The sequence below is a fragment of the Candidimonas nitroreducens genome (assembly GCF_002209565.1).
Classification (GTDB): Bacteria; Pseudomonadota; Gammaproteobacteria; order Burkholderiales; family Burkholderiaceae_B; genus Candidimonas; species Candidimonas nitroreducens.
The window spans coordinates 1-57,671 of the sequence record NZ_NJIH01000005.1; the positions used below are offsets into that span (position 1 = coordinate 1).

The 57,671-nt window shown below is 65.4% G+C and carries 48 protein-coding genes (1 of these 48 running past the window's edge); 18 read left to right on the forward strand and 30 right to left on the reverse strand.

The annotated features are described in order from the left end of the window. From CEY11_RS09975 to gorA, 3 genes are all read left to right on the forward strand, one after another. Positions 1 to 165 (forward strand): citrate/2-methylcitrate synthase (locus CEY11_RS09975; protein ID WP_332888364.1); only part of this gene is annotated, 165 nt, incomplete at its 5' end. 15 nt (positions 166 to 180) lie between these two features. Further along, positions 181 to 1,632, forward strand: coding sequence for a bifunctional 2-methylcitrate dehydratase/aconitate hydratase (locus CEY11_RS09980; protein ID WP_088603255.1), 1,452 nt, complete (start codon positions 181 to 183; stop codon positions 1,630 to 1,632). Between the two features lie 250 nt (positions 1,633 to 1,882). Next, on the forward strand, positions 1,883 to 3,235 hold the full coding sequence (gene gorA / locus CEY11_RS09985; protein ID WP_088603256.1) for a glutathione-disulfide reductase: 1,353 nt from the start codon (positions 1,883 to 1,885) through the stop codon (positions 3,233 to 3,235). Positions 3,236 to 3,394: 159 nt separating this feature from the next. Here gorA and CEY11_RS09990 read toward each other — a convergent pair whose 3' ends face one another. Beyond that, positions 3,395 to 3,739 (reverse strand): hypothetical protein, encoded by a 345-nt coding sequence (locus CEY11_RS09990; protein WP_088603257.1) that lies wholly within the window; start codon positions 3,737 to 3,739, stop codon positions 3,395 to 3,397. A gap of 293 nt (positions 3,740 to 4,032) precedes the next feature. Between CEY11_RS09990 and CEY11_RS09995 the strand changes: the two genes are divergently transcribed. From CEY11_RS09995 to acnA, 4 genes are all read left to right on the forward strand, one after another. Then, positions 4,033 to 4,425 carry a hypothetical protein gene (locus CEY11_RS09995; RefSeq protein WP_088603258.1) on the forward strand — a complete coding sequence of 131 codons (393 nt, stop codon included), beginning with the start codon at positions 4,033 to 4,035 and terminating at the stop codon, positions 4,423 to 4,425. Positions 4,426 to 4,554: 129 nt separating this feature from the next. Then, positions 4,555 to 4,842, forward strand: coding sequence for a GNAT family N-acetyltransferase (locus CEY11_RS10000; protein ID WP_088603259.1), 288 nt, complete (start codon positions 4,555 to 4,557; stop codon positions 4,840 to 4,842). 180 nt (positions 4,843 to 5,022) lie between these two features. Further along, positions 5,023 to 7,608 (forward strand): bifunctional aconitate hydratase 2/2-methylisocitrate dehydratase, encoded by a 2,586-nt coding sequence (acnB, locus tag CEY11_RS10005; RefSeq protein ID WP_088603260.1) that lies wholly within the window; start codon positions 5,023 to 5,025, stop codon positions 7,606 to 7,608. Between the two features lie 346 nt (positions 7,609 to 7,954). Further along, positions 7,955 to 10,660: an aconitate hydratase AcnA gene (gene acnA, locus CEY11_RS10010; RefSeq protein WP_088603261.1), complete on the forward strand. Its 2,706-nt coding sequence runs from the start codon at positions 7,955 to 7,957 to the stop codon at positions 10,658 to 10,660. A 96-nt stretch (positions 10,661 to 10,756) separates the two neighbouring features. Here the strand turns inward: acnA and CEY11_RS10015 are convergent, their stop codons facing one another. From CEY11_RS10015 to CEY11_RS25380, 10 genes are all read right to left on the reverse strand, one after another. Then, on the reverse strand, positions 10,757 to 11,962 hold the full coding sequence (locus tag CEY11_RS10015) for a pectate lyase family protein (RefSeq protein WP_088603262.1): 1,206 nt from the start codon (positions 11,960 to 11,962) through the stop codon (positions 10,757 to 10,759). 23 nt (positions 11,963 to 11,985) lie between these two features. Next, on the reverse strand, positions 11,986 to 14,028 hold the full coding sequence (locus CEY11_RS10020; protein WP_233154824.1) for a Vi polysaccharide transport protein VexE: 2,043 nt from the start codon (positions 14,026 to 14,028) through the stop codon (positions 11,986 to 11,988). Further along, positions 14,021 to 15,187 (reverse strand): sugar ABC transporter, encoded by a 1,167-nt coding sequence (locus CEY11_RS10025; protein WP_233154825.1) that lies wholly within the window; start codon positions 15,185 to 15,187, stop codon positions 14,021 to 14,023. Before CEY11_RS10025 ends, CEY11_RS10020 begins: the two co-directional genes overlap by 8 nt. Beyond that, entirely contained in the window at positions 15,180 to 15,899 is a 720-nt protein-coding gene (locus CEY11_RS10030) for a P-loop NTPase family protein (RefSeq protein ID WP_088603263.1), read from the reverse strand. Before CEY11_RS10030 ends, CEY11_RS10025 begins: the two co-directional genes overlap by 8 nt. 7 nt (positions 15,900 to 15,906) lie before the next feature. After that, entirely contained in the window at positions 15,907 to 17,268 is a 1,362-nt protein-coding gene (locus tag CEY11_RS10035; RefSeq protein WP_088603264.1) for an ABC transporter permease, read from the reverse strand. A 9-nt stretch (positions 17,269 to 17,277) separates the two neighbouring features. Continuing rightward, positions 17,278 to 18,279, reverse strand: a complete 1,002-nt coding sequence (locus CEY11_RS10040) for a polysaccharide biosynthesis/export family protein (protein ID WP_158215263.1) — start codon at positions 18,277 to 18,279, stop codon at positions 17,278 to 17,280. A gap of 137 nt (positions 18,280 to 18,416) precedes the next feature. Next, entirely contained in the window at positions 18,417 to 20,627 is a 2,211-nt protein-coding gene (locus tag CEY11_RS10045; protein WP_088603266.1) for a glycosyltransferase, read from the reverse strand. A gap of 9 nt (positions 20,628 to 20,636) precedes the next feature. Continuing rightward, positions 20,637 to 23,177 (reverse strand): tetratricopeptide repeat protein, encoded by a 2,541-nt coding sequence (locus tag CEY11_RS10050; RefSeq protein WP_143322785.1) that lies wholly within the window; start codon positions 23,175 to 23,177, stop codon positions 20,637 to 20,639. A gap of 39 nt (positions 23,178 to 23,216) precedes the next feature. Beyond that, positions 23,217 to 24,497, reverse strand: coding sequence for a nucleotide sugar dehydrogenase (locus tag CEY11_RS10055; RefSeq protein WP_088603268.1), 1,281 nt, complete (start codon positions 24,495 to 24,497; stop codon positions 23,217 to 23,219). Between the two features lie 503 nt (positions 24,498 to 25,000). Continuing rightward, positions 25,001 to 25,174, reverse strand: a complete 174-nt coding sequence (locus CEY11_RS25380) for a hypothetical protein (RefSeq protein ID WP_158215264.1) — start codon at positions 25,172 to 25,174, stop codon at positions 25,001 to 25,003. A 64-nt stretch (positions 25,175 to 25,238) separates the two neighbouring features. Between CEY11_RS25380 and CEY11_RS10060 the strand changes: the two genes are divergently transcribed. The 3 genes from CEY11_RS10060 (at position 25,239) to efp (ending at position 28,281) form a co-directional block, all read left to right on the forward strand. Further along, on the forward strand, positions 25,239 to 26,444 hold the full coding sequence (locus CEY11_RS10060) for a DUF2863 family protein (protein WP_088603269.1): 1,206 nt from the start codon (positions 25,239 to 25,241) through the stop codon (positions 26,442 to 26,444). A gap of 57 nt (positions 26,445 to 26,501) precedes the next feature. After that, the gene (earP, locus tag CEY11_RS10065) at positions 26,502 to 27,605 is read left to right on the forward strand and encodes an elongation factor P maturation arginine rhamnosyltransferase EarP (protein ID WP_088603302.1); all 1,104 of its coding nucleotides are present in this window, start codon (positions 26,502 to 26,504) and stop codon (positions 27,603 to 27,605) included. Between the two features lie 118 nt (positions 27,606 to 27,723). Next, the gene (gene efp / locus CEY11_RS10070) at positions 27,724 to 28,281 is read left to right on the forward strand and encodes an elongation factor P (protein WP_088603303.1); all 558 of its coding nucleotides are present in this window, start codon (positions 27,724 to 27,726) and stop codon (positions 28,279 to 28,281) included. A 139-nt stretch (positions 28,282 to 28,420) separates the two neighbouring features. Here the strand turns inward: efp and CEY11_RS10075 are convergent, their stop codons facing one another. From CEY11_RS10075 to CEY11_RS10110, 8 genes are all read right to left on the reverse strand, one after another. Continuing rightward, on the reverse strand, positions 28,421 to 28,891 hold the full coding sequence (locus CEY11_RS10075; RefSeq protein ID WP_088603270.1) for a DUF1178 family protein: 471 nt from the start codon (positions 28,889 to 28,891) through the stop codon (positions 28,421 to 28,423). Between the two features lie 173 nt (positions 28,892 to 29,064). Further along, a complete protein-coding gene (locus tag CEY11_RS10080) occupies positions 29,065 to 30,855 on the reverse strand; it encodes an ABC transporter ATP-binding protein (protein WP_269845278.1) in 1,791 nt (596 codons plus the stop codon). 113 nt (positions 30,856 to 30,968) lie between these two features. Further along, positions 30,969 to 32,465 (reverse strand): ABC transporter permease, encoded by a 1,497-nt coding sequence (locus CEY11_RS10085; protein WP_088603272.1) that lies wholly within the window; start codon positions 32,463 to 32,465, stop codon positions 30,969 to 30,971. A gap of 12 nt (positions 32,466 to 32,477) precedes the next feature. Then, positions 32,478 to 33,455 carry an ABC transporter permease gene (locus CEY11_RS10090; RefSeq protein WP_088603273.1) on the reverse strand — a complete coding sequence of 326 codons (978 nt, stop codon included), beginning with the start codon at positions 33,453 to 33,455 and terminating at the stop codon, positions 32,478 to 32,480. After that, positions 33,449 to 35,680, reverse strand: coding sequence for an ABC transporter substrate-binding protein (locus CEY11_RS10095; RefSeq protein ID WP_088603304.1), 2,232 nt, complete (start codon positions 35,678 to 35,680; stop codon positions 33,449 to 33,451). The genes CEY11_RS10090 and CEY11_RS10095 overlap by 7 nt, the downstream gene beginning before the upstream one ends. Before the next feature lie 11 nt (positions 35,681 to 35,691). Further along, positions 35,692 to 36,282 (reverse strand): thermonuclease family protein, encoded by a 591-nt coding sequence (locus CEY11_RS10100; protein WP_088603274.1) that lies wholly within the window; start codon positions 36,280 to 36,282, stop codon positions 35,692 to 35,694. A 76-nt stretch (positions 36,283 to 36,358) separates the two neighbouring features. Beyond that, positions 36,359 to 37,996: an acyl-CoA dehydrogenase family protein gene (locus CEY11_RS10105; RefSeq protein WP_088603275.1), complete on the reverse strand. Its 1,638-nt coding sequence runs from the start codon at positions 37,994 to 37,996 to the stop codon at positions 36,359 to 36,361. A gap of 36 nt (positions 37,997 to 38,032) precedes the next feature. Continuing rightward, a complete protein-coding gene (locus tag CEY11_RS10110) occupies positions 38,033 to 38,983 on the reverse strand; it encodes a magnesium and cobalt transport protein CorA (protein ID WP_233154828.1) in 951 nt (316 codons plus the stop codon). Positions 38,984 to 39,210: 227 nt separating this feature from the next. Here CEY11_RS10110 and CEY11_RS10115 point away from each other — a divergent pair, with 227 nt between their 5' ends. After that, entirely contained in the window at positions 39,211 to 39,585 is a 375-nt protein-coding gene (locus CEY11_RS10115) for a DUF423 domain-containing protein (RefSeq protein WP_088603277.1), read from the forward strand. Between the two features lie 46 nt (positions 39,586 to 39,631). On the opposite strand, the gene CEY11_RS10120 is transcribed toward CEY11_RS10115, so the two are convergent. The 3 genes from CEY11_RS10120 to CEY11_RS10130 all read right to left on the reverse strand — a co-directional run bounded on the left by CEY11_RS10120 (position 39,632) and on the right by CEY11_RS10130 (position 43,654). Next, positions 39,632 to 40,777 carry a CaiB/BaiF CoA transferase family protein gene (locus CEY11_RS10120; protein WP_088603278.1) on the reverse strand — a complete coding sequence of 382 codons (1,146 nt, stop codon included), beginning with the start codon at positions 40,775 to 40,777 and terminating at the stop codon, positions 39,632 to 39,634. A gap of 46 nt (positions 40,778 to 40,823) precedes the next feature. After that, positions 40,824 to 41,801, reverse strand: coding sequence for a Bug family tripartite tricarboxylate transporter substrate binding protein (locus CEY11_RS10125; protein WP_088603279.1), 978 nt, complete (start codon positions 41,799 to 41,801; stop codon positions 40,824 to 40,826). A gap of 158 nt (positions 41,802 to 41,959) precedes the next feature. Continuing rightward, positions 41,960 to 43,654 (reverse strand): acyl-CoA dehydrogenase family protein, encoded by a 1,695-nt coding sequence (locus CEY11_RS10130; protein WP_088603280.1) that lies wholly within the window; start codon positions 43,652 to 43,654, stop codon positions 41,960 to 41,962. Between the two features lie 132 nt (positions 43,655 to 43,786). On the opposite strand from CEY11_RS10130, the gene CEY11_RS10135 reads away from it, so the two are divergent. Next, positions 43,787 to 44,701: a LysR family transcriptional regulator gene (locus CEY11_RS10135; protein WP_088603281.1), complete on the forward strand. Its 915-nt coding sequence runs from the start codon at positions 43,787 to 43,789 to the stop codon at positions 44,699 to 44,701. Between the two features lie 117 nt (positions 44,702 to 44,818). On the opposite strand, the gene CEY11_RS10140 is transcribed toward CEY11_RS10135, so the two are convergent. From CEY11_RS10140 to pcaH, 3 genes are read right to left on the reverse strand one after another with little or no spacing between them, the layout of a single operon-like run. Then, positions 44,819 to 46,165: a 3-carboxy-cis,cis-muconate cycloisomerase gene (locus CEY11_RS10140; protein ID WP_088603282.1), complete on the reverse strand. Its 1,347-nt coding sequence runs from the start codon at positions 46,163 to 46,165 to the stop codon at positions 44,819 to 44,821. A 44-nt stretch (positions 46,166 to 46,209) separates the two neighbouring features. Beyond that, positions 46,210 to 46,797, reverse strand: a complete 588-nt coding sequence (pcaG, locus tag CEY11_RS10145; protein WP_088603283.1) for a protocatechuate 3,4-dioxygenase subunit alpha — start codon at positions 46,795 to 46,797, stop codon at positions 46,210 to 46,212. Between the two features lie 4 nt (positions 46,798 to 46,801). Then, positions 46,802 to 47,512 (reverse strand): protocatechuate 3,4-dioxygenase subunit beta, encoded by a 711-nt coding sequence (gene pcaH / locus CEY11_RS10150; RefSeq protein WP_088603284.1) that lies wholly within the window; start codon positions 47,510 to 47,512, stop codon positions 46,802 to 46,804. Positions 47,513 to 47,630: 118 nt separating this feature from the next. Here pcaH and pcaQ point away from each other — a divergent pair, with 118 nt between their 5' ends. Next, complete coding sequence (gene pcaQ, locus CEY11_RS10155; RefSeq protein ID WP_088603285.1) at positions 47,631 to 48,614, forward strand: pca operon transcription factor PcaQ; 984 nt, start codon at positions 47,631 to 47,633, stop codon at positions 48,612 to 48,614. A 62-nt stretch (positions 48,615 to 48,676) separates the two neighbouring features. Here pcaQ and CEY11_RS10160 read toward each other — a convergent pair whose 3' ends face one another. The 5 genes from CEY11_RS10160 to CEY11_RS10180 all read right to left on the reverse strand — a co-directional run bounded on the left by CEY11_RS10160 (position 48,677) and on the right by CEY11_RS10180 (position 53,129). Beyond that, positions 48,677 to 48,985, reverse strand: coding sequence for an AtuA-related protein (locus CEY11_RS10160; protein ID WP_088603286.1), 309 nt, complete (start codon positions 48,983 to 48,985; stop codon positions 48,677 to 48,679). Continuing rightward, positions 48,986 to 50,362 (reverse strand): acyclic terpene utilization AtuA family protein, encoded by a 1,377-nt coding sequence (locus tag CEY11_RS10165; protein WP_088603287.1) that lies wholly within the window; start codon positions 50,360 to 50,362, stop codon positions 48,986 to 48,988. 122 nt (positions 50,363 to 50,484) lie between these two features. Beyond that, positions 50,485 to 51,285: an enoyl-CoA hydratase/isomerase family protein gene (locus tag CEY11_RS10170; RefSeq protein WP_088603305.1), complete on the reverse strand. Its 801-nt coding sequence runs from the start codon at positions 51,283 to 51,285 to the stop codon at positions 50,485 to 50,487. A gap of 85 nt (positions 51,286 to 51,370) precedes the next feature. After that, complete coding sequence (locus tag CEY11_RS10175; RefSeq protein ID WP_088603288.1) at positions 51,371 to 51,865, reverse strand: FAS1-like dehydratase domain-containing protein; 495 nt, start codon at positions 51,863 to 51,865, stop codon at positions 51,371 to 51,373. Positions 51,866 to 51,908: 43 nt separating this feature from the next. After that, entirely contained in the window at positions 51,909 to 53,129 is a 1,221-nt protein-coding gene (locus tag CEY11_RS10180; protein WP_088603289.1) for a CaiB/BaiF CoA transferase family protein, read from the reverse strand. Positions 53,130 to 53,197: 68 nt separating this feature from the next. Here CEY11_RS10180 and cas5 point away from each other — a divergent pair, with 68 nt between their 5' ends. The 5 genes from cas5 to CEY11_RS10205 all read left to right on the forward strand — a co-directional run. After that, a complete protein-coding gene (cas5, locus tag CEY11_RS26070; protein ID WP_088603306.1) occupies positions 53,198 to 53,284 on the forward strand; it encodes a CRISPR-associated protein Cas5 in 87 nt (28 codons plus the stop codon). Between the two features lie 171 nt (positions 53,285 to 53,455). Further along, entirely contained in the window at positions 53,456 to 54,424 is a 969-nt protein-coding gene (locus CEY11_RS10190) for a TAXI family TRAP transporter solute-binding subunit (RefSeq protein WP_158215265.1), read from the forward strand. Next, positions 54,421 to 56,415: a TRAP transporter permease gene (locus tag CEY11_RS10195; protein WP_158215266.1), complete on the forward strand. Its 1,995-nt coding sequence runs from the start codon at positions 54,421 to 54,423 to the stop codon at positions 56,413 to 56,415. The genes CEY11_RS10190 and CEY11_RS10195 overlap by 4 nt, the downstream gene beginning before the upstream one ends. Continuing rightward, the gene (locus CEY11_RS10200) at positions 56,408 to 56,881 is read left to right on the forward strand and encodes a MaoC/PaaZ C-terminal domain-containing protein (protein WP_088603292.1); all 474 of its coding nucleotides are present in this window, start codon (positions 56,408 to 56,410) and stop codon (positions 56,879 to 56,881) included. Before CEY11_RS10195 ends, CEY11_RS10200 begins: the two co-directional genes overlap by 8 nt. Further along, positions 56,878 to 57,671, forward strand: the 5' portion of a protein-coding gene (locus tag CEY11_RS10205) for an acyl-CoA dehydrogenase family protein (RefSeq protein ID WP_088603293.1). Its footprint extends 346 nt past the window's final position; 794 of the gene's 1,140 nt are visible here — the first part of the coding sequence; the start codon lies at positions 56,878 to 56,880; the stop codon falls past the right edge of the window. The genes CEY11_RS10200 and CEY11_RS10205 overlap by 4 nt, the downstream gene beginning before the upstream one ends.

A 57,671-nucleotide genomic window follows, 5' to 3' on the forward strand; every position in this document is an offset into this window, starting at 1 on the left:
GGCGTGCCCACCGCCATGTTCACGCCGCTGTTCGTGATCGCGCGCACCGCGGGCTGGGCCGCGCACATCCTCGAGCAGCGCGCCGACAACAAGATCATCCGCCCCACCGCCAACTACGTGGGCCCGGAAGACCGCAAGTTCGTGCCCATCGAAAAGCGCAAATAATAGGAAACCTGCTCCATGTCCTCGCCTATCTCGAACGTTCGGCCCGCGCCCGACCGGGTGCTGGTCGACATCGTCGACTACGTTCTCGACTACACGATCCAGAGCGATCTGGCCTACGAAACGGCGCGCAACTGCCTGATCGACACCCTGGGCTGCGGCCTGGAGGCGCTGGAATACCCGGCCTGCCGCAAGCTGCTCGGGCCCATCGTGCCGGGCACGGTGGTGCCGCACGGCGCCAAGGTGCCGGGCACCCAATTCCAGCTCGACCCGGTGCAGGCCGCCTTCAACATCGGCGCCATCATCCGCTGGCTCGACTTCAACGACACGTGGCTGGCCGCCGAATGGGGCCACCCGTCGGACAACCTGGGCGGCATCCTGGCCACGGCCGACTGGCTCTCGCGCACCGCGGTGGCCGCGGGCAAGGCGCCGCTGACCATGCGCGAGGTGCTTACCGGCATGATCAAGGCGCACGAGATCCAGGGCTGCATCGCGCTGGAAAACTCCTTCAACAAGGTCGGGCTGGATCACGTGGTGCTGGTCAAGGTGGCCTCGACCGCGGTGGTCTCGCAGATGCTGGGCCTGACGCGTGACGAGACGCTCAACGCCGTGTCGCTGGCCTGGGTCGACGGCCAGAGCCTGCGCACCTATCGCCACGCGCCGAACACCGGCAGCCGCAAGAGCTGGGCGGCGGGCGACGCCACCAGCCGCGCCGTGCGCCTGGCGCTGATGGCGCGCACCGGCGAGATGGGCTACCCTTCTGTGCTGACGGCCAAGACCTGGGGCTTCTACGACGTGCTGTTCAAGGGCCAGCCCTTCACGTTCCAGCGCCCCTACGGCAGCTACGTGATGGAAAACGTGCTGTTCAAGATCTCGTTTCCGGCCGAGTTCCACTCGCAGACCGCGGTGGAATGCGCCATGCAGCTGCACGACCAGCTCCAGGCGGCGGGCAAGTCGGCCGAGGACATCGAGAGAATCACCATCCGCACGCACGAGGCCTGCATCCGCATCATCGACAAGAAGGGGCCGCTGAACAACCCCGCCGACCGCGACCACTGCATCCAGTACATGGTGGCCGTGCCGGTGCTGTTCGGGCGGCTGACCGCGGCCGACTACGAAGACTCGGTGGCGGCCGACCCGCGCATCGACGCGCTGCGCGACAGAATCGTCTGCGTCGAAGACCCGGCCTTCACGCGCGACTACCACGACCCGGACAAGCGCTCGATCGCCAATGCCCTGACCGTGGAGTTCAAGGACGGCAGCAAGCTCGACGAGATCGTCTGCGAATACCCGATCGGCCACAAGCGCCGCCGCGCAGAGGGCATCCCGCTGCTGGAGGCCAAGTTCCGCACCAACCTGGCGCGCCAGTTCCCGGCCCGCCAGCAGCAGCGCATTCTGGAGGCCTCGCTCGACCAGAAGACGCTCGAGGCCATGCCCGTGCATGAGTACGTGGATTTGTACGTCATATAGGCAGCAGAGCTCGTCCGGCCGCCCGTGCGGCCGGCGCGCAGACGCACCCCGCCGTTGTCACAGCGGCGGGGTATTTTTTACCCTTGCCGCCTCCGCAGGCAACAAGTCAGGCGAAGCCCCGGCGCGCGGTTTTCGCCGGTAGCCGCGCTGCGGCGGCCCGGGCCCAACCAGGGTAAGCTATGGCCTGTATCCGCATAGAACCAAGGGACGCCGCGGCGCCCCGATATATCCGAGTATCCGAAGGAAATCCATGACCAGACACTACGACTACATTGCGATCGGCGCGGGCAGCGGCGGCATCGCTTCCGTCAACCGCGCCGCCATGTACGGCCGGAAATGCGCCTTGATCGAACGCGGGGAAATCGGCGGCACCTGCGTCAATGTGGGCTGCGTGCCCAAGAAGGTCATGTGGCATGCTGCGCAGGTGGCGGAAGCGATCCGCGCGTACGGCCCCGACTATGGCTTCGATACCACGGTGAATCGCTTCGATTGGGCGCGGCTGGTGCAAAACCGCAGCGCCTACATCGAGCGCATCCACCAGTCCTACCAGAACGGGCTGGACAAGAACAAGGTGGATCTGATCCCTGGCTTTGCGCGCTTCATCGACGCCCATACCGTCGAGGTCGGCGGCGAGCGCCTGTCGGCCGATCACATCCTGGTCGCCACCGGCTGCCGCCCCACCCGCCCCGACATTCCCGGCGCGGAACACGGCATCGACTCCGACGGCTTCTTCGAGCTGGATGAAATGCCGCGGCGCACCGCGGTGGTGGGCGCAGGCTACATCGCCGTCGAGCTGGCGGGCGTGCTCAACGCGCTGGGCTCGGAGACGCATTTGTTCGTGCGCAAGGACATGCCGCTGCGCCGCTTCGACCCGCTGCTGTCCGAGACCCTGGTCGAGGTCATGCAGGCCGAAGGCCCCGTCCTGCATCGCCGTGCAAGCCCCAAAGCCGTGGTGAAGAACGCCGACGGCAGCCTTACCCTGCAGCTGGCGGACGGCGCCAGCCAGACCGTGGACTGCCTGATCTGGGCCATAGGCCGCGAACCGGACACGTCCGGGCTGGATCTGGCTGCGGCCGGCGTGGCCTTGAACCAGCGCGGCTACATCGGCGTGGACAAATACCAGAACACCAATGTGCCGGGCGTCTACGCGGTCGGCGACATCACCGGCCAGGTCGAGTTGACCCCGGTGGCGGTGGCGGCCGGCCGCCGCTTGTCCGAGCGCCTGTTCAACGGCCGCCTTGACGAGCACCTGGACTACGAGAACATCCCGACCGTGGTGTTCAGCCACCCGCCGATCGGCACGGTCGGGCTCACCGAACCCGAGGCCCGCGCCAAATACGGCGACGCTGAAGTCAAAGTGTACAAATCTTCATTTACCGCCATGTACACGGCGGTAACACAGCACCGCCAGCCGGCGCGCATGAAACTCGTGTGTGTCGGCAAGGAAGAGCGCATCGTCGGCATCCACGGCATCGGCTTCGGCATGGACGAGATGCTGCAAGGCTTTGCCGTGGCGCTGAAAATGGGCGCCACCAAGAAAGACTTCGACGATACCGTGGCGATCCACCCGACCGCCTCCGAGGAATTCGTGACTATGCGGTGACTATGCGCGAAGGCCCGTTGACGCTAACAGTCTAGTCGCGCCAGCGGGCTTTGGTACCCCCAAGGGGCACAGCCAAGCCCGCCCGCATACTGCGGGCGGCCGGGCCCAAGCACACGCAGCAAGGCCGGAAGGGCCGGCCGCTAGTGCGCCTATGTAACCCTAATTGACGATGCGCCAGCTTGCGCCCTTGGCGCCTTCCTCGCGGAAGTTGAGCGTGATGGGGTATTCCTTGCCGCAGCCCTGCACCACCCACTGCTCGCTCCAGGTGCGCGACCCGGCGGTGCCGTTGGGTTTTTTCATGACGTAGGGCTGATAGCGCTCGGGGCTGCTGCAGCCTTCGGAGCGAACCTTGGCGGTCACGCCTATCAGGGCATCGCGGGCCAGTACCTGGTTGGCATAGCTGCCCTTCTCTATCGAGCCAGCGGGGGCGGCAGCCAAGGCCATGCCCGAAAGAGCCAGCGACGCTGCCGCGACGACCAAGCGGGCGGGGGAGTTCTTGCGCATGATATGTACCTCCGTTCGAAAGTATGGCCCGGATGGGAAGGATCTGGCCCGTAAGGGCGGGCAGATCAAGCCCGGCGGGAAGAACCCGGGCCGGGGAGATCCGGCCGGGGCTGGCGCATCCGGAAGCGGCGGTGCGGCGCTCCGCGCCGCCATGACGGCGGATCCTGAAAAGACCCATGAAAAAACAGTATAGTGTCTCCTCTAGGCCGCACAAGGGCCATACATAAGCTTTTACAATGCCTCGCGCCTCGCCACATATTGCTTGCGGCGCGCGTGCCCACGCAGTTTGCACCATGTCCAACGCCCTTTACGCATACCTACTTCCCATCGTCTTCTGGCTGTTCGCCGCTTGCTTCGCGTCCTCGTGCATCTCGGCCCTGACGCTGCTGCTGTTCACGCTGCGCAGAACCAACGAGGCCTTCCAGCATCCCTACCTGAAGCAGCAGCCATTCAAGCGCTACTCCTTTCCCATGCGCCTGTCCATACTCATGGACTATTTCTTCCGCATCTGCTTTCCCCGCAGCCGCTTCTGGCTGGTGGGCCAGGCCAACCAGCTGCTGGCGCATGTCGACCCCGAGCGCATTCCGACCAGCCTCAAGTGGCCCGTGGTCGGGCTGTGGGGCGGCTGCTACGTAGGGCTGGTGGCGATAATCGTGTTGTGGGCGATGCTGCTGATGAAGATGTAATGGGCCTGTAGCGCCGCGCCGCGCACGCCGGCCATACCGCAGCGCAGCACCGCCCGCCGGCCGCGGCACCCGCCACGCCTGTATCCAGGCCACGTCGCATCGGCACCCAGCCACGTCCCCAGGAACACCATGACCCGCAGCATTGCGCACAATACCGCCCGCCACCGCTACGAATATACCGAGGACGGCGCGCTGTGCGTGCTCGACTACGAGCTGCGCGATGCCGGCGCCATCATGGCGATCGTGCATACGGGCGTACCGGCGGCGGTCGGCGGGCGCGGCGTAGCCGCCGATCTTACCCGCGCCGCCCTGGACGACGCCCGCAGCCGCGGCCTGAAGGTACTGCCCCTGTGCAGCTACGCGGCGGCGTGGCTGCGGCGCCACCCCGAATACCAGGATCTGCTGAGCCGGCCATAAGGCACCGGCCGCCGGCCGCGCCCATGGCCGCCATAGCGGCCGCGGCCTGGTGTTGCACGTCCGCATCTTAAGTCTTATATAAGATATAAGACATTTGCCTCATCCCCTTCTTTACTCTTACAATCCCCCTGTTCAGGATCTTCTCAGTCCTTTTCCAACCCTTCTATTCAGGGCACCATCATGCTGGAATCCTACCGCCAACACGCCGCCGAACGCGCGGCGCTGGGCATCCCTCCCCTGGCTCTGTCCGCGCAGCAGACGGCAGACCTCATCGACCTGATCGAAAACCCGCCCGCCGGCGAGGCCGATTTCCTGCTCGACCTGCTGACCCATCGCGTCCCCGCCGGCGTGGACGACGCCGCCAAGGTGAAGGCCTCGTACCTGGCCGCCGTCGCCCTGGGCAAGCGCGCCTGTCCGCTGATCGACCCGCGCAAGGCCACCGAGCTGCTGGGCACCATGCTGGGCGGCTACAACATCGGCCCCCTGATCGAACTGCTGGACAACCCCGAACTCGGGCCCGTGGCCGCCGCAGGCCTGAAGAAGACGCTGCTGATGTTCGACGCCTTCCACGACGTGCAGGAAAAGGCCGAAAAGGGCAACGCCAACGCCAAGGCCGTGCTGCAGAGCTGGGCCGACGCGGAATGGTTCACCAGCCGCCCCGAAGTGCCCGAGAGCCTGATGATCACCGTCTTCAAGGTCAGCGGCGAAACCAATACCGACGATCTGTCGCCGGCGCCCGATGCCTGGAGCCGCCCCGACATTCCGCTGCATGCCCTGGCCATGCTGAAGAACCCGCGGCCCGGCATCGAGCCCCAGGAACCCGGCAAGGTCGGCCCCATCAAATTCATCGAAAGCCTGAAGGAAAAAGGCCATCTCGTGGCCTACGTGGGCGACGTGGTGGGCACGGGCTCGTCGCGCAAGTCGGCCACCAATTCGGTGCTCTGGCATACCGGCAAAGACATCCCCTTCGTGCCCAACAAGCGCTTCGGCGGCGTGTGCCTGGGCGGCAAGATCGCCCCCATTTTCTACAACACCATGGAAGACGACGGCGCCCTGCCGATCGAGCTGGACGTCTCGGGCATGGAAATGGGCGATGTCGTCGAGCTGCGCCCCTATGAAGGCAAGGCCCTGAAGAACGGCAAGGTCATCGCCGAATTCAGCGTCAAGTCCGACGTGCTGTTCGACGAAGTGCGCGCGGGCGGCCGCATCCCGCTGATCATCGGCCGCGGCCTGACCGCCAAGGCGCGCGAGGCGCTGGGCCTGGCGCCCTCGACCCTGTTCCGCCTGCCCGTGAACCCCGCCGACACCGGCAAGGGCTACACCCTGGCGCAGAAGATCGTGGGCCGCGCCTGCGGCCTGCCCGAAGGCAAGGGCATCCGCGCCGGCACTTACTGCGAACCGCGCATGACCTCGGTCGGCAGCCAGGACACCACCGGCCCCATGACCCGCGACGAACTGAAAGACTTGGCCTGCCTGGGCTTCTCGGCCGACCTGGTGATGCAGTCGTTCTGCCATACGGCCGCCTACCCCAAGCCCGTGGACATCAAGACGCACCACGAGCTGCCTGCCTTCATGAGCAACCGCGGCGGCGTGTCCCTGCGCCCGGGCGACGGCATCATCCACTCGTGGCTCAATCGCATGCTGCTGCCCGACACCGTGGGCACCGGCGGCGACTCGCACACGCGCTTCCCCATCGGCATCAGCTTCCCGGCCGGTTCCGGCCTGGTCGCCTTCGCCGCGGCCACCGGCGTCATGCCGCTGGACATGCCCGAATCGGTGCTGGTGCGCTTCAAGGGCACCATGCAGCCCGGCGTCACCCTGCGCGACCTGGTCAACGCCATCCCCCTGTACGCCATCAAGCAGGGCCTGCTCACCGTCGAGAAAAAGGGCAAGAAGAACATCTTCTCGGGCCGCATCCTGGAAATCGAGGGCCTGCCCAACCTCAAGGCCGAACAGGCCTTCGAACTGTCCGACGCCTCGGCCGAACGCTCGGCCGCCGGCTGCACCGTGCGCCTGAACAAAGAGCCCATCATCGAATACATCACCAGCAACGTCACGCTGCTGAAATGGATGATCGCCAACGGCTATGAAGACGAGCGCACCTTGGGCCGGCGCATTAAGGCCATGGAGGCTTGGCTGGCCAACCCGCAGCTGATCGAACCCGACGCCGACGCCGAATACGCCGCCGTCATCGAGATCGACCTGGCCGAGATCCATGAACCCATCATGGCCTGCCCCAACGACCCCGACGACGTCAAGACGCTGTCGGACGTGGCCGGCACGCAGATCGACGAGGTCTTCATCGGCAGCTGCATGACCAATATCGGCCACTTCCGCGCGGCCTCCAAGCTGCTCGAGGGCAAGCGCGACATCCCCGTCAAGCTCTGGGTGGCCCCGCCCACCAAGATGGATCAGAAACAGCTCACCGAGGAAGGCCATTACGGCGTGCTGGGCAGCGCCGGGGCGCGCATGGAGATGCCGGGCTGCTCGCTGTGCATGGGCAACCAGGCGCAGGTGCGCGAAGGCGCCACGGTCGTCTCGACCAGCACGCGCAACTTCCCCAACCGCCTGGGCAAGAACTCCAATGTGTTCCTGGCCTCGGCCGAACTGGCCGCCATCTGCTCGCGCCTGGGCCGCATCCCGACGCGCGAGGAATACATGGCCGACATTGGCGTCATCAACCAGAACGGCGACCAGATCTACCGCTACATGAACTTCGACCAGATCGAAGACTTCCGCGAAGTCGCCGACGCGGTCGGCGTCTGAGGCCCGGCGGGCCGCCCCGCGCGGGCGGGCCGCCGGCCCAGGCCGAAACTTCGTCCATGCCCGAAGGGCGCCCGCCGGCCGGCGGGCGCCCTTCTTCTTTGCGCACGGGCGGCCGCGGAAATTTATCGCCGCCAGCCCCTGCAAAACTGCGGGAAACAAGCCTAAAATGTAGTGGTCGCGATACGTTGGAGACACACGCGCCGGCGGCTCTGCATGCAGGCGCGCGATGCCGGCGGCGCGACGCCCGCAGACAAGCCGCCACGCAATGGCGGCGCGTCCCCCGGTTCCGGCGCGCCGCGCCTTATCCGGCCTCTTTCCGATCGCCTGCCTCTACGGAGCTCCTGCCATGCCGAACAACACGTTCAACAGCCTGCAAAAATTCAAGGTGGGGCGCAAGACGGCCCAATTCCATTCCCTGCCGGCCCTGGGCCGCAGCCTGGGAATCGACATGAAGCACCTGCCCGTATCCCTGCGTATCGTGCTCGAATCGGTGCTGCGCAACTGCGACGGCAGCAAAATCACCGAGCAGCACGTGCGCGAGCTGGCAGGCTGGCAGCCCAATGCCAAGCGCACGGCGGAAATCCCCTTCGTCGTGGCACGCGTGGTGCTGCAGGACTTCACCGGGGTGCCGCTGCTGGCCGACGTCGCCGCCATGCGCTCAGTGGCCGACCGCATGGGCAAAGACCCCAAGCGCATCGAACCCCTGGTGCCGGTCGACCTGGTGGTCGACCACTCCGTCATGATCGACTTCTTCGGCACCCGCAAAGCGCTGGGCCTGAACATGCAGGCCGAATTCCACCGCAACCGCGAGCGCTACCAGTTCCTCAAGTGGGGCATGCAGGCCTTCGACACCTTCGGCGTGGTGCCTCCGGGCGTGGGCATCGTGCACCAGGTCAACCTCGAATACCTGGCGCGCGGCGTGCACTATGACGCCAAGAACAAGCTGTACTACCCCGACACCCTGGTGGGCACCGACAGCCACACCACCATGATCAACGGCATCGGCGTGGTCGGCTGGGGCGTGGGCGGCATCGAGGCCGAGGCCGGTATGCTGGGCCAGCCCGTCTACATCCTGACCCCCGACGTGGTCGGCGTCGAACTCAAGGGCGAGCTGCGCGGCGGCGTCACCGCCACCGACCTGGTGCTCACCATTACCGAAATGCTGCGCAAAGAAAAAGTCGTCGGCAGCTTCGTCGAATTCTGCGGCCCCGGCACCTCCAGCCTGTCGGTCACCGACCGCGCCACCATCGGCAATATGGCGCCCGAATACGGCGCCACCATGGGCTTCTTCCCGGTCGACGACCGCACCATCGAATACTTCAAGGGCACCGGCCGCAGCAACGAAGAAATCGAAGCCCTCAAAGCCTACTTCAAGGCCCAGGAAATGTACGGTATTCCGCGCGCCAGCGACATCACCTACACCAAGCTGCTGACCCTGGATCTGTCCACCGTCACGCCCTCGCTGGCCGGCCCCAAGCGCCCGCAAGACCGCATCGAACTCGGCAAGGTCAAAGACACCTTCGCCGACCTGTATTCGCGCAAGACTGCTGACAACGGCTTCAACCAGCCTGCCGAAAACCTCGGCAAGACCTACACCACCAGCGCCGGCACGGAAATCCACAACGGCGACATCGTCATCGCCGCCATCACCTCCTGCACCAACACGTCCAACCCCAGCGTCATGCTGGCCGCCGGGCTGCTGGCCAAGAAGGCGGTCGAGGCCGGCCTCAAAGTGCCCAAGCGCATCAAGACCTCGCTCGCGCCCGGCTCGCGCGTGGTCACCGAATACCTCACCAAGACCGGCCTGCTGCCCTACCTCGAGAAACTCGGCTTCGACGTCGCCGCCTACGGCTGTACCACCTGCATCGGCAACGCCGGCGACCTCACCCCCGACATGAACCAGGCCATCAACGACGACAACCTGGTCTGCGCCGCCGTGCTCTCGGGCAACCGCAACTTCGAAGCGCGCATCCACCCCAACGTCAAGGCCAACTTCCTGGCCTCGCCGCCGCTGGTCGTGGCCTACGCCCTGGCCGGCACCATGCTGCGCGACCTCATGACCGAACCCGTCGGCAAGGGCAAAAAGGGCGACGTCTGGCTCGGCGACATCTGGCCCAGCAACGCCGAAGTGCAGGCGCTGCTCGGCCAGGCCATGGATCCCGAAGCCTTCCGCGCCAACTACAGCCAGATCAAGGCCAACCCGGGCAAACTCTGGCAGCAAGTGCCCGGCGTACAGGGCAACGTCTACGACTGGCCCGAGTCCACCTATATCGCCGAGCCGCCCTTCTTCACCGACTTCGGCATGCAGCCCACCCCCATGCCCCAGGTGCGCGGCGCCCGCGTGCTGGCCATCTTCGGCGATTCCGTCACCACCGACCACATCTCGCCGGCCGGCTCCATCAAAGAAAGCTCGCCCGCCGGCGTCTGGCTCAAGCAGCACGGCGTGGCCAAGCAAGACTTCAACAGCTACGGCTCGCGCCGCGGCAACCACGAAGTCATGATGCGCGGCACCTTCGCCAACGTGCGCATCAAGAACCTGATGATCCCCGCCAACCCCGACGGCAGCCGCTTCGAAGGCGGCGAAACCCTGCACCAGCCCGACGGCGCGCGCATGTCCATTTACGACGCGGCCATGAAATACGTGGCCGACGGCGTGCCCACGGTGGTCTTCGGCGGCGAAGAATACGGCACCGGCTCGTCGCGCGACTGGGCAGCCAAGGGCACCCAGCTGTTGGGCGTACAAGCCGTCATCGCGCGCAGCTTCGAGCGCATCCACCGCAGCAACCTGGTGGGTATGGGCGTGCTGCCCCTGCAGTTCAAGGGCCAGGACAGCGCCGCCTCGCTCGGCATCACCGGAGAAGAAACCTTCGACATCTCCGGCACCGAGAACGGCATCACGCCCCAGCAGGACGTCACGCTCACCATCCACCGCAAGGACGGCTCCACCCAGGAAGTCTCCATGCTGCTGCGCATCGACACCGCCACCGAAGTCGACTACTACCAGAACGGCGGCATCCTGCCCTACGTGCTGCGCGACCTGCTGGCCGCCTGACCGCAGCCGCAACCCCCGCCGGCAGCGCCGCATCCGCGGCCCTGCCGGCTGGCTGAGCCGGCGCGTCCTCGCCCCGGAAAATCACGCCTCATCTGCCTACGGCCGCCGTCCCTCGGGCCCGCAGCCCGGGACAGCGGGCGGATCCGCGCTGGTATTCCCGGCATAGCGACGGATGCCATCGGCCACGGCTTGTGTTGGCGCCTGGTAGCCATAGCAGTATGGAGGATCGGAAACCTTCCCGGGCTGGTAATCGCGCAGCACCGGCTTGGCAGCGCCCAGGTACAGGTTGTCGCGGACACGCAGGAAAGCCTTGTACCCGCGGGTGTAGTGATAGATGGGCAGGGTTCTTTCGTAATTCTTGCGATCCGACTCGCCATTTTCCAGGGCGCTGCGTGCGGCCGTATGGGGAATGTACTTGCAGTAGCGCCGCTGCACCCCTTCGACAGTAGGGAAGAACGGCGGCTCCTTGCAGGCGCGGTCGATGCGGTTGACGAATATATTGCCCTCCACCAGCGCTCGCGCCTCGAGGCTGAAACTCATGCCATAGAAATCCCAGTTCTCCAGCAGGTTGTTGAACAGATGTGCCGTGCCGAACTGCACACGCGGGTTGCGCTGGACAGTGTCCAGGAAATAGCAATGATGTATCGTCACCCGGGCAGCAGCATCGCGCGCGTAATGCGCATACAGATTCTTCGAGGTGATGTTGTTGATCAACATTACTTTATCGTCGTCATGGAACTTTACCCACGACAGGGTGACGTCGGTCGAGCCGTTTTTGACGTTCACCAGGCGATCGGCAAAACGCGAAAGATCCAGGTGATCCAGCCATACATCGTGCGACCCATTGGCGATATTGACCGCTTGCGAAAAAGTCTTCAGCTGTCCGTCGATAGTAAGGTGGGTGATAATGACGTCATGGCTGCGATAAATTCCCAAGCCATAGTCGAGCAGCGTGATGCGATGGCCGCGCCCATCGATGGTAATACCCGACGGCACGCGAATCTGCGACTGCAGGCGGATAGTCATGTCGGATCCAAACCGTATCCAGGTTGGGCCATGAGCCTGCTCTACCGCTGCGCGCAGCGTGCCCGGCCCCGCGTCGGCGTCCGAGGAAACGACCACTATCTTGCCCCCGAGTCCGCCGGCAGCCTTGCGCCCGTAGCCTTCCCGCAGCCCGAGCAGGCTCGAGACCATCGGGCAGGCGGCGCTCGCACTCGTCTTGCAATCAGGCCCCGCGGCCTGCACCGCTGCGCCAGATGCGGTGGCGGCAAAAGCGAACGCACAAACGGCCAGGCAACGCATAAACCTTGGCATGGACGACATCGTCAACCCTTCTCTGGCGCGCGGACATGGCGCCATATGCCGCCACTCAAGCGCAGGTTTTCGGGAGAGCCGGCAAGATGTTCGCGCAACAGCTGCAGGTATGCCTCCTGCCAGCGCAAGGCATAAGCTTCCACGTTTTCCCCCGGCTGCGCCTCGGGCAGGGCTTGCACCGAGTGAACGACACGGCCGTTTACCCAGCGCGGCGCGTAGAACATCGACGGCAGGCCAAGACGGTGCGCCGCACGCGCGGCAAAGCTGGAATATGTAATTTCCTGGCCCTCGAAGACGATGCGCGGCGCCGCAGGATTCGGCGCGCCGTCGACAGCCAGGCAAACCGCGTAGCCATCGGCCAACGCCCGCAGCATTGCCCTGCCGACCTGCGGATCGCTCTTGTCCGCCGTGGAGATCAGCGCCGATGCATAGCTGGTGCCGGCAATGCTGGGGGTGGACGAGATCCAGCGTGACGGCACTCCCAGCAGTTCCAGCACCATGAGGCCGGCGTACATTGGCCCGACATGCGCCGTCGCGACTACCATGCCGCGGCCATCCTCCAGGAATGGCTGCAAGAACGCCTCCAGTTCGTCCAGGCCATCGAGCACCTCCATGGCTTCTTCTTCCCGGCCCTGGCGGCATTCCAGCCATTCAAGAATAAGCTGGTCGGCCAGGTAGCCCCAGCGGGCGGCACGCTCCCATTGTTCACGATCCACGCCATCCTGGCCACGCCGCAACGACCAAGCCCAGTCCAGGCGGGCCAAGGGGATCGCCGACAAGGTCGAGGCATCATCCACCCGCCCCTCCAGTTCGCGCAGGGCCTGGGCAAACGTGCCGGGCAGACGATCCGCGCGCCCGCGCAGGTAGCGGTCAAACAGCCGGCCGGCCTGGTCGACGCGCCCGGCCTGAACCAGCGCAGCTGCCGCAGAACGCTGCCAGCGCGGACTATCCGGCGCAGCCTCAACCAGCTTGAGCGCCTGATCGGCCGCGTCCGCATGGCGCCCCGCGTAGCGCAACGCGCGAGCATACAGGCTGCGGGCCTGGACGAGTCCGGGCGCCAGTTCGCAGGCCTTGGACAGCGGGGCCAGCGCATCCACGTAGCGCCCCGTGCGCAGCAGCGTTTCTCCTTGCAGGGCATTCAATCGCAGATGTTCCGGCGACAGGCGCACACCCTCGGTGAAATGCAGCTGCGCGCGGGCGGCCTTGTCGGCCACGTAGCCTCGCTCCAGATGCGCCAGGCCCAGATGCATGCGCAACGCGGCACCGTCGAGGCCGGCCGCCAGGGCGGCCTCGCCCGCGTCGATGGCCGCACCGATACGCCGGTCGGCTGCCAGCGCCTGCACAGCGGCGGCAGCCACGCGTTCGTTGGCGAACTGTGTGGCGTCGAAGCCGGCAGCCATCCCGGCCGCCGCCCCGGCCTGGCCGCCGCGCAGCAAGGCCGCCAGCCACAAATGCGCATTCGGCAGATCCGCAGCGGCCAGGCCGGCGGTATCACGGGCCACAGCAGCTGCATCAAGCTCGCGGCTGGCCAGAAGACGCAGCTGGATGCGGGCCCCCTGGAGGTCGGGATCCATCGGCGCGATCGCCGCAGCCTCGTCGGCGCATTCCACAGCTTCGTCCCAGCACTTCAAGCGCCCCAGTACGCTGGCGAGAGTCCTGCGGTCATCGGCGATGTCCCGATAAGCCTGCACCAGGACACGCAACAGCGGCACCGCGCGTGCCAATTCCCCCTTGCGGATGAGAGGCGCGATCGCCAAGCGGCGCATATCCACGCGTCCGCCCGCCTCCTTGACCAAGGCCGCATCAATGCGATCGTCCTGCACGCCGTGGCCAGCACCGCCCACCGCGCCAGCCTGCCGCGCCGCCACCGCTCCATCACCGTCGGCCAGGCGCAGCCGCGCAATAGCGCACAAGAGGCGTGCCGACGCATCTGGCGGCGCGCCAGCACTCCTGGCATCTTTAAAACTGGCCAGCCCCGCCCGCCAGTCCCCGGTGCGGACAAGGCGCCGCATGGTGGTGAACGCATCGCCGCCGGAACCGGCCATCTCAGCCATGCCGGAATTCCCGCAGCAGGCTTTCGGCCAGGCGCAGCATCAGTGCCAGGACAAACCCGGCTGCCAGCGCCTCGAGCAACATGACAAGCAAGCCGGGGCCGGCGGGATGATGCGAAGGGATAGGGCGCGAAATGACACTCAGGTAGCGCTGCAGCTTCATGGTCTCGGTAAACGCCAATTGGTAATTCTGGCGGGCTGCCGAGAGATTTTCGTCGGCGAACGTCTGTGCATTCTTCAACGCCGAATAAGTTTTCAGCTGGCCCGCCTCGGTATCGCCCTTGCCGCTGACTCGCTGGCGCAGGGATTTGATCCGCTTGCGCAGCGCATCCACCTCCAGCTCCGCCGGGCGTAGCATGGGATTCTCCGGGTTGCCGATGGCCTGGATCTTGGCCAGCTTGATCTGAGCAGCGGTCAGCTGTCCCTCAAGCTGGCCGATGACGTTGAGCATCATCCCTGCATAAGCTTCCGGGTCGATATTGGCATGCGCCACCCGCCACTGCGTCAATGCCTCGCGCGCGCTCGAAGACGCCTTCTCGGCCATGGCCACGGACCGCTTGCTGACTTTCAGGGCGTCGACCAGGCCCTTGTGATCCACATTGTTCACGAACTGCTGCGCCAGCTGGATGAGGGCCGCGGAGATCTGCGCGGCATCCCCGGCGGAGTATGCGCTGACCGTCAACACATTGATCTGCTCCATGACGTTGTAGGAAGCCTTCACCATGGATTGATAAGACCGGTAGAGGGAATCTTCAGTGGCATCGGGAGCAAGGTGGTTGAAAGGGTCGATGCCTCCATGCGACAGGAAACGACGCAAGCCTATCTTGAGGTCGAGTTGCTGCATGCAATCCCTGGACATGAGGAAATTGCTCACAGCCCATCCATCCACGAAACCCTGGCCGGCCGCGCCGAGGCCGCCGCCCATCGTCAGCAGGCTGCCGCCGACCCCGGATCCGGCCATGGACTGGCCGTACCCGGACTGGACGGCAAAGCGGCTCTGCGCTTCATAGCGCGGTACGGCGATGAACAGCTTGTATAGTGCGACGAGTACAACCGGCGCCAGCACCACGGCCACGTTGACCCAGCGGCGCCGGCGGCGCCGCTGCAGGGAAATTTCACGCTCGTGACGGCGTTGCTCGATGCCGGGTTCCGTTTCAGGCATCGAACTGCCCTTGCCCAAAGCTGCTGCCGGTGAGGTCTGGTTCAGGATCCGCGGATTCGTTTCGGAATGGTCTGGAGGGAAATTCTCGAATGTGCTGGTCAAGGTCATCTTCAATCCTGAAGCCCCCTCGCTCGTGAATCAGGGCCTTGGTGCAATAATCAGCCATCTGATTGCGGCGATAGGTGGAAAAAATCAAGGTTCGGCCAACGAGCCGCTCTTCGAACAACGCCAGCCAGAGCCGCGTGAAACGGCAGGGTTCGAAAGGCATCGCGCCGTCGATGATGTAGACGTCGAAGGCCGGTGCCAGCGCCAGCGCGAAAGAAAACTCCTGACGCATGTACAAGGGCCAGTCCTCGATGGGCCGGACAAGGTATTCCGGGCTGCTGACGAGGTCACCCACAGTGTCCATGGCCAGCGAGGGATCGATGTCATAAAGCGTGCAGACGAACTCGATCATCCGCAACCCGGAAACCTTGCCGCGCACGAAGCCCTGTCGGCCGATAGGCCAGGACACCCGCCCTTCATGCGCAACGAAGCCACGAAGCGGCGGACGCAGCCCGGCCAGCACGTCGATCAGTGCCCGGTGCAGTTCCGGCGTGCGTGACAGCACGGCATATCGCCCCTGGGCGATATCCAGAGAAGCGTCTGACAGCATGGGACGGCGAGCGCCGAAAACATAGGGGTAGTCGCTGACACTGTTCAGGGAAATCATCGTGCCCTCACATCGGCTGTACGTCACGCCGAACCAGCCGCTCTGCAGCAGCTGCCAGGACGGCCATGAATACCAGGGAGACGAGGAAATAGGCGCGACTCGCGTCCTGCGAGGTATAACTGGCGAAGTAGGCCGACCGCAGCAACTGCATGCCATGCGCGAACGGCGACCAAAGTAGATATTTGCGGTACTGCTCCGGCAGTTGTTCGGAAACGAAAAACACGCTCGAGCACACTTCCACGAAGCGTTCGATGACGGGAGCCAGCCTGAGGTAGAAGCGCCACCTGGTGGCAATTGCACCGAACAGCACCCCCACCGTCGCACCGGCAGCGCCCATCATCACGACGTAGAAGATGAAGCCCGCCCAAGCGACCGGCAAGGTGATCAGATCCAGGGCATGCCCGGCGGAAAGCAGGACGGCATAGACCACGACATAGATCATCAGGTACACGGCCGACTGCGACAAGGCTACGGCCAGCGGCGACACATCCTGCAGGTTCAGCAGGCCACGCGCCGAGACGTAACCGGTGCTGGTGCGGAATATGATCTGGCGGAACATGATCCAAGTAGTGGCGCCCAGCAAGGAAAATGTCGGCACATCCATGCCCAGGATGTAATGGGTTCCCGTCAGGAAATACATCATGGAAATGAGGGAAAGCAGCACTGCCGGGCCAAACAAGGCCCATATCAGCGCAATACGGCTCTCACCCTGGATGAGGTGCAGCTGCAGGACTATCAATGCAGCCAATACGACGAAAGGCGAGCGCCCGGAACGCAGCTGTCCGCCATGCTGGCCCGCATGCAGCCCGTCCAGGCGCATCCGCAGGACGGCCAGATCCGCGGCCTCGGCTCGAGGCAGATCCACGGCCAGCGGCTGATCGCGCCGAGTCGCCTCGCGGCGCGCCTCGCGGGCCTGCTCCACAGCGCGCCGTCGGCGACGTTGCGCCAGCGCATTCAGTTGCTGCCGCCGGGCCTGCTCGAGCCCAGCCGGCTCATAGCCCGCCGCGTACACGTCAAACCCGGAACGAATATCCTCCTCGAGAAGACGTACGATGGTGCGCACCGTGCGCAGGCGGAAATCGCGAACCTCGGACGGCAATCGCGCGTTCCCGCGCTCCAGATCCGCCTGTTCCGCCGCGTAGATGCGGCGACGCTCTGCGGGGTTGGCATCGGGAATGCCGGACAGACGCTGCAGGATTCGCGCCAGGACGCGGCCGGCCAGGGCCTCCTCATCCGCGGGCGAGGAAGCGGCAGCCCCCTCCATCCTGGAAGCCGTGTCGCGCCCGCGCAGCGGTACCCCTTCGCCCACCACGTAATCAGGCACCTTGCTGCGGCTCTTCCAGTTCCGGATCCGATCCTCGATACCCATCCGGCACGCCTATTGCGACAAGGTAGCGGCCGACTGTGCCGTCCCGAGCGTGCCGCTGAATACCGACAACAGCTTGCGCACCTGAGTGAACGGTGCATCCGAAACATAGAGCGCATCGCCATCATGCACCATGAAGTGCCCCGCCAAGGCTATCTGCTGGGGTTTGGTAAAGTCGAAGCGGTAGATGACGGGCCGTTTTCCACCCACCATGTCGCCGGAGCCCTTCAGCAAGAAGACCGCTTGTGGATTGGCCAGCAAATCGTTCAGGCCGTGTGCCTTGCCCAGCGCATCAAGCACGCTGAAATCCGGCCGGGTCAAGGGAACCGTTCCCTGCAGGCCGGCCGCGCCCAGCACCGTCACCCGATTGAGCATGTCATGCACGATGACCAGGTCGCCGGGCCGCAATGCAATGTCCTGTCGCCCGTCGCGATAGATCTCGCTCAAGCGCACCGAGCCACTACGCCCCCCGCGGCGCAGCGTCACGACAAGTTGCTGGGGGGCAGTCTGATTGGGTGCTATCAGTCCGAGCAGCCCGCTCAGGCGCTGCATGGAACCGCTGATGGGATAGGCGCCCGGCTTGCCCACATCCCCCTGCGCCACGACCATCTGCCCACCCGGGTTGGAACGCTGCACACTCGCGTCCGACCCCAGCACCAGTTTGTCCAGCCGCTTCATGATGGCATCGCGCAATTGCGCCGGGGTCAATCCGGCCGCGCGGAAAGACCCCAGGTACGGCAGGGAAATGCGGCCGCTGTAACCAAGCATCTGGTCGCCGAAATCCGTCATCCCGTTCTGCCCGGCTGGGAATACCTCCAGGCCGTCATGCTCCCAGATCACGATGTGTACGCTGTCGCCCGGCTTCAGCCGGTCGTAGTCGACCGGCCGGGCAGACAGAAACTCGGCTGGGAAACCTGCTTTGCGCGACACTTGCGAGGCGCGGGCCAGGGCCGGTGTGGCATCGACCAGGTCGACGGCGCCTTGCTGATCCGCATCCTGCATCTCGCCCAGCATCGGCCCGCTGCGCGGCAAACCACAACCCGACAGGACGAGGCACAGCGCCGCCGCTACGCTAAACCCGATGAGCCGGCACCGGCGCCGACGCAGTAATACCTGGCGGCAAAATCCGCCATTCACAATGGCCCTCATCCTCAAAACCCCGTTGCATGATCAGTAGAAACAGCGGCGGCCCGCACAGCAGCAGGCATGCCGCCCTTGCGGGCCGTCCGTGTCCGGGGCGGCGTCTCGCTGACAGGCACATCGCTCGCGGCACACAGGCCAATGAAGCGCGTCAGCATGGCGGGAACGGAGAACATTTTGCGACTACGCGCCCTGCTCTGCTCCGCCATTCCCCGTCCGGCTTTGACCGTGTCCACGAGTTCCGCAATGCGATCGCAGGCCTGATTCAGGTCGGGGTTCTCCAGCGACTCCAGCAAATACCCGTTGACCCCGTTGACAAAACACTCCCCTGCGCCGCCGGCCGGCGTCGACACGGTTGCCACCCCCAGCAACTGCGCCTCGATCAAGACATTGGGAAGACCTTCGACGCGCGACAACAAGACCTTGACATCCATCTTCGAATACCAGAAGCCTACATGCGACGACAAGCCCACCAGCAAGAGACGATCGGCAATGTCCAGATCCCGAGCCAGCGCCTCGACCTTTTCCACCAGCCGGCCATCGCCGACAATGAAAAAACGTGCGCGGGGGCGCCGCTTCAGGTAGCGCGCCGCCAGGCGCAGCCAGAGCAGCGGGCGCTTCTCCGGCTGCAGCCGGAACACACCGCCGATCGTCTCCTCCGCGTCTGCCGTGCGAGTCTCGAACTCCCGCCACTTGGCCTCGTCCTGCGCCGAACCCTCGGTGCTCAGTTCAGGCACGCCGTTGTAGAGAATGTGGAAGCGCTCCACGGGTATGCCGAGCCATGCAGCATACTCGTTGGCACATGTCTGGCTGTTGGTGACAAACTCTACGCCGGGCACCTCGGACAGGGCCCGGAACAAGATCGGATATTCCGGCCGGTAGCGCTCGCGGCGAACATTGGGCGGCAAGCCGCGAAACACCAGGTGAATCACCGGAACACCCGCCAGCAAGGCCGCCAGCGCACCGAACAGGCAAGTACCGTCCTGCCACAGGCTGATCACGTCGATCTCGCGTTCCCGCAGATAAGGCGCCAGGCGCGTCACCCCGTAATGCACCTGGGGAGGCAGGCATCCCAGCAGGCGCTTCAGGTCTTCGTCATCGATCTGCTGGTGCGATACCGCGACGGGCTTCATCCGGTTGATCTCGGTGACAGGCACCTCGGCTGCGCGCAGATCGGACAGAAAAAAATCGACGCGGCGGCTCCGGTCTTCGGGCGACGCAGCGGAATGTTGCTTGACAAGCACCTCCACTTCACCCGTCGTGCAGGCAGACCGATCCATGCGGGTTCCCGAGATGCGCTTCAAATGCGTCGCCAGGCGAGTGAGCTGGCGCTCCGCGCCGCCTGGCCCGAGGCTGCCGGTGACCAGGGCGATCTTCGCGGCATGACCATCGGGCCGGGCAGGCTGCACTCTCTCGCGGAACTGCATGAGGGCGTGCTTCATGGCGGCAATGCGGATGTCTTCGCCCGAGCGCAGACTGTCAGGATCGTGCCGCCGGAAGAACTCGCATGTCTCCTTTAGCGACGCGGCCAGCGCCGCAGCCTTGCTGTTGGCAGGCAAGGTATGCGCCACGGGCTCGATCGACGCCAGGGCATCGACCAACATGCCGCGCTTGTTCAGCCGCTTGGCAAAGCCTACTCGAGCATCACGTCCGTCGTAGTGCTTGATAAGGTAGCGGAACAGCATGTCCGACTCGCCATGCGCACCGGCATCGCTAAGCAGTTCCGCACGGGCCAGGCAGTCGATCGGGTCATCGAGCCTCTCCGGAAGATACTTGTCGATGAGTGCCATGGCATCTTCGACGTGGCGCTCCTTCACCAGTCGCGAGGCACAATAGCGCACGATACGCAGATCTCCGGGGCAGTCCTGAAGCAGCGTCATCCACTGATCCATCAGGCCATCGCGTTCCCCCGCACGTTCCCTCAAGCGCAGCAGCGCAAACCGTACGGCCGGATCCCGCAAGCATCCCCGCGCAATATCTTCGGCATGCGCAAGCGCTTCCTTGGCCGCCTGTATCCCGGCGGCCTCGGCAAGAACGCGCTCCAACTCGCCAGCCACCAGTGCGGCGTCGGTCTGTTCCGAGGTGCCGCCTTGCGGTTTGGCGCCATCACCCGACGGCGCTTTTCCGACATGCTTCCGGCCAGGCGCTGCGCGGCCACCGCGTTCAAGGCCTGAAGTTTCTGCAGAAAGATCGATTAACTGGCTGTCTCTGTTCTTTGTCATCGCGCAGCGTCACCCGTCCTGTCCACTACGGAGCGCTCGCGCGCCCGTTTCTGGAACGACACGTGCCGTCGCCTTCTTGCGGTTCTCTCTCTCCAGCCACATCGCACACTTTCGAATGTTGCTGTCGATCAAGGCGGTGTTCTCGCTTCTCTCCCGCAGCGCCCCCCAATGCGTCAAAGCCAGGTCGAAGCGGCGCAAACGCATGGCGCCCACCGCGGAAGCTTTCAGACCCACAGGATCCTGCGGCTCGAGGCGCAGGATCATCTGGCCGAGCTCAAACCGGGTCTGCGCGCTTTCCGGTTCAAGCGCGCGCACTCCCCCGTACAACTGCGACAGCACGCGTTTCTTCTCCTGCCGGACGTCATGGTCGGCCGGGCTGACCATTTCGACGCGTTCCAGCAACTGCCACGCCCTGTCGTAATTGCCGTCGGCCAGGTATTGGCGGGCCGCGCGGATCGCGCGTCCCGTGAGCTTGGCAAGCTGCTGGCCGGCCTCTGCACGCATCTCGTCATCAGGGTGTTCGAGCAGGATCTTGTGATAGGCGTCGATGGCCTCCACATATTCGCTGCTACGCAGAGCCACGCGCGCCAGCTGGATGCGAGCAGCCAACGACGCTCCCTCTTCGTCAGCGAGCTTGCGCAGGATGCCCAATGCGCTGGGCGCATCACCCAGCACTTCCGCGACGCGCCAGCGATAATTGTCGAATCCCGGGAAACTCAAGCCCGTGTGCTGTACGAAGTCGGAGATCTGCCCGGCCTTTTCGTAGTGCTTGGATACGAAGGCCGCACGGATTTCCTGGCGCAGACGCTGTTCCAGCGAACGCTTGGCGCGAATCATCCGCACGTCGGTGGGTGCAAGCGTCGAGCTGGCCTGGAGAAGATCGGCAGCATCGAGCAGCTTGCCGTCGTTTAACGCCGCCACCCCGGTGTCATGCCACATGGAGGTCTGGTGCGAGAGCCATGCAAGAATCTGGGGATCGGCGCTGCGCGGCACCGACCGTGCGATGGCCAGCATCGCCGCTGGCGTGGCCAGGCCATGTACCGACGCGTTCTTTACCAGATCGAAGGCTTCCCGCTCATCCAGATCCACGGAATCGGCGCTTTCGATCAAGCTCCGCAGGGCGGCACGGTCACCCAGCTTGACGCGGTCATTCCACAACGCCACGAAACTCGGCCCATGCGATGGCAGCGCCTCGCGCACTTCTTCGGCCCAACGCCGCGCAGCCTCGGTTTCACCATCGGCCAACAACAAGCGCAGCGCCGCCGTAGCCGACTCGGCGGAGTTCCCGCCCAAGCGGAAAAGCTGCTTCCAGTTTTCCAGCGCGGCCTTTCCCTCGCCCAGCTCCTCGGCGGTAACGGCACAAATCCTCAGGATTTCGGGCGTTTCGCTTTCCTCGGCCAGGAGGGCATTGGCGTGATACCGGGCCTCGTCATACCGGCCCAGGCCAAAGTACGCCCGCATCAACAGCGGATCAGGCCTCTCGTCGGCGTCTGCCGTGCCCGCTTTCGATTCGAGGTGGGCGATGACACTTTCATAGTCACCCAGCTCGCACTGCATCCGGGCCAGCAGCAAGCGGTGTTCGGCCTGCTCCGGATGCCGTCGCAGCACATCATGCACGCGACGCGATGCCTCTCTGAGGTCACCGCTGTCCCAGCACGCCTCGATTGCGGGTATGCGCTCACCGGCCGGCAGCGAAGCCGCTACGGGATCGGCAGCCACGGCCTGCGCCGCCGTCATGCCCACGCTCGGTGCAATGTACCGGTCGAACCAATCCGCGCATAAGCGCGACGAAAACGACTCGGTGTAATGCGTGAGATCCAGTCCGCCCTGTTCCATCGCCTGGTCTTGGCCGAACTCGCGCATCAATGCCGTGGGTTCGTAGCAAGGCACGCCCAGCTTCAACGCAGCGGCGGACACAGTTTCAATCAGTGCCTGGCGCTGCGCAATCGGCGCGCCATCGTCGGCAAGCGCATTGACATGCGTGACAAAAACCATCCTGTCCTTGCCGATGAGCTGGGAAATTTCCCCCATGTCTCTCTCGATTTCTTCGTCAGTCTGGCTGCGGCGCTGGATACGCTCAAGCAAAGACTGATCGGCTTCGGGCAAGCTGTTGAAGACCGCAATGCTTTTCAGGAACTCTTTGCGCGCCGCCAGTTTTTCCGGCACCGCCATCGACCAGTAAGTCCGCGTGCGCGCCCGATCGGCAAAGAAGTCGCTGAAGTAGCGTCCCAGGTAATTGATCTGGATCGGCCGCCCGTCAATAGTCAGCAGCTTGCGCGACGAAATTTCCACGAGGTAGAAATCGGCGGGCTGGAACGTTTTGTCGAAGAAGCCGGCGGATGTGTTCTGGCGAAAGGTCAGCCGCCGTATGTCCTCGGGCACATCGGCCTGTCCGAGGATGAAACGCAACTGCTGCAGCACTTCGGCGCTCGTATGTACGAAGCCATAGTTGCGAGTCGATTGCAGTTTCAATGGATAGCGGCGGCTTCCTAAACGAAGCGGCGTGAAGATGCGGCATGTCCCCAACGGGGCAATGGTTGATATGACCATAGGGATCTCTTGTTGATTTTCGAGGTACGGACGGCTGGCCTACAAAGACCAGTGAAAAACGCCAGGCTTCAGGCGAGCGGTGTCGAGCACCGACTTCATATCGCACACCACCGCATCTTCGGCCAGCATCCCGGGCATGGCATCCTCGATGCCGTCGATGATTTCCTGATGAGGGACGGCGAGAACGAGCAGATCCAGATCAGTCAATTCGGCACGATCCACCAGGGTGATGCCATACTCGTGCGCGACCTGGGCCTCATCGGCCATCGGGTCGTGGATTTGCGGGGAAAGCCCGTAACTGGCCAGAGCCTTGTACAAATCCGCCACCTTCGAATTGCGGATGTCGGGCACGTTTTCCTTGAACGTGATGCCCAGGATGCCGACGCGCGTCTTTGGATCCAGGCGATGGCGCGAAGCCAGCAGCTGCACCAGCCTCGAAGCGACGTATTCGGCCATGCCGTCATTGATTCGACGGCCGGCGAGTATCACTTCCGGATGGTAGCCAAGCTCCTGAGCCTTGGTCGTCAGGTAGTAGGGATCGACACCGATGCAATGGCCGCCGACCAGGCCCGGGGAAAAGCGTAGGAAATTCCACTTCGTACCCGCGGCCGCCAGAACCTCGGCGCTGCGTATGCCCACCAGATCGCAGATCTTGGACATCTCGTTCATGAGCGCGATGTTGATGTCGCGCTGGGTGTTCTCGAGCACCTTTGCAGCCTCGGCGACCTTGATCGACGACGCGCGGTGGACGCCAGCGTCGATGATCTGCTCATACACGCCAGCCACGCACTCCAGCGTCTGCGCATCCTGCCCCGAAACGATCTTGACGATATTTTCCAGAGGATGGGCCTTGTCGCCGGGATTGATGCGCTCTGGGCTATAGCCCAATTTGAAATCCACGCCACAGCGCAAGCCCGAGCTTTTTTCCAGTTCCGGGCCACACACCTCTTGCGTCGCACCAGGGTATACGGTCGACTCGAAAACCACTGTGCAGCCGGGTTGCAGTACCGGGCCTATCAACTGGCAGGCACTACGCAACATGGAAAGATCCGGAGTGCATTTTTCGTCAACGGGGGTTGGCACCGCTACAACAATGAAATCGCACCCGGCTATGTCAGCTACAGTGTCGGCGAGCAGCAAGGACGATGCCGAAAGCGCTGCACGCGAAATTTCTCCAGTCCAGTCGTCCCCTTCCCGCAATCGCGCCACGCGCCGGCTGTCGACATCAAACCCCACAACACTGAATCTGCGAGCCAACGCTACGGCTATCGGCAAACCCACATAACCCAAACCACATACAGCAATTCTACGAACAGGCAAACCCCAATCCCCCTGACTCTACAATCAATCGTTAAAGGTCAAACTCTATGGGCAAAACACTAAGCACCATAAGTTAAAGATATGTGACGCCGCCACGCACAAAATACAAAAAAATGAATTAAGAATTTAATTTCTTATCAAAATGAAAAAACACGATGTATCTACGAGGAAACTTTCTGAAACTCAGTGTTCATGCGGGTTTCAGAACGCCTGCCATCTCTCTGGAGCCTACTTTCGAAAAGCACGTCGTCACGTTTTTCTTCAAGCGTCTTCAACATCTCCACCAGGGGGAAAAGCCGCGTGCTCGGCATCCGGGCCGACAAGTTTCGGCAGACACTGCCCAAGCAGGCTCATCGGAAACATTCGCTAGTAAGTTAATCCCGCTTGTTGTAATTACGATTCGCTTTTATTTTTGGGAAACGATGCGGCGGTGTTCTCGTTCGTGGCGGGAAAAATCTTGATGCGCAGATGCTGTTTGACCCATTCGAGAACCGCGCAACGCGTCAGCGTTGGCAATACAGCGCGGCAATGGCCAGGGCGCAGAGACCAAAGATGTCGACCGGGAAAGTGACGTGCATATCGTTGTCGTGGCGCACGGCGATGCGAGGCAAAGGTATGGGACAGTCTTTGTTCGAGTAGCGGACTCGCGAACCTAAGGTACGCGTGTAGAGGCGCATGCCCCCCACCCACGGCAGGAGGGTTAAACTAGAACATTCACCCTAGAATCCGCAGCCCGCCTCCATGCCCCGTACGCCCGACCTCGCCCCCGCCTCGAAGCCGCCCCGCGAAGCCCAGCACCTCATCACGCTGGCGCAGGCGCTTGCGCTATCGGGCAGCCGCCTCGAAGACGCCTACTGGGAAAACCTGCTCGCCAGCCAGGTCGGCAAGCTGCTGCAAAGCAAACGCAACCGCGGCATCGAAACCGCGCTGGATCATCTCGCCGCGCGCGACACGCCTGCCTACGAAATCCTCATCGAACAGGCCGAAACCTCGTCTGAGTCCATCCGCCTCGAAGCCGACGGCGTCGAATACGACGCACTCCTGTTCTCGGCCCCCATCGTCGCCTGGACCCGCTACCGCCTGCCCGACGGCCGCCTGGCCGCCGACCTGAAACAAACCCTGCAGGCCTTGCTGCAGCAGCACATCGTCGCCGCAGACGCGCGCCTGGCCATCCTGCCCGAACTGGTCTGCTTCGACCAAATGCCGCAATCCTTCCAGGAAACCTGGAACTGGACACGCCGGCTCGGCCTGGCCGCCCTGGGCCAGGGCCGCGAAAGCTCGCTGCTCAAGACCCTGCCCGACACTGAAGGCATGCTGGCCGACGCGCGCTTCATCGTTGGCGCCATCGTCGCACCCAAAGGCGCCGCAGTGTTCCGCTGGCAGTCCCAGACCGAGCCGGTTTCGCGCCAGCAATGCCTGGAAAGCTGGGCCGCCGACAGCAGCGCCGCCCTGGGCCCGCTGTTCACGGGCTGCCAGTTCGACTACGTACAGCCCGACGCCTTCTACATCAGCAACCGCGAAGCCGATCGCCGCATCCGGCCCCTGGCCCTGAAGGCCGCCGTGGCCTGGCTCTCGTCGGCGGCCGGCATCGAAGCCGCCGATCTGCGCGCCGTCATCGCCGGCTGCGGCGACACCCAGGTCGAAGAATATCGCATCGGCTTCGGCACCCGCCAAAGCAATGAAGTCGTCTACGGCTGCATCTGGCCCATACTCAGCAAGGACGAGGCCGCCGCCGAATCCGAAGACGGCGGGCGCATCGACATACCCGACGAAATCGCCGCCCAGCTCAAAGAACTCGGCGTATCCGACATACGCCGCCTGCCCGGCCTGTACCCGGCCGAATTCTGCGAAGACTGCGGCGCCCCCTACTTCCCCAACGCCCTGGGTGAAATGATGCACCCGGAAGTTCCCGAAGAGGCCGACCTCGGCCCGGCCCACTTCCACTAAGACTGGGCCGCGCGCGAGCGCGGCCAGGGCCGCCCATCGCCCTACCGCACCATGCCCATCAGCTTCGACATATTCTGCCGCGTCGTCGACAACTACGGCGACATCGGTGTCTGCTGGCGCCTGGCCAGGCAGCTGGCCGACACGCCCGGCGCGGGGCGGCTGCGCCTGTGGGTCGACGACCTGCAAAGCCACGCCCGCATCGAACCGCGCCTGGATCCGGAGCTGGCCGTACAGTCACTGGCGGGCGTGGAAGTCAGGCGCTGGACGGAACCGCTGCCCGACGCCGAACCCCACGACGTCGTGATCGAAGCTTTCGCCTGCGACACTCCGGCCTCGTACGTGGCGCGCATGCGCCAGCACGGCAGCCTGTGGATCAACCTCGAATATCTCAGCGCCGAGCCCTGGGTGGAGCAGTGCCATGCCCTGCCTTCGCTGCAAGCCAACGGCCTGCGCAAGGCTTTCTTTTTCCCCGGCTTCACCCCACGCACCGGCGGCCTGCTGCGCGAGCCCGGCCTGCTGCGCGAGCGCGACCGCTGGCTCGCACAGCCGGAACTGCGCGCCGGCCTGTTGCGCAGCCTGGCGCTGCCGGATGCCACGATACAGGGGCTGCTCGGCGGCTGGCGCCAGGTCTTCCTGTTCTGCTACCCCGAAGCCCCGGCACAGGCCCTGCTGCGGGCACTGGCGCAAGACCCCCGGCCCAGCGTCGTGCTGGCGCCCAGGGGCGTATGCCCCGGGCTGGCACGCCATGCCGCCGCCCAGGTACGGGTGCATGAAATCCCCTTTCTTGCCCAGACCGCGTTCGACCCGCTGCTATGGGGCAGCGACCTGAACTGCGTGCGCGGCGAAGACTCCCTGGTGCGCGCCATCTGGGCCGGCCGGCCGCTGATCTGGCAGCTCTACCGCCAGGAAGACGATGCCCATATGGCCAAGCTCGACGCCTGGTTGCGGCTCGATCCCGTGCCCGCCGAACGCCGCGCGCTGCTGCGGGCCTGGAATACCGGCGCGCCGGGCTTCGAACGAGACTTGGGGCTGGCCCTTGCGCCCGCCGCCTGGCGGCAATGGCACGATCATGCGGCGGCCTGGGCCCGCAGCCTGGAAGCCGCCCCCGACCTGGCCGGTTCTTTGATGGCCTTCTGCATGGAAACCCTGCAAACAGGTTAAAATACTGAGTTTTTCACAGAAACCGCGCTTAGCGCGCAGCCATGGCCGGGCCGACGGCATGGGCTTTGCGCGCGGGCCGCAACGGGCGCGGCACATCAATCCGGAGCATTTTCCAAACATGAAAACCGCACAAGAATTGCGCGTTGGCAACGTGGTAATGGTCGGCAACGACCCCCTGGTCGTACAAAAGGCCGAATACAACAAATCCGGCCGCAACGCGGCGGTGGTCAAGCTCAAGTTCAAGAACCTGCTGACCGGCTCGGGCAGCGAATCCGTCTACAAGGCCGACGAAAAATTCGAGGTCGTGGTGCTCGACCGCAAGGAATGCACCTACTCGTACTTCGCCGACCCGATGTATGTCTTCATGGACGAAGAGTACAACCAGCACGAAGTCGAAGCCGACAGCATGGGCGATGCGCTGAACTACCTGGAAGAAGGCATGCCGGTGGAAGTGGTGTTCTACGACGGCCGCGCCATCTCGGTCGAGCTGCCCACCATCGTGGTGCGCGAAATCACCTACACCGAGCCGGCCGTGCGCGGCGACACCTCGGGCAAGGTGCTCAAGCCCGCCAAGATCAACACCGGCATGGATCTGAACGTGCCGCTGTTCTGCGCAATCGGCGACAAGATCGAAATCGATACGCGCACCGGCGAATACCGCAGCCGCGTGATGTAAGCCTGCCGGGCCGCCCGCCCGGCACAGAAAACCGGCAAGGCGGGCCGCAGACGCAACTCGCCGTGCCGCCCGCCCCGCTTACAGCTGCGCGCTGCGTTCCGGCAGTGCGGCTGCCGCTTCAATTGCCGCAGGCAGCGCTTTACTGCAGCCTGTCGTCGTCGAGGAAGTCGGGTATGGGCATTACCGTAATGCCCTCTTCCGCCAGCGATGCGCGTTCTTGCTGCGTGGCCGTGCCGCGTATCGCCCTTTCCTCGGTTTCGCCCGCATGCATGCGCCGCGCCTCGGCGGCGAAGCGATCCCCGACGTTCTCGGTGCTGCGCACCATCTGGCGCAGCTGGCGCATGATTTCCGCCTGCAGGCGGGCCATCTGGGCGCCCGCCGGCGCCGCCACCGGTACCGCACGCTGCGCGCCCTTGCCGGCCTCGCCTTCGGGCTTCGCGCCCGTGTTGACGCGCGGGGCCGACAATTTCTTGTCGACCTTGTGGCTGCCGCATACCGGACAGCTCAGCAGGCCGCCGGCTTGCTGCGATTCATAATTTTCGAGCGAACCGAACCAGCCCTCGAAGACGTGGCCGGACTCGCACTGGAGATCAAAGACTTTCAGGCTCATGGAAGCAGTATGGGGGCATGGCGCCGGATTGCAATAGCGCCGCGGCCCGATCAGGAATTACTTCCACTATAACCGCGAACGCGACAGGGCAAGGCACGGCACGGCAAGAACAGCTTGCACCTGTCCCTCGATGCGGGTCGCTACCGGTGCGGCTCCGTCCAAACCTGCGTGCACTACAGGCGCGGCACCGCCCGCAGCAGGTTGCGGGTGGCTTCGTGCGCGGGATGCAGCAGCACTTGCGCCGCCTCGCCCTGCTCGACGATGCGTCCGGCGTGCATGACCGCGATCTGGTCGGCCAGGTACTCGACCACCCCGAAATTGTGGGTGATGAACAGATAGGCAATGCCGCGTTCGCGCTGCAGCTCTTGCAGCAGATCCAGGATCTGCGCCTGCACCGATACGTCCAGAGCCGACGTGGGTTCGTCGCAGACCAGTACGCGCGGCTCCACCGCCAGTGCCCGCGCGATGGCCAGCCGCTGCCGCTGGCCGCCCGAAAATTCGTGCGGATAGCGCTGCGCGGCGCCAACCGGCAGGCCGACCCGGTTCAACAATCCGCCGGCGATCGCGGCACGATCGGCTGCGCTCAGGCCGGGCCGCAGCGCCGCCATGCCTTCCTGCAGGATGTCGCCCACCTGCATGCGCGGATCCAGCGAAGCGTAGGGATCCTGGAACACGATCTGCAAGCGCCGCCGCAGGCCTTTCAGGCGCGCGCCGCGCGCATCCAGCAGCGTCTCGCCCACGAGTTCGGCCTGCCCCTGCACCTGGGCCTGGCCGTCCAGCAGGCGCAGCAAGGCCTTGGCCACCGTGGTCTTGCCGCAGCCCGAAGCCCCCAGCAGGGCCAGGGTCTGGCCGGCGCGCAGCTCGAACGAAACGTCTTCGGCCGCCACATGGCCGGGGTCGGCCCGGCGCAGCAGGCCGCCACGCCGCCTGTAGCGCACCCCCAGGCCATGTACGCGCAAGACGACTTCCCGCCCGACGGCCATGCCGGCGCCTGCGGCCGGCGCGGCACTGGCGGCCGGCGTCTGTACCTCTGTCGACCCTGGGGTAGCGGAACGCAGCCGCTCCCGGGCAGCCCCCACGACCGATGCCACTGCATCGGCCTGTACTTCGCCCTGCCCAGTTGCGGCCGGGCGAAGGCCGGGGGTGGCTGAGGCAGGCTCATCCGGCGCCTGCGCACTGAGCCTGCGGCCGCGCTTGGCATAGCTCGGCATGGCGGCAAGCAGTTCGCGCGCATACGGATGCCGCGGATCCGCGAAGAACTGCTGCGCCTCGCGGGCTTCCACGATTTGCCCATGGCGCATCAGGGCCACATAGTGAGCCACGTTCCTGACCACGGCCAGGTCGTGCGTGATCAGCAGCATGGCCATGCCCATCTCGCGCTGCATCTGCGCAAGCAGATCCAGGATCTGCGCCTGCACCGTGACGTCCAGCGCCGTGGTCGGCTCGTCGGCAATCAGCAGCGCCGGCCGCGCGGCCAGCGCCATGGCGATCATGATGCGCTGCTTCTGGCCGCCGGAAAACTGAAAAGGATAGTCGTCCAGGCGGCGCTGCGGCTCGGCGATGCCGACGCGCGCCAGCCAGCGCACCGCCTGTTCGCGCGCCGCCGCACCCCGAACCTCGGTATGCGCGTGCAGCACCTCGAGCAGTTGCCGGCCTATCGTCAGCACCGGATTCAGGCTGGTGGAAGGTTCCTGGAACACCATGCCGATGCGCCCGCCGCGTACAGTGCGCATGCGGGACTCGGGCAGCGCGTTCAGTTCCAGCCCTTCGAGCCAGGCCTGGCCTGCGGCGACGCGGCCTGCTTCGGGCAGCAGGCGCATCAGGGCCAGCGCCGTCATGCTCTTACCGCAGCCCGACTCGCCGACCAGGGCGAAGGTCTGGCCGCGCCGCACACACAGATCCAGCGACCTGACGACTTCGGCCATGCCCGCTGCGCTGTATACCTGCACCGACAGATCGTGCACAGTCAGGACATCCTCCCCGTGGGAGGGCGCGACCGGTTGACCACCCTCCTGTCGCTGCGCGACATCCTCCCCGTGGGAGGACGCGCGCCCTCCGGGCGGCCGCGCGGGCGCGCTCATACCCCATCTCCCGAACGGGCCTGCGCGGCCGCCCGGGCGCGCCGCGCAAAGCGCGGCAGGCGCGGCCGGTAGCTGCGCATGCGCGGATCGAAGGCCTCTTGCACGGCGTCGGCAAACAGATTGGCCGACAGCACCAGCGCCAGCAGGAAAACGAAGGCAGCGGCCAGGTTCCACCAGATCATGGGATCGCGCGACATTTCCAGCCGCGCCGCGTCTATCATGGTACCGAACGAAGGCGTGCTGGGATCCACCCCTATGCCCAGGTACGACAGCACGGCCTCGTACAGCACCAGGCCCGAAAATTCCAGCACCATGGAAATCAGCACGATGTGCATCAGATTGGGCAGCAAGTGGCTGCGCATGATGCGCCAGTGCGACAGGCCGAAAGCACGCGCCGCCTGCACATACTCGAGTTCTCGCAGCTTGAGCGTCTCGGCGCGCACCAGCCGGCACAGCCCCGCCCAGCCGGTCAGCCCCAGTATCAGGCACAGCATGAACAAGCGCAGGTCGGCGCGCATGGCCACGGTCGGGAACAGGCCGGAATTATTGTCGATATACACCTGCATCATCAGCACGCAGGCCGCCACCAGCAGCACGCCGGGGATGGAAGTAAGCGTGGTGTAGACGTACTGGATGACATCGTCCACCCAACCCTTGAAATAGCCCGCCGAGACGCCGAACACCAGCGCCGGCGGCAGCATGGTGATGGTGGTCAGGGTGCCGATCACCAGCGCCGTGCGCACGCTTTTCAGGGACTGCAGCAGCACGTCGTTGCCGCTGCGATCCGTGCCCAGCACGTGATAATCCATGCCCAGCGCCACTGCCATGCACACCAGCAGGCACAGCACGGCAGCCGTCAGCCACATGGCGCGCCAGGGCGGCGCGGGCCGCCCGTCATGCCCGCCCGGACGCCACCACGAAACCCAGGCTGCACGCCAGCCAGCGCCCCCCCGGCGCCACCGGCCCCAGGTCAGGGTCAGAGTCAGGGCCAGCATGAGCGCGCAGGCGGCACCGGCCGCCGCCCCCAGCGCCAGGCGCCGCAGCACGTCGGCGCGGTGATCCGCATCCGCACGCAAGCCGCGGCCGGCGTGCCGCAGCCGCGGGTAGTCGCGCTGCACCCGGCCGCCCACCCATTCGTTCTCTTTGGTGAACTGGCGCAGGGCCAAAGGCGCGGAATAGGTTCTTTCGTGCGCGCCTATGCCGGCGGCCGCCAGCAGCGCATCCAGCGCGGAGCGCGACTCGGGCGCATAGATCGGGCCGGCGGCGCCCGCCTGCTGCGCCAGCCTGGGCCGGTAATGCACCGAATCCAGCAGGCCGACCAGCACGAACAGGCCGAGCACGATGGCCGAACACATGGCGGCGGGGCTGTGCCCCACCCTGGCCCAGGCCGAGCGCAAATGCGCCGAACGCCGCACCCGCAGCGCATACGCCGCCACCGCCAATACCAGGCAGTAGAGGAAGATGTCGGTCCATAGCGGCGCAAACTGGGGCATGGTGATCGCGGCCTAATCGAAACGCACCCTGGGATCGGCCAGGGTATAGGAAATATCGGCCAGGATCAGCCCGACGATATACAGCAGCGAGCCCAGGAACACCATGGCGCGTACGATAGAGAAATCCTGGGCATTGATGGCGTCTATCGTGTAGCTGCCCAGGCCGGGAATGCCGAAGAACGACTCCGAGATCAGGCTGCCCATGAACAGCAGCGGAATCGCCGAGACCGTGCCCGTCAGGATGGGCAGCATGGCATTGCGCAGCACGTGGCGCAGCAGTACCGCGCGTTCAGCCAGCCCTTTGGCGCGCGCGGTGCGCACGTAGTCCTTCCCCAGTTCTTCGAGGAACAGGCTGCGGTAGAAGCGCGACTCGCCGCCCAGCCGCGAGCCGATGCCGACCAGCACCGGCAGCACCAGGAAGCGCAGCCCTTCGCCGCCGTCCAGGAAGCCCGAGTACGGCACCCAGCGCAGGACTTTGGCAAACAGCCACTGCCCCGCGATGATGTAGAACAGGCTGGAAATAGACAACAGCACCACGCAGATCACCACGCCTGAAAAATCCAGCGGCGTGGCCCGGAAATACACCAGCAGCAGCGCGAAACCGATGCACACATACAGGCCCAGCACAAAGGTAGGCAGCGCCAGCTCCAGGCTTGGCCCCATGCGCTCGCGGATCTGGTGGCCTATGTCCTTGCCCTCGTCGGACAGGCCGAAGTCCAGGCGCAGCAGCGGCACCGAGCGCGTGTAGAAGATGGTGTCGGTCCAGCGCGCCGCACCGCTGGCCTGGGCATTGAAGAACAGCGGCTTGTCGTAGTCGTGTTCGGCCTTCCACTTGTCTATGGCGACCTGGCTGACGCGCTGCCCGCCGATGGCCAGGCGCGCCATGTCGTCCGGCGTATTCACGGTGAAGAACAGGGCGAAGGTCAGCAGGTTCACGCCGATCAGCACCAGCACGCCATATGCCAGGCGGCGCAAGATATAGCTCAGCATGGTTCGTCTCCCGGCGCGGCCGCGCCGTCCAGCGCCGTGGCGCGCTCGCGGCGCCGTATCACGCGCCAGGCCGGGTACAGGCCCAGCGCCAGCAATGCCAGCAACAGCCACAGCGGCCACCACACCGGCCGGTTCCAGGCGAACAGGCTTTTTTCCCGCGCGGCCGGATCCAGCCGGTAGTACTGCAGGGCGTCGCGCACCATCTGCGTCGGCTTGGCATTGCCCACCCAGCGCTGATAGGCGCCGCCCGACTTCGGATAGAAGCCGAACATCCACGGCGCGTCGGCCTGCACGATGGCCACCATGCGATGCACGATGCGGTCTTTCTCGGGGCCGTCGTCCAGCAGGCGCATGCGCTCGAACAAGCGGTCGTATTCGGGATTGCTGTAATTGGCGGCATTCTCGCCGCCATGCGAGGCCTTGGCATTGGGGCCATAGAGCAGGAACAGGAAATTCTCGGGATCGGGATAGTCGGCCACCCAGCCCCACATGAACAACTGCACCGTGCCGTGGCGCATCTTGTCCTGGAAGCGGTTGTAGTCGGTGGCCCGCACCTCCAGTCCGACCCCGATCGCCGCGAGCTGGCGCCGCATCCAGTCCAGCGAGGCGCTGGAACCCATGCCGCCGGCCGAATCGTAGTGCAGGATCAGGGGCGCGCCGGTGCGCGCGTCGCGCCCTCCCGGATAGCCGGCCTCGGCCAACAACTGCCTGGCCTCTTCCAGGGGCCGGCGCTGCGGATGCCCGTCGCGCAGCGTGTACACATAAGAATCCAGGCCTTGCGGCGCCGCCTGATAGCCGGGGATGCCCGGCGGCAGCGGGCCGTAGGCCACCTGGCCCTGGCCGTTCTGGAATATGGAGACATACTGTTCCCAGTCGAAGGCGATACTGATGGCCTGGCGCAGCTTGCGGTTCTTCTCTTGCTGCTGCGGCGTGTCGCCGCGCCCCACCACCGGGTCGAGCCAGTTGAAGCCCATGTAATAGATCTGCGCCTCGGTGGACGAAGGCAACTGGATGCCGTGGCTTTCGTACAGCGCGGCCTTGTCGGCGGAATCGGACGCCGCCACGCGCATGGCCACGCCTATGCCGCCACCGTCGAGCTGCGGCACGTCGTAATAGCCCTGCACGAACTTGCCCAGCAGCGGAATACTTTCCTTTTCCATGGAAAAGACGATGCGGTCGATGAACGGCGTGCGCTTGCCGCAGTCGGCCAGCAAGCCCGCCGCGCGATCGGCCGGTTCGCCCTCGCAAGGATAGGGTTCGCCGCGGAAGTTGGGGTTGCGCGACAGCACGTGGCGCCGATTCTGGATCGACTCGGTCAGCATGTAGGGCCCCGTGCCCACCGGCCAGGTATTCAGCGACAAGTTGTGGCGCGCCATGCCCGGCTGCTGGTAGAAACGGTCGGCTTCCCAGGGCACCGGCGCCGTGAAGGTCATGGCCAGCCAGTACTTGAACTGCGGATACTTGCCTATCACCCGTATGCGCAGGGTGTGCGCGTCCAGCGCCTGCACGCCGTCGAAACCGTAGCGGCGCAGATCCAGCCAGGGAACGGGCGCACCGGGCGCGAGCCTGGCGCGCAAGGCACTATCCGCCGCCTTGAGGCGGCCGGCGTATGCCTGCATGCCCACCACGTGCTCGGCCATGATCGCGTAGGCCGGCGACACTACCCGCGGACTGGCCAGGCGCCGGAAGGCGTATACGTAGTCGTCGGCCGTCAGCTCGCGCGTGCCGGTATGCGCGAAGTCGCCGATGGCGAACTTGTGCTCCAGGGCCTGCGGCGCCAGGGGCCAGTAGACATAGTGCCCCGAGGCGTCGCGCGCAAAAGCGGGATGGGGCTGGAACAGGATGCCGGGCTTGATGTGTATGTCGTAGACGCTGGTGGCGACCTCCTGGCCCGGCGCGTCCGGCGGCAGGTGGCGGCCGTTCTTGTCCAGGTAGAACGGCGCGGCCAGCGCCACCGCGGTGCGCGGCTCCAGCTTGTAGGGCCGCGCCAGATAGGCATAGCGGTACAGGGGCTCGTAGATGGAATAGGTAAACGGCGTTTCGTCGGTCGAATACGAGCTGGCCGGATCCAGGTATTTGGGCGAGCGCTGCATGAACGCCGTGTACAGGGTGTTCTGGCGCTCGGCGCCCTGGGCGTAGGGGCTGTTGACCGGCGTACGGCCGCAGGCCGCGAGCAGCGCCAGCAGGCCGGCCGCCACGCCCAGCCGCAGCCCGGGCACTAGCATGCGCCAGCCATTCAGCACTGTTGTTTCTTCCAGCATTGGTAGCGCCACACCCAGGGCCGCTCGGGACGAGGATCGCGCCACAGGCCCAGGCGCTGGCGCCGCGCCTGCTGCTCGAGGGCCGGCAGCTGCGGGTCGCGCATGAACCGGCCGCGCCCTTCCATATTGGCCCAGGCCATGCCCGCCGCCACCTGCTCGCGGTTGGCGCTACGGCCGTCGCCCAGCGGCACATTGCAGACGTCCCTGCCGTACTGGTCGCGCTCGAAGCATTCGAGCCGCAAGGCCTTGCCGGCAACAAGCCCGGCCAGCGCCTTGCGCGAAGCCTGGGCCATGGACTGCCCCGGCCGGTCGCTGCCCTTGGTGACTTCGGGAGCGTCGATGCTGGCCATGCGTATGCGATGCCGGCGCCCGCCGGCCAGCAGCGTGAAGGTGTCGCCGTCGGCCACGTGCACGACCCGGCCCGCCAGCGCGTACCGATCCTGCTGCGCGGGCAACGGCGGCGCAGTCGTACGCGCCAGGGCCACGCCCGGGCCGGCAGCCGCCAGGGCAAGCGCGGCCGCTGCCAGGCGCCAGTTGCGCGGGGCGAGATCGGCGTAACGTATCATGCTCCTCCGGAAGAAATAGACAATGGCACGGTGCCCGGCCGAGCCGGCGGTTCGGCCGGGCTGCGGCAAGCCGCAGCTACGGCGTCCAGGCCCGCTCCAGCAAGCCCTGCTCCGCCACGGCCGGAATTCCCACGCCGAATACCCCCGCCGCCCGGCCGAAGCGCGTGCGCACGAAGATGTCGGCAACGGCCTGCGGCGCATGGCGCCGCAACAGGCCGGCCTGCACCAGCAGAACCAGATCGCGGGCGACGTGCCTGGCGGCCGACTCCAGGCCGCTGCCGCCGGCACGCAGCAATGATATCAAGCCCTGGGCGGCCTCCGTCAGCAGCGGTTCGCCGGCGCTGTCGCGCGCCAGCTCGTCGAGCAGCTTACCCGCGGCTTCGGGGCTGTCTTTCAAGGCGCGCAGCACGTCCAGGCACATGATGTTGCCCGAGCCTTCCCAGATCGAATTGACCGGCGCCTCGCGGTACAGGCGCGGCATCGGCCCGTCTTCGATGTAGCCATTGCCGCCGCAGACCTCCATGCACTCGGCCACGGCCTGCTCGGTGCGCTTGCAGACCCAGAATTTGGCGGCCGGCGTCAGGATGCGCCGATACGCCTGTTGCAGCGGCTCGTCGCCGCCGTCGAAGGCCGCCGCGAGCCGCAGCGCCAGCACCGTGGCGGCCTCGCTTTCGATCGCCAGATCCAGCAGCACGCAGCGCATCAGCTCCTGGTCGGCCAGCGCGCGGCCGAATGCGCGGCGGTGGCGCGCATGGTGTAGGGCCTGCACCAGGGCCTGGCGCAGCAGGGCCGTGCTGCCCAGCACGCAGTCCAGCCGGGTGTATGCCGCCATCTCGATGAGTGTGGCAATGCCGCGCCCTTCCGTGCCCACCAATATGCCCTGTGCATCGCGGAACTCGACCTCGGCGCTGGCATTGGAGCGGTTGCCCAGCTTGTCTTTCAGGCGCTGGATCTCGACGCGGTTCTTGTCGCCGGAGTCCGTCCAGCGCGGCACATAAAAGCACGACAGCGACTCGCCGTGCCGCGCCAGCACCAAGTGCGCGTCGGACGTGGGCGAGGAAAAAAACCACTTGTGGCCGCGCAGCAGATAGCGCTCGCCGCGCCCGGCCGCGGCCACCGGGCTTGCGGTGGTAGCGGTGCCGCGCAGGTCGGAGCCGCCCTGCTTCTCGGTCAGGCCCATGCCGACCATCATGCCGGTCTTTGCGGCCAGCGGCAGATCGCGCTCGTCGTACTGGCGGCTGTACAGCTGGTCTTGCACCTGCCCGAACCAGGGCTCTTTGCGCAGCAGCGGTATCGCCGCGGAGGTCATGGTAATGGGACACAGCGAGCCGGCCTCGGCCTGGCCATGCAGCAGATACGAGGCGGCACGCGCCGCGTGCGCACCCGGGCCCGGCTCGGCCCAGGCGCTGCAGTGCATGCCGTGGGCGAACGCCATGCGCAGGAACTGATGCCAGTGGGGATGGAAATGCACGCGATCGACCCGATAGCCGCGCGCGTCGTAGGACTCCAGTTCCGGGGCATGGCGGTTGGCATCACGCGCCCACTGCCGGGTCTGCATACGCCCCAGGCGCTCGCCGTAATGCGACAGCGCCGCATCGTGGCCCTGCGCCCCGGCCCGCTGCACCGCCGCGCGCAACACCGCGTCGCTGGAATAAAGGTTGTAGTCCCCGAGCTCGGGAACCTGGTTGCTGACTTCGTGCGTCGCTTCGATCATGCTGCTCTCCCGGCCGTCCACGCCCAGGCCCTGGCGCTACAGCCAGCGGTTCTTGCGGAAGCGCCAGTACAGAATCGCGCACGCCGCGGCCGTCAGGCCCATGATCAGCGGATAGCCGAAGGTCCACGACAGCTCGGGCATGTCCTTGAAATTCATGCCGTATACGCCGGCCACTGCGGTCGGCACAGCCAGTATGGCCGCCCAGGACGCGAGCTTCTTGGTGATGTCGGTCTGCTGCGACTGGCCTATCATGATGCTGGCCTCGAAAGCGAAGGCCAGCGCCTCGCGCAGGCTGCTGAGCAGCTCGTCGACGCGCTGCACGCGGTCGGCCACCTCGCCGAAATAACCGCGGCAGTTCTGGTCGATGTTGTTGCTTTCGACACGCGAAAGCCTGCGGCAGATCTCGACCAGCGGCGATATCGCCACGTGGATGCGCAGCAGGTCGCGGCGGTACTGGTAGACGCGCCGCACGTCGCTGTCCTGGAAGCCGCGCAGCAGGAACTTCTTTTCCACCGCTTCGACTCCGGCCTCGATCTTGGCCGAGGCCGCCACATAGCGGTCGGCCAGCAGATCCAGCAGCATCGAGGCCACGTAGTCGCTGCCGCGATCGAGCATTTCGGGAGAGTTCTCCAGCAATTCGCGCAGCTTGGTATGGCTGGCCTGGGCGCTGCGGCGCACCGTCAGCAGGAAGCCCTTGCCGATGATGATCTGCGTCTCGCCGAAAGTCGGGCGCATGGTGTCGACTTCGACCGTGATGGCCACGACCTGGGTCAGGCCGGTATATTCCATGACCTTGGGGCGGCGATGGGTCTCGTTGATTTCTTCTATGGTCTTGCTGGAAAAACCCAGCTGGGCGCCGATCTGTTCGATCAGGGCGGGTTCGGGCGACTTCAGGCCCACCCATATCAAGTTGTGGCCCGGATCGATATGGCGCGCAATCTGGTTGACAGGAATTTCCTGCGGCTTGTGGCCCTTGCGATACAACATGGAAGCGACGACGCTGGGCTCGCCCTGGGCCCCGGCCGCCGGCGAATCAGGTCGAGGGCCGGGCGAAGCGCCCGCCTCGGTCGGGCTGGCTTCGATGGCGGCTGGGTCGCTGGACATGGATCTTGCGCCTCGTGCGTGGTCATGCGTGGTGTATCGGCCCATGATAGCATTTGCCCATACGCAGGCCCGCACCTCTTTACTTTGCCCTCGCTGCCGGAGTCCTTCCCATGTCCGACCGAACCATAGTCATCGTTGCCAGCCTGACCCTGCTGGTGGCAGTAGGGGCCGGCGCCTTCGGCGCCCATGGCCTGAAACGGGTGCTCAGCTCGGACATGCTGGCGATCTGGCATACCGCCGTGCTGTATCAGCTCGTGCACGGCCTGGGCATGCTGGCCATCGCCGCGCTGGGCGCGCGCTTCGGCTCGCCGCTGCTGGGCTCCGCCGCGGCGCTGATGTTCGCCGGCATCGTGCTGTTCAGCGGCAGCCTTTATCTGCTGGCGGCCAGCGGCGTACGCTGGCTCGGCGCCATCACCCCCATAGGCGGCCTGGCCTTCATCCTGGCGTGGGCGCTGGTGGCGCTGGCCGCCTGGCGCGCGGCCTGAATCTGGCCCGAACATACGCGTTGCGCGGCCACGCGGCCGGGCGCCTTCAACCCTTCAGCTTGCCGAACACTGCGTCATTGTCCTGGCCGTACGCGGGCGGCAGCCGGCGCAGGCTGGCGGGGGTGCGCGACAGCTTGATGGGCGAGGCCAAGGCCCGGTAGGCGCCCTGCTCCAGCACCATGCCGCGGTGCCGGGTGTGCGGAAGATCGATCAGCTCGGCCACGTTCAGCACCGGCGCGGCCGGCACTCCGCGCTCGAGCAGAGTCTGCGCGAGTTCCGCGGCGGCATGCCCGCTTAGCAATTGTGTCAATCGCGCCCGCAGCGCCTCGCGGTTCTTCAAGCGATCGGCGTTGCTGCGAAAGCGTTCGTCGGCGGCCAGATCGGGCGCGCCGAGTACGCCGGCCAAGAGCTCGAACTGCCGATTGTTGCCCACCGCCAGGAACAATTCGCCGCTGCGGGTGGGGAACGATTCGTAGGGCGCGATATTGGGATGCGCATTGCCCGTGCGCCGCGGCACCGCGCCGCCCAGGAAATAATTGGCGGCGTGCGGGTGCAACAGCGAAATGGCGCTGTCGAACAGCGTGATGTCCAGGAACTGGCCGCGGCCGCTGCGATGCCGTTCGTTGACGGCCAGCAGTATCGCCAGCGCGGCGTTCAGGCCCGTGACCATGTCCACCACCGGCAGGCCCACGCGAGTGGCCTCGCCGTCGGCCTGTCCGTTGACACTCATCAGCCCGCACATGGCCTGGGCGCAGGCGTCGTAGCCCGGCAGCCCGCCCAGCGGGCCGTCGGCGCCGAAGCCGCTGATGCGGCAATGGATCAGGCGCGGGAATTCCTGCTGCAGCGACTGTGTGCCCAGGCCCCATTTTTCCAGCGTGCCGGGCTTGAAGTTCTCGACCAGCACGTCGGCGTCGGCCAGCATGGCCTTGAGCAGAGCCTGGCCCTGCGGCTGCGAGAGATCCAGCGACAGGCCGTACTTGTTGCGGTTCACGCCCAGGAAATACGAAGCCGTGCCGTCCTGGAACGGAGGCCCCCAGGTTCGGGTTTCGTCGCCCGAGGGCGGCTCGATCTTGTAGACATCCGCACCGTGATCGCCCAGGATCTGGGTGCAATACGGGCCGCCCAGCACGCGCGTCAGGTCTATGACTTTGCAGCCGGCCAGCGCGCCGGGCGCCTGATTGTTCTCTTGCATTGCTACGCCCTCCTGGCGATTGGCGCCTTCAAACGGCCTGAGCCTGTCAGTCCAGCGAGATGTGGGCGCTGTGGATCAGGGCGGCCCACTTGGGCACCTGCGCATCGATGAAACTGGCCAGGCCTTGCGGTGTCTGATCCGAGGCGCGCACGATGCCTTGCGTGGCAAAGGTGCTCTTGACCCCCGGGTCATCCATGGCCTGGATGAACGCCTGGTTCAGCTTCGCCACCACCGGCGCCGGCGTGCCCTTGGGCGCGACAATACCGAAGAACACACTGGAATCGTAGCCCTTGAGCCCTTCCTCGTCGAGCGTGGGCAGGTCGGGCAGCGCTTCCGAACGCTGCGCGCTGGCCAGGCCTATGGCGCGCAGGCTGCCGTTCTTGACATGCGGCAGCGCGGTCAGGATATCGGTGAACGACATGGTCACCTGGCCGCCCAGCAGATCATTGAGCGCCGGGCCCGTGCCCTTGTAGGGTATGTGCAGGATGTCGGTGCCCGCCATCTGGTTGAACAATATGCCCGCCAGGTGCGAAGACGCGCCGTTGCCCGAAGAGGCAAACGTGAGCTTGCCGGGGTTTTTCTTGGCATAGGCGATCAGTTCCTGCAGGTTCTTGGCCGGCACCTTGGGGTTGACGACCAGAATGTTCGGCAGGTGGCCGATGCGGATGATGGGCGCGAAGCTGCTGCGCGGATCGTAGTGCAGGCGCTTGTACAGGCTGACGTTGATCGCCAGCGGCCCCGAGGTGCCGAACAGTATCGTGTAGCCGTCGGGCTTGGACTGCGCCACGTACTCGGAACCGATATTGCCGCCCGCGCCCGCTTTGTTCTCGACGATGACCGCCTGGCCCAGCGGTTTGTTCAGCGCATGCGCCAGCCTGCGGGCCAGTGCGTCGGTCGGGCCGCCCGGCGGGAACGGCACGACCAGGTGTATGGGACGGTCGGGGTAGGTATCGGCCGCGCCGGCGGGCCCGGCCAGCGTGCACAGCGCCGCGGCGGCGAATAGGCTTGCAAAGACTTTTTTCATGATGTCTCCAGGTGGGTTATGAATGTGCTGCGTATGTGTGCTGCGTATGTGTGCTGCGTGAAGGTGTTGCGGGAAATTGAGCGGCGCTGCGGCTTGTCGCAGGCCTAGCGCTACGCGCCCCGTGCCGCCGCCCATGGAAAATATCCGGCGCGGCGCCGTCAGCCACGCGGCTCGAGCAGCGCGGCGCAGTCGGCCACGGGCCCGGCCGCGGCGCAAGGGTCGCGCGGCGCCAGGCGGTGCAGCAGCACCAGGTCGGCCAGGTCGTTGCGCCGCGCCAGCCCCTCGTGCCGCGCCTCGCTGCGCATGGCGGCCAGGGACACCAGGTGGTACAGCGCCGAGGCGGCCTGGCGCGCCAGGTCGCCGCGATCGTCGCGCGCCGCCGACTCGGCCAGGGCGCAGGCCTTGTCCAGGCATTCGGCCTGCAGCGCGGCCAGGCGCGGCGCGCAAGGCAGGCCCTCGGCCAGCAGGCTCTCGACGTGGCGCCGCAGCACGGGCAGGCAATCGTTCTTGCGTATGGCGCGCAACACGTCCAGGGCCACGATATTGCTGGTGCCCTCCCAGATCGAGCCCAGATGCGCATCGCGCACCAGGCGCGGCTCGACCCATTCCTCGATGTAGCCGCAGCCGCCGCGCACCTCCATGCCGTCGCCCGTGACCTTGCGGGCGTCGCGGCAGGCTCGGAACTTGATCAGCGGCGTCAAAATGCGCACCAGCGTACGCGCCTGCGCATCGCCCTGGTCGGCCCGCTGCAGCGCCTGCGCGGTCTGGAACACAAAGGAACGCGCCTGCTCCGCGGGCAGCGTCATCTTCAGCAGCTGGCGCTGCATCAGCGGCATGTCGAGCAGGCGCTTGCCGAAGGCGCGCCGGTTCGCGGCCACGTACATGGCTTCGGTCAAAGCGCGGCGCATCAGGCCGGCGGCGCGCATGCCGTTGGACAGGCGCGAGTTGTTGACCATGTCGGCCATCTGTTGAAAGCCGCGGCCGCGCTCGCCCACCAGCCAGGCCAGCGCCCCTTCCAGACGGATCTCGCCGCTGGCCATCGAGCGCGTGCCCAGCTTGTCCTTCAGGCGCAGGATGCGGTAGTGGTTGTGCCCACCCTCGGGCAGGTCGCGCGGCAGCAGGAACAGCGACACGCCCGCCAGGCCGTCGCGCGCCTCGCTGCGCGCCAGCACCATGGCAAAGCCGGCATCCGGATTCGAGCAGAACCACTTGTCGCCCGACAGGCGCCAGGTGCCGTCGGCCTGTTCCTCGGCGCGCGTCTCGGTGGCGCTGATGTCGGAGCCCGCCGCCTGCTCGGTCATGAACATGGCGCCCTGGCGCAGCGCGTCGAAGTCCAGGGCGGTCACCTGCGGCAGCACGCGCTCGACCAGTTCGGGCGAGCCGAACCTGCGCAGGGTGCGCGCCAGCGAATCGGTCATGCTCACAGGGCAGCACAGGCCGAATTCCGCCTGCACGAACAAATAGGTCAGCGCATACTTGACCAGGGGCGGCATGGGCGCATTCCAGCCCAGCACGCCCGCGCGATGCGACATGGCCGCCAGGCCGAACCGCTCGTAGGCCCAGCGCTCCAGTTCCACGTAGTCGGGATGCTTGTCGATGCGCGACTCGTCCTGGCCGGCGCGGTTGCGCACCGACAGCGTCGGAGGATTCTTGTCGGCGACCGCGGCCAGCTCGTCCAGAGTCGATCCCGCCAGGCGCCCCAGCTCGTCGAAATGCGGCAGCAGGTGCGCATGCAGGTCGGCCGGCAGATAGGCGCGCAGCATGGGCTCGGCATAAGGGTCGGCCCGGAACAGATTGATGCCTCGGGAGTCGGGGATGTTCGGCGTCGCAGCCGCAGTCGCTTGTTGCACCATGATGAGCCCGCCTGTATGAGTCTCGATGTACGGATGACAATGTACGGATGACTCGGATCTTAGGCCCGGGTATTGATATATACAAATACTGTATTTATCATTATCTATACATAACATGTATAGATTGCCGGCATGGACGACCTCGACCCCAGGCTGCTGCGCTACTTCGTGGTGGTGGCCGAAGAACTCAGCTTCAGCCGCGCCGCGCTGCGCCTGCATATTTCGCAGCCGCCGCTCAGCTACGCCATCAAGCAGCTCGAAGACACCCTGGGCGCCAGGCTGCTGGAGCGCACCAGCCGCCGCGTGGAACTGACTGCGGCCGGCCGCGCCTTATACCGCGAGGCCCAGTTCCTGCTGCGCCGGCACGCCGACGTGCGCAAGCTGGTGCAGCGCATCGACGCCGGGCTGCATGGGCAGATCAAGATCGGTTTCGTCGGTTCCATGCTCTATCGGCGCCTGCCCGAGGTGCTCAAGCTGTTCCAGCACCACTACCCCGACATCGAGCACGTGCTGCTGGAACTGAATTCGGCTGAACAGATCGAGCTGGTCGAGCGCGGCGGGCTGGATCTGGGCTTCATACACGCCAACCCGGTGCAGCCGCCGCTGCGCGCGCTGGATCTCGTGTCCGAACCCTTCGCCATCTGCCTGCCGGCCACCCACCCCCTGGCCGCCAAGCGGCGCCTGCGCCTGCAGCAACTGGCTGAGGACGATTTCATTTTCTTTTCGCGCGCATTCTCGCCCTATTACTACGAGACCCTGCTGTCCATGTGCCTGCAGGCGGGCTTCTACCCCAAGGTGAAGAACGAGGCGCGCCACTGGCTCAGCGTCGCATCGCTGGTGTCGCAGGGCCTGGGGGTGTCGATCGTGCCGCAATGCCTGTCGCGCAGCGGCATGGCGGGCCTGCGCTTCCTGCCATTCGACCACGGCCAGCTATCGGTCTGCAGCCTGATCTGGTCGGAGCAGGCCGCCTCGCATATCCACGCCCGGCATATCGAGCTGGTCAGGAATGTGTACGGGCTGGCCGGCGCAGGCGGGCCGGCCGGCTGAAAAACCGCGGCCCGAAATAATCGCCCGAAATAAATCTACCGTGGAGTCAAAACCGTTGCTGAAGCGCTGACGCCATGCTGCAGCGATCACATGGATCTGCAACCGCCGGAAATAGCGTCAGTCCTGGTCGGCGCGGGCGCGCTGCAGCACACGGTCGACAAACACCCCCGCGGCCCCCAGATAGTTCTGCGGCGCCATGAGCTCGGCCAAGCGCTGCGGGCCCAGCACGGCAAGCACCTGCTGGTCTTCGGCCAGCACGTCCTGCAGGTCGCGCCCCTGCTGCAGCGCCAGGCGGCATTTCTGCTCGACCAGGCCGTGCGCCTGCAACCGGCCCATGCTCGCACCCAGCGCCATGGTAACGGCCTCGGCCATGATCAGGCCTTGCGTGGCGCCCAGGTTCTGGCGCATGCGCGCCTCATGGACTTCCAGGCCGCGCACCAGCTCGATGCTGGTGTCCAGCGCACCGGCGGCGAGCAGCGCCAGTTCGGGCAAGGTTTCCCATTCCGCGTGCCAGCCGCCCAGCCCGCGCTCGTGTTCCTGCGGCATGGCCGCCAGCAGTGTGGCGGCCAATTGCGGCGCACGCGCGGCCGCTGCCAGGATCACGGCGCACCCCACCGGATTGCGCTTGTGCGGCATGGTGGACGAACCGCCGCGGCCCTCGCCGGCAGCCTCCGCGACCTCGCCTACGTCCGTCTGGGCAAGCAGCGATACATCGCGCGCCAGCTTGCCCAGCGTACCGGCCAGCGTCCCCAGGAAGGCGCCGGCCCGCGCAATGCGGTCGCGCTGGCCGTGCCAGGGCAGGTCGGGCAGCGTCAGGCCGAGCCGCTCGGCCAGCCTGCCGGCTACGTCGGGGCCCCGCTCGCCCAAAGAGGCGAGCGTGCCGGCGGCGCCGCCGAACTGCAGGCACAGCACTTCCGGCATCAAGCCATGCAGCTGCGCGCGCAGGCGCAGCACGGCGTCCAGCGTGCCGGCCAGCTTCAGCCCGAAGGTTATGGGCAGTGCATGCTGCAGCCAGGTGCGGCCCACCATGACCGTATCGCGATGCCTTTCGGCCTGCTCTGCCAGCACTTGGCGCAAGGCTGCCAATTGCCCGTCGATCTGGCCAAAGGCGGCCTTCAGCTGCAGCATCATGCCGGTATCGATCGCGTCCTGGCTGGTGGCCCCCCAGTGCACGTAGCGCGCCGCCTCGGGATCTGCCTGGCGCACGCGCGCCGTCAGCTGCTTGACCAGGGGGATGGCCAGATTGCCGGCCCGCGCCGCATCGCCGGCGATGCGGGCGGCATCGAAACAGTCGCTGCGGCAGGCCTGCTCGATGGGCGCCACGGCGGCCTGCGGGATCACGCCCGCAGCGGCCTGGGCATGCGCCAGTGCCGCCTCGAAATCGAGCATGCCCTGCAGCGTGGCCGCAGGGCCGAAATGCGCGGCGCAGGCCGACGAACGAAACAGCGGATCGAACAATTCCAATTGAAACTCCGGCGTGGGCGTCGCGTTGCTGCCGCAACCCGCGTTCAGACGTCGAAGAACACGGTTTCGCGCTCGCCCTGCATGGTTATGTCGAAATGATAGACCACGCGCCCGCCCTGCGTATCGCGACGCGCCAGCAGCGTGGCGCGGCGGTCCTCGGGCACCGATTGCAGCAGCGCATCGGTGCCGTTGGCCTGGGCTTCGTCGTCGAAATAAATGCGCGTATACAGATGATTGAGCATGCCGCGCATGGTGAGTATGACATCGATGTGCGGCGCCTCGCCGTCACAGGCGCCGGGCTTGACGGTATGCACCACATAGCGCTGGCGCGCGTCGGTGCCGGTGCCCACGCGACCGAAGCCGGTGAAGCCCGAAGCGGCGATCTGCTCTACCGACTCCACGCGCTGCCCCGCGGCGTCGGCCTGGAACAGTTCCAGCATGGCATCGCCGACCGGCTTGCCGGCGCCGTCCAGCACCTGGCCGGCCAGCACGATGTGTTCGCCGGGCACTTGTTCCTCGGCCAGCACCGCGGTAAAAGCGCTGCGCAGGTCATAGTTGTACTGCTCGGGCGTCAGGCCATAGGCGAAGAAAGGGCCGACGGTCTGCGAGGGGGTTTGTTTCAACGTGGTCATGATGTCAGCGCTCCATCGGGGTGAGGCGCGGGCCGCGCAGCACGATGTCGAATTCATAGCCCAGGGCATAGTCGGACTCGGTGATGTCCATGGAGAAGCTCGACACCAGCCGCTCGCGCGCGCCCTCGGGCACACCCTGGTAGATGGGGTCGTACTGCAGCAGCGGGTCGCCGGGGAAATACATCTGGGTAACCAGGCGCGTGCCGAAGTACTGGCCGAACAGCGAGAAGTGGATGTGGTTGGGCCGCCAGGCGTTGTGGTGATTGCCCCAGGGATAGGCGCCCGGCTTGATCGTCAGGAAACGGTAGCGCCCCTGCGCGTCGGTAAGCGTGCGCCCGGCGCCCAGGAAATTGGGGTCGAGCGGCGCGTCGTGCTGGTCGACCTTGTGCACGTAGCGGCCGGTGGAATTGGCTTGCCAGATCTCCACCAGGGTGTCGGGCACCGGCCGGCCGCCCTCGTCGAGCACGCGGCCGGTGACGATGATGCGCTCGCCCACGGGCTCGCCATTGCGCCGCGCATTGCGGGTCAGGTCGTGATCGAGTTCGCCGATGATCTCGTGGCCGTATACCGGCCCGCGCAGATTGCTTAGGTGCTCGCCCAAAGGCAGCAGCGGCCGGGTCGGGCCGCGCAGCAGCGAGGACTTGTAGCCCGGCTCTATCAGTTTCGGATGCGAATCCCAATCGCGCGGATTCAGCATGGGGCTTGCAGTGGACATGGATGGCTCCCGGTCGATGACGCGCGGGGAATGACGCCGCGCTGACTGACGGACACTATATACTTAACCTTTGGATATATATATTGATAAATATTCAGGCTATACATAACTGTTCATTATGAAATATGATCCGGCCAGCAGCCGCGCCGGCGTGCCTGCGCTGGGCTTCCACATCAAGCTGCGCCACCTGCAATGCCTGCTGGCGGTGGCCCAGCACGGCAGCCTGCGCGGCGCCGCCGACGCGCTGGCCATCACCCAGCCGGCCGTATCCAAAACCATCGCCGAACTGGAAGAACTGCTGGGCGTGCGCCTGTTCGACCGCGGCCGCCACGGCGCGCGCCCCACGGCCCAGGCCAGCCTGTTCCTGCGCCATGCCGGCGCCAGCCTGAACGCGCTGCGCCAGGGCCTGGATCTGCTGGCGCGCGGCACGCAGGCCGACAGCGGCACGATCGCCATCGCGGCGCTGCCCACCGCGGCGCCCGGCCTGGTTCCGGCCGCGCTGCACGCCTTTCGCCGGCAATGGCCGCGCATGGCGGTGCAGATCCACACCGGCCTGAACAACCAGCTGCTGGAAATGCTGCGAGCCCGCAAAGTAGAGCTGATGCTGGGGCGCCTGGCCGACCCGGAGGCCATGACCGGCCTGACGTTCGAACACCTGCTGGCCGCGCCCCTGGCGCTGGTGGCCGGCCCGCGCCACCCGCTGCTGGCGCAGGCCGCCCCGGCGGTCGCCGACCTGGCGCACTTCCCTTTGATCCTGCCGCCGCACGGCACCATCATCCGCCACATGGCCGACAGTTTCCTGCGCGGCCACGGGCTGGATACGCCGGCCAATTGTTCCGAGGTACTGTCGGTATCGCTGGGCCGCGCCCTGGCGCTGGGGCCGGGCGACATGGTCTGGTTCGTGCCGCGCATCGCCGTGCACGCCGACCTGCAGCGGGGCAGCCTGCGGCAGCTGCCCATAGCCATGGAAGGCACCGAAGAGCCGCTCGGCCTGATCCTGCGCAACGACGTCGACCCCGCGCCGGCCGCACGCGCGCTGATCGCCGCGCTGCGTGCGGCAGCCAGGCCGGCGCCCGAAGAGGCGCATGCGGGCCCGCCATAACAACCCGCCGCGGCGGCACGGCCACAATGCGCCGCCGCATGCGCGACGCGCGCCCCCTACGCTCAGGCTACAGGCAGCCGCAGCAAAGCATGCCCCAGGGCCTTGCCCGTCTGATCCAGACGCAACGTGCGGGTGGCTCCGCCTCCCAGGGCGCCGTTCATGACCACGACCAGAGCATGAATGTTGTCCATGGGGTAGCAGGCCACGCTCCCCTGGATCCAGTCGCCGTACAGGGCACGCACCGCCTGCGGCGTGACGCTGCGCAGCAGCAGGGGATAGCTATCCGGCGACTTGGCGATCAGGCCCGCCGTGCAGGTGTCGCCCTTGTCGCCGCAACGGATATAACAAATGTCTGCAAGTATGCGCTGCATTCAGGCCTCCAGCACGGTTACGGTCTGCTTCACATAGTCTCTGGGAATCAGCGTGGGCCACAATGAAATCACCGGCCGGCACTTGATGGGGGCGCCGAAAGAGGTACCCCCCGGCCCCATGATCCAGAGATGGCTGCCGGCGCGCCGCACCTTTTCCGCTTCTTCACGGCTGCGTGTGCGGACTGCGCAGCGCAGGCCGACTTCGTTGAGCGACTCCAGGACTTCTGGCGCGGGCATGGGCGCCGCGGGCCCATGCAAGGTATTCAGGCCCACGAAGTCGAAATGGATCTGATCGGCTTTCAGGCCCATGACTTCGAAGCGCTCGAGCATGGTCTGGCGCGCCTTGACGGCACGTTCGTAGGCATGAGGCCACGGAAAAAATGCCAGGCTCTCCCCTATCCAGCCATCGGAATAGGCCAATATCAGTTTCAATTCGTCGGGTGCCGGCGCGCCCTTCACGCCGCTCACGCGCACCCGATCCGGCCCGGCCTCGGCGAGTGCGAGCGTGGTGAAATCCGGTACGCCGTCGGGCATCAGATATTGTTTCGGGTCGCTGATTTCATAAACGATGTGCTCTTTCACGGTAAAGGCATCGACCCGCCCGCCGGAGCCTTGCACTTTAGAGAGCTCGGCCGTGCCGTCGGGATAGAAGTCGAAATACGGAAAGCCCACGCGGCCCATGCGCGGCATGTCGGCATAGCGGGAAGACATGCCGCCCGTGCAGGCCGACGAGCACTCGACGATGTGCCCCATGACGATGGCGGCCGCCACGCGATCCGCATGCGCCGCGTCGTGCTTCCAGCCATACTCGTGCATGATGGGCCCCACATATATGGCGTTGTCGGAAACGCGGCCGGTGACCACGACATCCGCCTGCGCCTGCAGCGCCTCGACGATACCGGAAGAATCCGTGTAGGCATGGGCCGCGACCAGCCTGCCGCGTATTTCGTCGAACGCGGTGCTGCCGGTTTCCATATTGGCCAGCTCAACCCCGGCGCCACGCATGGCGTCGACCTGATCGAGCAGGTCGTCGCCCTCGACCAGGGCCACGCGGGTTCCCTGCAGGCCCTGGGCCCGGGCCTGCTCGGCGATGCGCTGCGCGGCGGCACGCGGGTTGGCCCCGCCGCCGTTGGATACGAGCCGGGTGCCGCGCGGCTTGGCCAGCGGCAGCAGCTGCGCCATGTACTGCACGAAGTCCGGCACATAGCCTGCGCCGGGATCCTTCATCTTCTGGCGCTGCAACAACGCCATCGTCAACTCGGCCAGAAAGTCGAACCCCATGTAATCGAGCTCTCCGTGCTGCAGCAGCTCGACGGCGGGATCCATGCCGTCGCCCCAAAAGCCCGATCCCGAGCCCAATCTGATTTTCTGCTTCATTCTTCAAAACCCCGCTGAGTGCCGGCCCCCGACGCCGGACGGATATTGGATGTGGATGCGCTCCGGCCTCGAAGAGCCGCGGCCCGCGCACCGCCATTGGTACTCACACGCTGGAAGCGGAATCAGGCGCCGATCCAGCGCGGCTTGCGCTTTTCCGCAAAGGCACGCGGCCCTTCGACCGCATCCTGGCTCGCATATACCCGCTCGTGCAGGGCGCGGGCGCGGGCCAGGCCCTGCTCGCAGCCCAGATCCATGGCTGCCCCCAGGCTTTTTTTGGCGGCCCAGACAGTCAGCGGCGCATTGTCACGGATGCTTCGCGCCAGGGCCAGGGCCCGCTGCCGCACCGCCTCGGGCGTGGCTTCCACATAGTTGATGAAGCCGTACTGATGGAATCTTTCTATGGGATGCATGTCGCCGGTCAGCGCGAGTTCGAGCAGGAAAGGCTGGGGCAGCATCCAGAGCATGGGTACGGCCCACGGAGAGCCGCGCCCCACCTTCGCCTCGGAAATGCCGCCGCTCGTGCCCGCCAGCCCCACGCGGATGTCGCTATTGGCGGCCAGCACCATGCCCCCGGCCGTGAAGTGCCCCGTCATGGCGGCGATGATCGGCTTCTCGACCTCTCGCATGCGCTGGTGAAACGGATCGCGCAGCAGTTGCAGGATGTCGCGGCCCTCTTGAGCCCGGACGCGCGCGGCCTCTTTCAGATCCATGCCTGCGCAGAAGGTGCCGCAATCGGCGGAAGTCAATATGGCCGCGCGTATGCATGGATCGGCGGCGACCTTGTCCCAATAGTCCGACAAGGTGTTGCATACCTGGATCGACAGCGCGTTCCTGCTTTGCGGGCGGTTGATGGTGATGAAGGCGATGCCGTCCTCTATATCCATGAAGACGGGCGGCTTTTGTGCGGTGTCGGAGTGATCCATGTCGATGGCTCGGTATATCGTGAAAATGACGGGCGCCATATGCAATGCCCCGGCAGGGCCTGCGAACGGGCGGGCCCTGCCGGTGTCAGGAAGGCCGCGTCTTCACCAGGCGCAGCGGATCGTAGACGGCCACGACCTCGCCGCGCTGGTTGACGACCGCGTTGCGGGTACGCAGCAAGCCGCGCCCAGGCTTAGAGCTTGCGCGCGCCTCGACGACCTCGCATTCCACATGTATGGTGTCGCCGACGTTGGTAGGCGCCTTGACGCGGAGATTGGCCTCCAGGAATGCCATGCCGGTTCTCTGCATGGTCGATTGCATGAGCAGACCTTCGGCCATGCAGAAAACCAGCGAACCCGGCACCGGCCTTTTGCCCATGAGCGATTCGCGCTGCACGTATTCGGTATTGGTGAACATCTCTTCGACCATACCCGTGGCGCCCACGAAATTGATCAGATCGGCTTCGGTGATGGTGCGCCCCAGCGTACGGAACCGGTAGCCGACGCTGACGTCGTTCCAGTACCAGCCTATACCGACAATGTCGATCGGCGAGTCGGCGGCGGTGGGATTGAGCGCTTCCATGAGACCTCCTTGCATGCGGTTGCGGCGGCCTGCGCCGCGGTGATCAAACGATATGGTCGGCCCGCAGGCCGGCAATGTCTTCTGCGCTCAGCCCCAGGTCGCGCAGCACCCGCTCCGTATGCTGGCCGAGCGCGGGCGGAGCGTTGTGGTGTTCCATGGGCGTCTTGGAATAGCGGATGGGATTGCGGATGCCGGGCACAGACCCGTATACGGGATGCTCCAGGTCGACACGCATGCCGCGCGCCTGCACGTGCGGGTCTTCGAACACCCGCGCTATGGAGTTGATGGGCCCGCAGGGCACGCCGGCCCGTTCCAGCAATGCGACCCACTCGTCGACGGTGCGCTCGGCCATCATGGCGACGAGCCATTCGTTCAGGCTGGCCCGATTGCGCACCCTGTCGCCGATGGTTGCGTAGCGCGGATCGCTGCCCATTTCGGGGCGGCCGGCCGCACAGCAGAATTTGCGGAACTGGGCGTCGTTTCCCACCGCCAGAATGAGATAGCCGTCGCGCGCGCGGTACCGCTGGTAGGGGGCGATATTGGGGTGGCCATTACCCATGCGCACCGGCGCCTGGCCGGTGGCCAAGTAATTGAGCCCCTGATTCACCAGCGTGCCGATCTGGCAGTCGAGCAGGCTGATGTCTATGTGCTGGCCGCCGCCACCTCGGTCGCGGTGGCGCAGGGCGGCGAGAATGGCCACGGTGGCATACATGCCGCTGAACAGGTCGGAAACCGCTACGCCGACGCGCTGCGGGCCGCCCCCAGGCAACTCGTCGCATTCGCCCGTGACACTCATCAGGCCGCTCATGGCCTGAATAAGATAGTCGTAGCCGGCCCGCTCCCGGTACGGCCCGGTCTGGCCGAAACCCGTTACCGAGCAGTAAACCAGATCGGGATTGATCTCGGCCAGCGACTCGTAGTCCAGGCCGTACTTGCGCAGGCCGCCGACCTTGTAATTTTCCACCAGCACGTCGGCCTGCCCGGCAAGTTTGCGTACGAGTGCCTGGCCTTCGGGCCGGGTGAAGTCGATGGTGACCGACTGCTTGCCCCGGTTGCAGCACATGAAATAGGCGGCATCGCCATCTGTGTCGGAACCCGGGGCGCGAAAGAACGGCGGCCCCATGTGCCGGGTGTCGTCACCGGCGCCGGGACGCTCTATCTTGACCACCGACGCGCCCAGATCGGCGAGATTCTGTGTCGCCCATGGGCCGGCAAGAATGCGCGACAGATCCAGAACACGGACATCAGCCAGCAAAGCGGACATGCACTCGCCCCTGCAAAGTATAAAAGCCGCCGGAGGCAGCGGCTTGCTGCGTACGCGGCCAGAAATAAATAGACTATGTAGTCGGTTTTTATTCTTTCACGAAGCCAGATCGCGGTCAAGAAAAATGCACATACTCATTCATTACCCTTTCATAAAGCCATATATAGAGAAAAAATAAATATTGACTATCTTCTGAATAACATTATCATAGAATCATGGCCAGTTGGTCGGTATTTAAAGCCTGCAACAGACAGGCCATGCTGTCGAACCGCGCCTTGCCGCGTGCGGCGCCCCCCTCTACCATCGCCTCCCGGAGACATCACATCATGAAGAAATCTTGCCTATCCATGCAGCGTCTGGCGGCGCTGCTCGTCGGTGGTTTGCTGACCACGCTCGCAACAACCGCGGCGGCGGCGCCCAAAACGAACCTGACCCTGGGCTCCACCAACATGACATCCAGCCATTTCGTCGTGTCCAATGCCATGGCTCAGGCCATCCGCGCCGGCATACCGGGGGCCACGGTCACCCATGTGGAAACGGGCGCCAGCGTCGACAACATCCGGCGCCTGGCACGAGGCGAACTCGACCTGGGCCTGGTCGCCACCGATGCGGGCATACAAGCGGTCTCCGGCACCGGCTTCTTCAAAGGCAAGGCGGTGAACGACCTGGTGGCACTGTATGCCTATGACGTTTCCGTATTGAACATGGCGGTCACGCAAGCTTCCGGGGTCACCAGCCTGGCCGGCCTGAAGGGCAAGCGTTTCAACCCGGGCATACACGGCAGCGGTGCAGAGCAGCTGACGCGCCAGATCTTCAAGACCTTCGACATCGAGCCGCAATGGGTGCCCGGCACCGTGAAAGACGCAGCCGAAGCCATACAAAACCGCCAGATCGTCGGCTATTCGAAATACGGCCCGGGCCACGGCGTGGACGCCACACTGCGCGAACTCATGGTAACCACGCCCATGCGCCTGCTGTCGTTCGACAAGCCGGAACAAGACAAGGTGATGCACGCCGTAAAAGGCGTGGGCTTCACCCAAATCCCCAACGTGATGGAAGGCGCGGGCCCGGTGATGGCCCCGTCCGTGCTCATCGTTTACGCGACGCGCAAATCCCTCATGGACGACGACACGGCCTACGCCATCGCCAAGTCCATCTATGAACACCGGGATCTGCTGATACAGGCATGGCCGCACCTGAAGAATTTCGACTTCAAGCAGCAGTCCCTGGCGGCGGCCAAGCTGGGTATTCCCGTGCATCCCGGCGCCCTGCGGTTCTGGGAGTCCGTCAAATGAATTCGGCCTCCGACGCCTTCGATGAGCACGCCGCCTCCGACGAGGCGGTCGAGCAGGCGCCGGCCCGATATGGCGGTGTACTGGCGATACTGTTCGCGGCCTTCGCTCTGTTCCACATCTATACGTCCTTCATGGGGCCGTTCGAACCCCTGGTGCAACGCGGCCTGTTCATAGGCGGCGCCATGGGGCTGGCGTTCTGGTCGATGGCCGCGAAAGCCGAGGGCAGGGCCAAAACCGCGATACTCCTGGTACTGACGGCCTGCGCGTTCTACATAGGGCTGCACGCCATGATCCACAACCGGTCGTTCATGGACATCATGCACGACCTGACATCGCTCGATAAGGCCGTCGCGATATTGGCCATTCTGCTGCTTCTGGTCTCGACCCAGCGCATACTGGGGTGGGCCTTGCCCGTGCTGACATCGATCGCGCTGCTGTACTACTTCTGGGGCAATCTGGCGATCTCGGGCCTGTGGCAGCCTCCGCGCGTCTCTCAGGAAACCGCGCTCAGCATGCTGTATGCCTCGACCAGCGGCATGTTCGGCTTCATGGCCGATATCGGTACGGGCGTCATCGCCATCTACGTGATCTTCGGGGCGCTGATCATGGCTACGGGGGCCGGCGAGGTGTTCGTGCAGCTTGCAAACCGGGTGGCCGGCCGCGGCAGGGGCGGCGCCGGTAAAGTCACCGTCGTCACCTCGGCGCTGTTCGGCACGGTGTCGGGGTCGGCGGTGGCCAACGTCATGGCGGTCGGGTCGGTCACTATACCCACCATGCGCCGCGCCGGCTACGCCAAGGCCTTCGCGGCGGGCGTCGAGGCCAGCGCCTCGGCCGGCGGGCAGATACTGCCGCCCATCATGGGGGCGGGCGCCTTTCTCATGGCCGAACTGCTCAACATCCCCTATATCCAGGTGGCCAAGACCGCGGCGCTGCCCGCATTCCTGTACTTCGTCCTGATCTTCGTCGGGGTAGACCTCTACGCGCGCAAACACAAGCTGCCCTCGCCGGCCCTGAGCCGGCCGCCCATGCAAATGGACAAAGCCGTGCCGCTGGCCGGCTCCGTCCTGCTGCTGATCGGGCTGCTGGCGGGCAACTACACCCCTACCTACGCCGGCGGGGTGGCAACACTCGCGCTGGCGGCGCTGACGATCGTGTGCCGTCTGGGCTGGGCGTACGCCGGCAGTGGCTCCGGCGCGGCGGTGCAGGCCTGGCATGAAGCATGCCGATGCCTGGCCCAGGGCCTGGTTTCCGGCGGCAAGGGCCTTATCATGATCGCCGTCCTGCTGGGCTGCGCGGGCATGCTCACGTCCATACTGGGGGCATCCGGGCTGGGCGTGAAGGCATCCGGCGAGCTCATCGCCGTTGCCGGCGGCAGCCTGGGAATCGCCTTGGTCATGACGGCAATACTATGCGTACTGCTGGGCATGGACGTACCGACCACTGCATCCTACATCCTGACCGCCTCCGTAGCCGCACCGGTGCTCGCCAAATTCGGCCTGCCGCCGCTCACCGCTCATCTGTTCATCTTCTATTTCGCGATCCTGTCGGCCATCACCCCGCCGGTATGCGCCAGCGTATACGCCGCGGCGACGATTGCACGGGAATCCTTCTGGAAGGTTGCCAGAAACGCAATGATCGTGGCCGGCGGCGTCTATTTCCTGCCATTCATGATGGTCTACCGGCCGGCGCTGCTGCTGCACGGCTCCTTGTTCGACATCGTTTACGCAACCATCATGACGATGGCCGCACTGGTGTGCTTCGCGTCCGCGACGGTAGGTTATTTCATGGCGCCGCTCCGTGTCTGGATGCGCCTCGTCCTGGTCTGCATTGCGGGCCTGTTCTTCATGCCCACCACCGCTTCCGACCTCGGCGCATGTGTCCTGCTGGCAGGCTTTGCCGCGTTGATGAAGGCATGGGTTCGGCGCCGCGCGGCCATCCCCGAACCGCGGGCAGCCATGCCGGAAATATCGAAGGAAAACAGAAATGCTTGATATGCCGTACGGCGAACTGAAACTCGGGCAGCAGCGTGTATCGCACGGCCGCACCATTACCGAAACCGACGTCGTCAACTTTTGCATGCTGACCGGCAATTGGCTGGAACTGCATGCCAACGCGGAATTCGCAAAGAAGACCCTCTACGGCCAAAGGCTGGTTCAGGGCGGCCTGATATTCGTCATCGTCAATGCGCTCCTGGGGTTCGAGCACTCGCTCATCGAAGCCTTCTACGGGGTGGACAAGCTGAGATTCATCAAACCCACGTTCATCAACGACACCCTGTATGCCCATACCGAGATCATCGGCCTGCGCGACAAAGGCGAGCAGCACGGGGTCGCCACCCTGTTGCTGCGCGGCGTGAACCAGCGCGACGAAACCGTACTGAGCTGCGAATTCAGCCTGCTGGTACGGCGCATCCCCCTACAAGACAAGCAAGTCCATACTCTCAGGGAAGCAACATGAATTTCCTCACCCCGGAACAAACCCTCTGGAAAGACCAGGTCGACAAGCTCATGGAAAAAGAGATAGGCCGCGAATACATACGCAAGTGCGATATGGATCGCGCCTATCCCTATGAAGGCTATGCGGCCATCGCGCGACAGGGCTGGCTGCGGCTGCTGATTCCCGAAGCGTATGGCGGCTATGGCGGCAGCATATTCGAATACGCGCTGATGTGCGAATCCACCGCACGCTACGGTTTCGACTTCGCGACGGCCATCATGGTGTCCACCTTCACGGCCATGAACATCGTCAAATACGGAACCGACGAACAAAAAGAAAAATACCTGGAACCGTTCATGCAGGGCGACATCCGTTTCTCGATCTCGATTTCCGAGCCCGGCGCCGGATCCGACGCCGCAAGCACACGGACACGCGCGATGCAGGAAGGCGACGAATACATACTGCGCGGGCAAAAACTATGGTGCAGCGGCGCCGCGGCCAAAAACGTGGTCATTGCCATGCTGGTGCGCACCGATGCCCAGGCGCCCAAGCGTCAAGGTCTTTCGGTGTTTCTGGTGCCGAACGACACTCCCGGCCTGGACATCCGGAAGCTGCCCACCATGGCCCGCCGGGCCACGGGCACGACCGAAATATTCGTGGACGACGTGCGCCTGCCTGCAGCCCAGATGCTCGGAGAGCCCGGCAAAGGCTGGCCGATCATCACCGACCACCTCGAACTGGAACGCATCGCCGTATCGGCAGGCTACGTCGGCAATGCCCAGCAGGCCGTGGACGATGCGCTGAAGTACGC

What these genes read in the sequence shown, in the direction of transcription:
- CEY11_RS09990 (WP_088603257.1), bottom strand. Translation starts at nt 3,739, where the DNA reads ATGCGCAAGAACTCCCCCGCCCGCTTGGTCGTCGCGGCAGCGTCGCTG.
- efp (WP_088603303.1), top strand. Translation starts at nt 27,724, where the DNA reads ATGAAAACCGCACAAGAATTGCGCGTTGGCAACGTGGTAATGGTCGGC.
- CEY11_RS10180 (WP_088603289.1), bottom strand. Translation starts at nt 53,129, where the DNA reads ATGTCCGCTTTGCTGGCTGATGTCCGTGTTCTGGATCTGTCGCGCATT.
- CEY11_RS10175 (WP_088603288.1), bottom strand. Translation starts at nt 51,865, where the DNA reads ATGGAAGCGCTCAATCCCACCGCCGCCGACTCGCCGATCGACATTGTC.
- CEY11_RS10015 (WP_088603262.1), bottom strand. Translation starts at nt 11,962, where the DNA reads ATGCGTTGCCTGGCCGTTTGTGCGTTCGCTTTTGCCGCCACCGCATCT.
- CEY11_RS09980 (WP_088603255.1), top strand. Translation starts at nt 181, where the DNA reads ATGTCCTCGCCTATCTCGAACGTTCGGCCCGCGCCCGACCGGGTGCTG.
- CEY11_RS10160 (WP_088603286.1), bottom strand. Translation starts at nt 48,985, where the DNA reads ATGCAGCGCATACTTGCAGACATTTGTTATATCCGTTGCGGCGACAAG.
- CEY11_RS10130 (WP_088603280.1), bottom strand. Translation starts at nt 43,654, where the DNA reads ATGGTGCAACAAGCGACTGCGGCTGCGACGCCGAACATCCCCGACTCC.
- CEY11_RS10050 (WP_143322785.1), bottom strand. Translation starts at nt 23,177, where the DNA reads ATGGTCATATCAACCATTGCCCCGTTGGGGACATGCCGCATCTTCACG.
- CEY11_RS10100 (WP_088603274.1), bottom strand. Translation starts at nt 36,282, where the DNA reads ATGATACGTTACGCCGATCTCGCCCCGCGCAACTGGCGCCTGGCAGCG.
- CEY11_RS10045 (WP_088603266.1), bottom strand. Translation starts at nt 20,627, where the DNA reads ATGACAAAGAACAGAGACAGCCAGTTAATCGATCTTTCTGCAGAAACT.
- CEY11_RS10165 (WP_088603287.1), bottom strand. Translation starts at nt 50,362, where the DNA reads ATGAAGCAGAAAATCAGATTGGGCTCGGGATCGGGCTTTTGGGGCGAC.
- CEY11_RS10060 (WP_088603269.1), top strand. Translation starts at nt 25,239, where the DNA reads ATGCCCCGTACGCCCGACCTCGCCCCCGCCTCGAAGCCGCCCCGCGAA.
- CEY11_RS10075 (WP_088603270.1), bottom strand. Translation starts at nt 28,891, where the DNA reads ATGAGCCTGAAAGTCTTTGATCTCCAGTGCGAGTCCGGCCACGTCTTC.
- pcaH (WP_088603284.1), bottom strand. Translation starts at nt 47,512, where the DNA reads ATGTCCACTGCAAGCCCCATGCTGAATCCGCGCGATTGGGATTCGCAT.
- CEY11_RS10095 (WP_088603304.1), bottom strand. Translation starts at nt 35,680, where the DNA reads ATGCTAGTGCCCGGGCTGCGGCTGGGCGTGGCGGCCGGCCTGCTGGCG.
- CEY11_RS10025 (WP_233154825.1), bottom strand. Translation starts at nt 15,187, where the DNA reads ATGCCTGAAACGGAACCCGGCATCGAGCAACGCCGTCACGAGCGTGAA.
- CEY11_RS10020 (WP_233154824.1), bottom strand. Translation starts at nt 14,028, where the DNA reads ATGGCTGAGATGGCCGGTTCCGGCGGCGATGCGTTCACCACCATGCGG.
- CEY11_RS10000 (WP_088603259.1), top strand. Translation starts at nt 4,555, where the DNA reads ATGACCCGCAGCATTGCGCACAATACCGCCCGCCACCGCTACGAATAT.
- pcaG (WP_088603283.1), bottom strand. Translation starts at nt 46,797, where the DNA reads ATGACCACGTTGAAACAAACCCCCTCGCAGACCGTCGGCCCTTTCTTC.
- pcaQ (WP_088603285.1), top strand. Translation starts at nt 47,631, where the DNA reads ATGAAATATGATCCGGCCAGCAGCCGCGCCGGCGTGCCTGCGCTGGGC.
- CEY11_RS10200 (WP_088603292.1), top strand. Translation starts at nt 56,408, where the DNA reads ATGCTTGATATGCCGTACGGCGAACTGAAACTCGGGCAGCAGCGTGTA.
- CEY11_RS25380 (WP_158215264.1), bottom strand. Translation starts at nt 25,174, where the DNA reads ATGCGCCTCTACACGCGTACCTTAGGTTCGCGAGTCCGCTACTCGAAC.
- CEY11_RS10195 (WP_158215266.1), top strand. Translation starts at nt 54,421, where the DNA reads ATGAATTCGGCCTCCGACGCCTTCGATGAGCACGCCGCCTCCGACGAG.
- CEY11_RS10030 (WP_088603263.1), bottom strand. Translation starts at nt 15,899, where the DNA reads ATGATTTCCCTGAACAGTGTCAGCGACTACCCCTATGTTTTCGGCGCT.
- CEY11_RS09995 (WP_088603258.1), top strand. Translation starts at nt 4,033, where the DNA reads ATGTCCAACGCCCTTTACGCATACCTACTTCCCATCGTCTTCTGGCTG.
- CEY11_RS10190 (WP_158215265.1), top strand. Translation starts at nt 53,456, where the DNA reads ATGAAGAAATCTTGCCTATCCATGCAGCGTCTGGCGGCGCTGCTCGTC.
- CEY11_RS10110 (WP_233154828.1), bottom strand. Translation starts at nt 38,983, where the DNA reads ATGTTGTATCGCAAGGGCCACAAGCCGCAGGAAATTCCTGTCAACCAG.
- acnB (WP_088603260.1), top strand. Translation starts at nt 5,023, where the DNA reads ATGCTGGAATCCTACCGCCAACACGCCGCCGAACGCGCGGCGCTGGGC.
- CEY11_RS10085 (WP_088603272.1), bottom strand. Translation starts at nt 32,465, where the DNA reads ATGCCCCAGTTTGCGCCGCTATGGACCGACATCTTCCTCTACTGCCTG.
- CEY11_RS10105 (WP_088603275.1), bottom strand. Translation starts at nt 37,996, where the DNA reads ATGATCGAAGCGACGCACGAAGTCAGCAACCAGGTTCCCGAGCTCGGG.
- CEY11_RS10040 (WP_158215263.1), bottom strand. Translation starts at nt 18,279, where the DNA reads ATGCTGGGCGAGATGCAGGATGCGGATCAGCAAGGCGCCGTCGACCTG.
- acnA (WP_088603261.1), top strand. Translation starts at nt 7,955, where the DNA reads ATGCCGAACAACACGTTCAACAGCCTGCAAAAATTCAAGGTGGGGCGC.
- CEY11_RS10035 (WP_088603264.1), bottom strand. Translation starts at nt 17,268, where the DNA reads ATGGGTATCGAGGATCGGATCCGGAACTGGAAGAGCCGCAGCAAGGTG.
- gorA (WP_088603256.1), top strand. Translation starts at nt 1,883, where the DNA reads ATGACCAGACACTACGACTACATTGCGATCGGCGCGGGCAGCGGCGGC.
- CEY11_RS10135 (WP_088603281.1), top strand. Translation starts at nt 43,787, where the DNA reads ATGGACGACCTCGACCCCAGGCTGCTGCGCTACTTCGTGGTGGTGGCC.
- CEY11_RS10125 (WP_088603279.1), bottom strand. Translation starts at nt 41,801, where the DNA reads ATGAAAAAAGTCTTTGCAAGCCTATTCGCCGCCGCGGCGCTGTGCACG.
- CEY11_RS10090 (WP_088603273.1), bottom strand. Translation starts at nt 33,455, where the DNA reads ATGCTGAGCTATATCTTGCGCCGCCTGGCATATGGCGTGCTGGTGCTG.
- CEY11_RS10120 (WP_088603278.1), bottom strand. Translation starts at nt 40,777, where the DNA reads ATGCAAGAGAACAATCAGGCGCCCGGCGCGCTGGCCGGCTGCAAAGTC.
- CEY11_RS10170 (WP_088603305.1), bottom strand. Translation starts at nt 51,285, where the DNA reads ATGGATCACTCCGACACCGCACAAAAGCCGCCCGTCTTCATGGATATA.
- CEY11_RS10115 (WP_088603277.1), top strand. Translation starts at nt 39,211, where the DNA reads ATGTCCGACCGAACCATAGTCATCGTTGCCAGCCTGACCCTGCTGGTG.